Origin of the sequence: Tunturibacter empetritectus, assembly GCF_040358985.1 — a bacterium.
Taxonomy (GTDB): domain Bacteria; phylum Acidobacteriota; class Terriglobia; order Terriglobales; family Acidobacteriaceae; genus Edaphobacter; species Edaphobacter empetritectus.
This window is the reverse complement of the sequence record NZ_CP132932.1, coordinates 3,620,572-3,678,242: the sequence shown is the minus strand read 5'-3', so window position 1 is coordinate 3,678,242 and position 57,671 is coordinate 3,620,572. Positions and strand designations below refer to the sequence as shown.

General features: G+C 58.9%; 50 protein-coding genes (1 of these 50 running past the window's edge). 34 read left to right on the top strand and 16 right to left on the bottom strand.

Annotated elements, in window-relative coordinates:
• From RBB75_RS15200 to RBB75_RS15175, 6 genes are all read left to right on the top strand, one after another.
• Positions 1–552: the 3' end of an agmatine deiminase family protein gene (locus tag RBB75_RS15200; protein ID WP_179637566.1), read on the top strand. It extends 579 nt beyond the left edge of the window; the window shows 552 of its 1,131 coding nt (coding positions 580–1,131); its start codon lies off the left edge, out of view; it ends in the stop codon at positions 550–552.
• A gap of 107 nt (positions 553–659) precedes the next feature.
• Complete coding sequence (locus tag RBB75_RS15195) at positions 660–977, top strand: hypothetical protein (RefSeq protein ID WP_179637565.1); 318 nt, start codon at positions 660–662, stop codon at positions 975–977.
• Complete coding sequence (locus tag RBB75_RS15190) at positions 962–1,456, top strand: hypothetical protein (protein ID WP_179637564.1); 495 nt, start codon at positions 962–964, stop codon at positions 1,454–1,456. Before RBB75_RS15195 ends, RBB75_RS15190 begins: the two co-directional genes overlap by 16 nt.
• Before the next feature lie 50 nt (positions 1,457–1,506).
• Positions 1,507–2,145, top strand: coding sequence for an HD domain-containing protein (locus RBB75_RS15185; RefSeq protein ID WP_179637563.1), 639 nt, complete (start codon positions 1,507–1,509; stop codon positions 2,143–2,145).
• A gap of 37 nt (positions 2,146–2,182) precedes the next feature.
• A complete protein-coding gene (tadA, locus tag RBB75_RS15180) occupies positions 2,183–3,136 on the top strand; it encodes a tRNA adenosine(34) deaminase TadA (protein ID WP_353068556.1) in 954 nt (317 codons plus the stop codon).
• Between the two features lie 9 nt (positions 3,137–3,145).
• The gene (locus RBB75_RS15175) at positions 3,146–3,919 is read left to right on the top strand and encodes an SDR family NAD(P)-dependent oxidoreductase (protein WP_353068555.1); all 774 of its coding nucleotides are present in this window, start codon (positions 3,146–3,148) and stop codon (positions 3,917–3,919) included.
• Positions 3,920–4,034: 115 nt separating this feature from the next.
• On the opposite strand, the gene RBB75_RS15170 is transcribed toward RBB75_RS15175, so the two are convergent.
• Entirely contained in the window at positions 4,035–4,541 is a 507-nt protein-coding gene (locus tag RBB75_RS15170; protein WP_179637560.1) for a DinB family protein, read from the bottom strand.
• A gap of 61 nt (positions 4,542–4,602) precedes the next feature.
• On the opposite strand from RBB75_RS15170, the gene RBB75_RS15165 reads away from it, so the two are divergent.
• The 10 genes from RBB75_RS15165 (at position 4,603) to RBB75_RS15120 (ending at position 13,334) form a co-directional block, all read left to right on the top strand.
• Complete coding sequence (locus RBB75_RS15165) at positions 4,603–4,860, top strand: glutaredoxin family protein (RefSeq protein WP_179637559.1); 258 nt, start codon at positions 4,603–4,605, stop codon at positions 4,858–4,860.
• 151 nt (positions 4,861–5,011) lie between these two features.
• On the top strand, positions 5,012–6,313 hold the full coding sequence (purB, locus tag RBB75_RS15160; RefSeq protein WP_179637558.1) for an adenylosuccinate lyase: 1,302 nt from the start codon (positions 5,012–5,014) through the stop codon (positions 6,311–6,313).
• 378 nt (positions 6,314–6,691) lie between these two features.
• Positions 6,692–7,687, top strand: a complete 996-nt coding sequence (locus tag RBB75_RS15155) for a carboxypeptidase-like regulatory domain-containing protein (protein WP_218884503.1) — start codon at positions 6,692–6,694, stop codon at positions 7,685–7,687.
• A 117-nt stretch (positions 7,688–7,804) separates the two neighbouring features.
• Positions 7,805–9,328 (top strand): glycoside hydrolase family 32 protein, encoded by a 1,524-nt coding sequence (locus tag RBB75_RS15150; RefSeq protein ID WP_353068554.1) that lies wholly within the window; start codon positions 7,805–7,807, stop codon positions 9,326–9,328.
• 56 nt (positions 9,329–9,384) lie between these two features.
• The gene (locus RBB75_RS15145) at positions 9,385–9,858 is read left to right on the top strand and encodes a hypothetical protein (protein WP_353068553.1); all 474 of its coding nucleotides are present in this window, start codon (positions 9,385–9,387) and stop codon (positions 9,856–9,858) included.
• Between the two features lie 203 nt (positions 9,859–10,061).
• On the top strand, positions 10,062–10,268 hold the full coding sequence (locus RBB75_RS15140; protein ID WP_179637555.1) for a hypothetical protein: 207 nt from the start codon (positions 10,062–10,064) through the stop codon (positions 10,266–10,268).
• A gap of 135 nt (positions 10,269–10,403) precedes the next feature.
• The gene (locus tag RBB75_RS15135; protein WP_179637554.1) at positions 10,404–11,468 is read left to right on the top strand and encodes an SDR family oxidoreductase; all 1,065 of its coding nucleotides are present in this window, start codon (positions 10,404–10,406) and stop codon (positions 11,466–11,468) included.
• A gap of 13 nt (positions 11,469–11,481) precedes the next feature.
• Positions 11,482–11,928, top strand: a complete 447-nt coding sequence (locus tag RBB75_RS15130) for a hypothetical protein (protein WP_179637553.1) — start codon at positions 11,482–11,484, stop codon at positions 11,926–11,928.
• 7 nt (positions 11,929–11,935) lie between these two features.
• Entirely contained in the window at positions 11,936–12,544 is a 609-nt protein-coding gene (locus RBB75_RS15125) for a YkgJ family cysteine cluster protein (RefSeq protein WP_353068552.1), read from the top strand.
• Between the two features lie 127 nt (positions 12,545–12,671).
• Complete coding sequence (locus tag RBB75_RS15120; protein WP_179637551.1) at positions 12,672–13,334, top strand: UbiX family flavin prenyltransferase; 663 nt, start codon at positions 12,672–12,674, stop codon at positions 13,332–13,334.
• A gap of 207 nt (positions 13,335–13,541) precedes the next feature.
• Here the strand turns inward: RBB75_RS15120 and RBB75_RS15115 are convergent, their stop codons facing one another.
• The 3 genes from RBB75_RS15115 to RBB75_RS15105 all read right to left on the bottom strand — a co-directional run bounded on the left by RBB75_RS15115 (position 13,542) and on the right by RBB75_RS15105 (position 16,353).
• The gene (locus RBB75_RS15115; protein ID WP_179637550.1) at positions 13,542–14,492 is read right to left on the bottom strand and encodes an alpha/beta fold hydrolase; all 951 of its coding nucleotides are present in this window, start codon (positions 14,490–14,492) and stop codon (positions 13,542–13,544) included.
• Positions 14,493–14,509: 17 nt separating this feature from the next.
• A complete protein-coding gene (locus RBB75_RS15110; RefSeq protein WP_179637549.1) occupies positions 14,510–15,160 on the bottom strand; it encodes a nitroreductase family protein in 651 nt (216 codons plus the stop codon).
• 179 nt (positions 15,161–15,339) lie between these two features.
• On the bottom strand, positions 15,340–16,353 hold the full coding sequence (locus RBB75_RS15105) for a hypothetical protein (RefSeq protein ID WP_257030878.1): 1,014 nt from the start codon (positions 16,351–16,353) through the stop codon (positions 15,340–15,342).
• A 537-nt stretch (positions 16,354–16,890) separates the two neighbouring features.
• Between RBB75_RS15105 and RBB75_RS15100 the strand changes: the two genes are divergently transcribed.
• Entirely contained in the window at positions 16,891–17,694 is an 804-nt protein-coding gene (locus tag RBB75_RS15100; protein WP_179637547.1) for a hypothetical protein, read from the top strand.
• A gap of 54 nt (positions 17,695–17,748) precedes the next feature.
• Here the strand turns inward: RBB75_RS15100 and RBB75_RS15095 are convergent, their stop codons facing one another.
• Positions 17,749–17,919 carry a hypothetical protein gene (locus RBB75_RS15095; protein WP_179636416.1) on the bottom strand — a complete coding sequence of 57 codons (171 nt, stop codon included), beginning with the start codon at positions 17,917–17,919 and terminating at the stop codon, positions 17,749–17,751.
• A gap of 244 nt (positions 17,920–18,163) precedes the next feature.
• On the opposite strand from RBB75_RS15095, the gene uvrA reads away from it, so the two are divergent.
• The 3 genes from uvrA (at position 18,164) to RBB75_RS15080 (ending at position 22,807) form a co-directional block, all read left to right on the top strand.
• A complete protein-coding gene (uvrA, locus tag RBB75_RS15090) occupies positions 18,164–21,289 on the top strand; it encodes an excinuclease ABC subunit UvrA (RefSeq protein ID WP_353070396.1) in 3,126 nt (1,041 codons plus the stop codon).
• Positions 21,286–22,362, top strand: a complete 1,077-nt coding sequence (locus RBB75_RS15085; protein WP_353068551.1) for a CPBP family intramembrane glutamic endopeptidase — start codon at positions 21,286–21,288, stop codon at positions 22,360–22,362. The genes uvrA and RBB75_RS15085 overlap by 4 nt, the downstream gene beginning before the upstream one ends.
• A 91-nt stretch (positions 22,363–22,453) precedes the next feature.
• Complete coding sequence (locus tag RBB75_RS15080) at positions 22,454–22,807, top strand: hypothetical protein (RefSeq protein WP_353068550.1); 354 nt, start codon at positions 22,454–22,456, stop codon at positions 22,805–22,807.
• Between the two features lie 151 nt (positions 22,808–22,958).
• Here RBB75_RS15080 and RBB75_RS15075 read toward each other — a convergent pair whose 3' ends face one another.
• Both RBB75_RS15075 and RBB75_RS15070 read right to left on the bottom strand, forming a co-directional pair.
• Positions 22,959–24,338: an ATP-binding protein gene (locus tag RBB75_RS15075; protein WP_353068549.1), complete on the bottom strand. Its 1,380-nt coding sequence runs from the start codon at positions 24,336–24,338 to the stop codon at positions 22,959–22,961.
• Positions 24,339–24,436: 98 nt separating this feature from the next.
• Positions 24,437–24,835 carry a RidA family protein gene (locus RBB75_RS15070; protein WP_353068548.1) on the bottom strand — a complete coding sequence of 133 codons (399 nt, stop codon included), beginning with the start codon at positions 24,833–24,835 and terminating at the stop codon, positions 24,437–24,439.
• A gap of 548 nt (positions 24,836–25,383) precedes the next feature.
• On the opposite strand from RBB75_RS15070, the gene RBB75_RS15065 reads away from it, so the two are divergent.
• From RBB75_RS15065 to RBB75_RS15005, 13 genes are all read left to right on the top strand, one after another.
• Positions 25,384–26,061, top strand: a complete 678-nt coding sequence (locus RBB75_RS15065) for an orotate phosphoribosyltransferase (RefSeq protein ID WP_353068547.1) — start codon at positions 25,384–25,386, stop codon at positions 26,059–26,061.
• Entirely contained in the window at positions 26,058–26,525 is a 468-nt protein-coding gene (locus tag RBB75_RS15060; protein ID WP_353068546.1) for a hypothetical protein, read from the top strand. The genes RBB75_RS15065 and RBB75_RS15060 overlap by 4 nt, the downstream gene beginning before the upstream one ends.
• 180 nt (positions 26,526–26,705) lie before the next feature.
• Positions 26,706–30,203: a carboxypeptidase regulatory-like domain-containing protein gene (locus tag RBB75_RS15055; protein WP_353068545.1), complete on the top strand. Its 3,498-nt coding sequence runs from the start codon at positions 26,706–26,708 to the stop codon at positions 30,201–30,203.
• A 198-nt stretch (positions 30,204–30,401) separates the two neighbouring features.
• A complete protein-coding gene (locus tag RBB75_RS15050) occupies positions 30,402–31,367 on the top strand; it encodes a sugar phosphate isomerase/epimerase family protein (RefSeq protein WP_353068544.1) in 966 nt (321 codons plus the stop codon).
• A 359-nt stretch (positions 31,368–31,726) separates the two neighbouring features.
• Complete coding sequence (locus tag RBB75_RS15045) at positions 31,727–33,049, top strand: Gfo/Idh/MocA family protein (protein WP_353068543.1); 1,323 nt, start codon at positions 31,727–31,729, stop codon at positions 33,047–33,049.
• Positions 33,050–33,258: 209 nt separating this feature from the next.
• Complete coding sequence (locus RBB75_RS15040) at positions 33,259–34,137, top strand: sugar phosphate isomerase/epimerase family protein (RefSeq protein ID WP_353068542.1); 879 nt, start codon at positions 33,259–33,261, stop codon at positions 34,135–34,137.
• Between the two features lie 216 nt (positions 34,138–34,353).
• Entirely contained in the window at positions 34,354–34,707 is a 354-nt protein-coding gene (locus RBB75_RS15035) for an STAS domain-containing protein (RefSeq protein ID WP_179637538.1), read from the top strand.
• A 401-nt stretch (positions 34,708–35,108) separates the two neighbouring features.
• A complete protein-coding gene (locus RBB75_RS15030; RefSeq protein ID WP_353068541.1) occupies positions 35,109–38,609 on the top strand; it encodes a TonB-dependent receptor domain-containing protein in 3,501 nt (1,166 codons plus the stop codon).
• A 544-nt stretch (positions 38,610–39,153) separates the two neighbouring features.
• The gene (locus RBB75_RS15025; RefSeq protein WP_179637536.1) at positions 39,154–40,728 is read left to right on the top strand and encodes a GH39 family glycosyl hydrolase; all 1,575 of its coding nucleotides are present in this window, start codon (positions 39,154–39,156) and stop codon (positions 40,726–40,728) included.
• A gap of 60 nt (positions 40,729–40,788) precedes the next feature.
• On the top strand, positions 40,789–42,309 hold the full coding sequence (locus RBB75_RS15020) for a GH39 family glycosyl hydrolase (RefSeq protein WP_179637535.1): 1,521 nt from the start codon (positions 40,789–40,791) through the stop codon (positions 42,307–42,309).
• Between the two features lie 208 nt (positions 42,310–42,517).
• The gene (locus RBB75_RS15015) at positions 42,518–42,922 is read left to right on the top strand and encodes a hypothetical protein (RefSeq protein WP_353068540.1); all 405 of its coding nucleotides are present in this window, start codon (positions 42,518–42,520) and stop codon (positions 42,920–42,922) included.
• Between the two features lie 98 nt (positions 42,923–43,020).
• Complete coding sequence (locus tag RBB75_RS15010; RefSeq protein ID WP_179637533.1) at positions 43,021–44,046, top strand: radical SAM protein; 1,026 nt, start codon at positions 43,021–43,023, stop codon at positions 44,044–44,046.
• A gap of 60 nt (positions 44,047–44,106) precedes the next feature.
• Complete coding sequence (locus RBB75_RS15005; protein ID WP_353068539.1) at positions 44,107–44,775, top strand: class II aldolase/adducin family protein; 669 nt, start codon at positions 44,107–44,109, stop codon at positions 44,773–44,775.
• 24 nt (positions 44,776–44,799) lie between these two features.
• Here RBB75_RS15005 and RBB75_RS15000 read toward each other — a convergent pair whose 3' ends face one another.
• From RBB75_RS15000 to RBB75_RS14965, 8 genes are all read right to left on the bottom strand, one after another.
• The gene (locus tag RBB75_RS15000) at positions 44,800–46,263 is read right to left on the bottom strand and encodes an RNB domain-containing ribonuclease (RefSeq protein ID WP_353068538.1); all 1,464 of its coding nucleotides are present in this window, start codon (positions 46,261–46,263) and stop codon (positions 44,800–44,802) included.
• A 25-nt stretch (positions 46,264–46,288) separates the two neighbouring features.
• Positions 46,289–47,782 carry a rhamnulokinase gene (locus RBB75_RS14995; protein ID WP_353068537.1) on the bottom strand — a complete coding sequence of 498 codons (1,494 nt, stop codon included), beginning with the start codon at positions 47,780–47,782 and terminating at the stop codon, positions 46,289–46,291.
• Between the two features lie 32 nt (positions 47,783–47,814).
• Positions 47,815–50,061, bottom strand: a complete 2,247-nt coding sequence (locus RBB75_RS14990) for a bifunctional rhamnulose-1-phosphate aldolase/short-chain dehydrogenase (RefSeq protein WP_353068536.1) — start codon at positions 50,059–50,061, stop codon at positions 47,815–47,817.
• 101 nt (positions 50,062–50,162) lie between these two features.
• On the bottom strand, positions 50,163–51,257 hold the full coding sequence (locus RBB75_RS14985; protein ID WP_353068534.1) for a substrate-binding domain-containing protein: 1,095 nt from the start codon (positions 51,255–51,257) through the stop codon (positions 50,163–50,165).
• A gap of 161 nt (positions 51,258–51,418) precedes the next feature.
• Positions 51,419–52,624, bottom strand: coding sequence for a TIM barrel protein (locus RBB75_RS14980; RefSeq protein WP_179637528.1), 1,206 nt, complete (start codon positions 52,622–52,624; stop codon positions 51,419–51,421).
• A 113-nt stretch (positions 52,625–52,737) separates the two neighbouring features.
• Positions 52,738–53,403 (bottom strand): LutC/YkgG family protein, encoded by a 666-nt coding sequence (locus RBB75_RS14975; RefSeq protein ID WP_179637527.1) that lies wholly within the window; start codon positions 53,401–53,403, stop codon positions 52,738–52,740.
• Positions 53,393–54,895 (bottom strand): LutB/LldF family L-lactate oxidation iron-sulfur protein, encoded by a 1,503-nt coding sequence (locus RBB75_RS14970; protein WP_353068533.1) that lies wholly within the window; start codon positions 54,893–54,895, stop codon positions 53,393–53,395. Before RBB75_RS14970 ends, RBB75_RS14975 begins: the two co-directional genes overlap by 11 nt.
• Before the next feature lie 115 nt (positions 54,896–55,010).
• Positions 55,011–55,751: a (Fe-S)-binding protein gene (locus tag RBB75_RS14965; RefSeq protein WP_179638803.1), complete on the bottom strand. Its 741-nt coding sequence runs from the start codon at positions 55,749–55,751 to the stop codon at positions 55,011–55,013.
• A gap of 132 nt (positions 55,752–55,883) precedes the next feature.
• Here RBB75_RS14965 and RBB75_RS14960 point away from each other — a divergent pair, with 132 nt between their 5' ends.
• The gene (locus RBB75_RS14960) at positions 55,884–57,065 is read left to right on the top strand and encodes an L-rhamnose/proton symporter RhaT (protein WP_179637525.1); all 1,182 of its coding nucleotides are present in this window, start codon (positions 55,884–55,886) and stop codon (positions 57,063–57,065) included.
• A 199-nt stretch (positions 57,066–57,264) separates the two neighbouring features.
• On the opposite strand, the gene RBB75_RS14955 is transcribed toward RBB75_RS14960, so the two are convergent.
• A complete protein-coding gene (locus tag RBB75_RS14955; RefSeq protein WP_179637524.1) occupies positions 57,265–57,600 on the bottom strand; it encodes a hypothetical protein in 336 nt (111 codons plus the stop codon).
• Positions 57,601–57,671 lie beyond the last annotated feature (71 nt).

The window sequence follows — 57,671 nt, the reverse complement described above, 5'->3', positions numbered from 1 at the left end:
ACCGAAGAGTGTCTCCTCTCCGAGATCCAGCAACGCAACCCCGGCCTCGGCACAGAAGCCGAAACGCGCGCCCGCCTCGAGCAAGCCTTCCACGACTACCTCGGCATCGAAAAAGTTCTCTGGCTCCACAAAGGCTGCGCAGGCGACGACACCCACGGCCACGTCGACGACATCACCCGCTTCGTCGGCGAGAACAAAATCCTCACCGCCGTCGAGCCCAACACCCACGACGAAAATCATCTCCCCCTCGCCGAAAACCTCGACCGCCTGCGCAGCTTCCGCAATCTCGACAACCAGCCCTTCGAGATCGTCGAACTCCCCATGCCCGCCCCCGTCACCTTCGAGGGCCAGCGCCTCCCCGCCAGCTACGCCAACTTCTACATCGCCAATGGCCTCGTCCTGGTCCCCACCTTCAACGACCCCAACGACCGCCACGCCCTCAACATCCTTTCCGACTGCTTCCCCGACCGCGATATCATCGGCATCCACGCCGTCGACCTCGTCTGGGGCCTCGGCACCCTCCACTGCCTCAGCCAACAGGAACCTGCATGAAATGCGGTGTCTGTCCTCTTCGTTCACTTTGACAGTCAACAAATTTCGTACCCTGAAGAATTAAGCATCAACAGAAACCAGTCCGGTAAACTCAATAGAAGGAGATCATGATGCTTCCAGTAAAAGAAGCAGTAAAAGTCTCGTTTGCAACATTCGGAGAGCTCTTTCCAAGCCAAAGTATCAAAGATGTGCGGCTTGAAGAGGTGCGACTAGATGACTCGGAAAAGAACTGGGAAGTAACTGTATCTTTCAGAAATCCGGATTTTGAGGATGAGATAGCTACTAAAAAGTCCGAGCCAGTTGGTATTAACACAGTCTTCGGTTCTGATAACACCAGAGTGCCGATGCGTCATTACAAAACTATAACCATCAATGCCGAAATTGGGTCACTAGTTGGCATAAGGAATGAATGGGACCTGATGTAAGTTTCCCAATCCAAAACTCTCGCAACAAAATTGTCGTACTCGACACGAATCTCCTGCTACTGGCTATCAGTGCACGGGTTGGGCTACACCGTTTTGGATCGTTCAGTCGAGTCAATGCATTCACAGCAGAAGACGCGAAATTGCTTTCATGGATCGTGAGTCAGTTCAAAGCTGTTGCGACAACGGCTTACGTTCTTGCTGAAGTCAGCAACTTAGCGAATAAATTAACCGGAAGTTTACGGTCAGATTGGTTTCTACAGCTGCAGGCTTATGCGTTTATCACGATCGAATCACACGTGCCTATTCAAACTATTGGCAAGAAAGCTGAGACCGTGAGGTTCGGTGTCACAGATTCCGCTCTTAGTCACCTCTCGAACAATCACACAATTCTGACCGCTGAGTTCCGCTTGTCAGGATATCTAGAAAGTATCGGTCGCGAAGTTCTCAATTTCAATCATCTCCGCCGGTTCAATCGCTGAGATAGACCTTTGTAATCGCAATATCTCCTATAGAAATTTCGGGTCAATCGATGTCATCTAAGTTGAAATCCACCGGCGAACAGGTCATCCAACCCTATCGGGCCGCCCTCGAAACCTACATCGCCACTAACGCGAACCCAACCCACAAGTTCGGCCATCAGCCACGTCTCTACGCCCTCACCCAACAAATCGGACAAGCCCTCACCTACGACGACGACGTAGTCTTCGCCGCCGTATGGCTCCACGACCTCGGCGTCTTCATAGGCCACCGCCCTGAAGATGCGGCAGCCCTCAAGACCTGGGACCACGTCGCCTACATCATAGAAAGAGCCCCCGCCATCCTTACCGAAGCCGGCTTCCCCGCAGAAAAAATCCCCGCCGTCCTCGAAGTCATCCGCACCCACCAGCCCCAAGACACTCCCCTCACCCTCGAAGCCACCATCGCCCGTGACGCCGACATCCTCGAGCAGTTAGGTGCCATCGGCATCACCCGCACCCTCGCCAAACTCGGCAGCGACACCCGCTTCTGCACCTTCACCGATGCCCTCCACGCCCTCAAAAAACAACTCACCACCCTCCCCGATCAGCTTAAACTCGACACCTCCCGAGCCCTCGCCATACCCCGCTTTCACATCATGCAATCCTTCCTCGATGCCCTCGAATCCGAAGCCGGCCCAAATCTCTACTAGGCGCATTCAGCTCAAAGCAAAGCTAAACTAGCCTCCGATGACCTCCAGCGCAAACGACGACGTAGTCTACCTCCGCCAGGCCCTCACCGAAGCCACCGACGCCGAAGCCAACGGCGAAGTCCCTGTCGGCGCCATCATCGTTCACGGAGACAAGATCATCGGCCGCGCCCAGAACCGTGTCCTCCGCGACTCAGACCCCACCGCCCACGCCGAGATCGTCGCCCTCCGCCATGCCGGCCTTCACCTTCGCAACTATCGCCTCGCAGACTGCACCCTCTACGTCACCCTTGAGCCGTGTGCCATGTGCGCCGGAGCCATCCTCCACGCGCGCATCAGCCGCCTCGTCTACGCCGCACCCGACCCCAAAGCCGGAGCCTGCGGCAGCGTCCTGTCCGTCATGAACCACCCCCGGCTCAACCACAAAGTCGAAGTCACCCCCAACCTCCTCGCCGAAGAGTGCGGCACACTCCTTACAACATTTTTCCGTAAACGCCGCCAGGAAAAGTCCCAAGCTCGCATCCTACAGAACGAAGCAGCGACCGGCCAAAGCGATGCAGCGGCCGAAAGAACACCGTGGGAGACAATCATGGCGACAAAGAAGAAGTGGTCCGCAGACGTAGACACCGACTCAACCCATCCCGACGAGGGCCTCTTCAAGAAGAACGCCTCTGCTATAGCCAAGGCCCTCGCCACGAAAAAGGTCTCGCCAAAGGGCCCCGCCTCCGGCATGCAGATGTTGAACTTCTACATCAATCGTGCCGGTAAAAACTTATCGAAGGAACGCCACGCCGAACTGGAAAAAGCCAAAACGCTGCTCTCGGAGATCATCGCAAAAGAAAAACCCACATCCGAAGAGCCATCAAAAAAAGCCGCAAAAAAGAAAGCTCCGAAGAAGGCCACAAAGAAGGTTACAAACAAAACCACGAAGGAAGCTTCCGCAAAAAAGAGCTCTCCCGCAAAGTCATCTGCAAAAAAATCCACAAAAAAATAGGAGCCTTCCATGTCAGGTCGTCTCACAGGCAAAGTAGCCATAGTCACCGGCTCAGGCTCCGGTATCGGCCAGGCCATCGCCATCCGCTTCGCCGCCGAGGGCGCCTCTGTCGTCGTAGACTACCGCAACCACATCGACCAGGCCCAGAAGACGGCCTCCAAAGCAGAAGCCGCCGGCGGCAAAGCCATCCTCGTCCAGGCCGACGTCTCCCTCCTCGCCGACACGCAGAACCTCGTCGACCAGGCCTACACCCAACTAGGCCGCTGCGACATCCTCGTCAATAACGCCGGCATCGAGAAGGAAGCCGCCTTCTGGGACGTCACCGAAGCCGACTACGACGCCGTCCTCAACGTCAACCTCAAGGGCGCATTCTTCCTAACCCAGGCCTTCGCCCGCCGCCTTCGCGACGCCAAACTCCCCGGCCGCATTGTCAATATCTCCTCCGTCCACGAGGACATGGTCTTCCCCAACTTCTCCACCTACTGCGCCTCCAAGGGCGGCATGCGCATGTTGATGCGCGACCTCTCCGTCGAACTCGGCCCCCTCAACATCACCGTCAACAACATCGCCCCCGGCGCCATCTCTACCCCAATCAACACCAAGCTCATGGAAGACAAACCCAAGCTGGACGCCCTCCTCGCCAACATCCCGCTAGGCCGCATGGGCACGCCCGAAGAGGTCGCCGGCATCGCTCTCTTCCTCGCCTCCGACGACGCCGCCTACGTCACCGGTTCCACCTACTTCGTCGATGGCGGCCTGATCCGCAACTACCACGAGCAATAAAGTCAATCCCAACCAACGGGAGGAACAACACCGCAGCGATCAGCAAGAAAAGATATACCCGCCACGAAGTGGCCGCGTCGCGCGCAGCGAGCCCGTCCGGCAGGACAACCGGGTTCTAGTGCGTAGCGTAATAAGCAGTCAGGTCGGTGTTAGGACGCTGCAACTCAAACCCACGAAGCATAGTAATAATCTGCCCGCGATGGAAGCTCGAATGATTGATCGCATGAAGAACAATCTGCCAGCGAGGCACGCAGAAGACAGCATCGTCGGGCAGGACCGTGCAAAGCTCAAACGTTAGGTCCTCTTCTGAAGCACCATCAAGCCATCGGCGATAACCCTCCCAAAGCCCGGGCCACGATTGAACCAGAGACTCGAACGAGTGTTCAGGAGCCGGCCCCAAGGGCAGACGGCCTTTGCCTACCGCGACCAACCGGTCAAGCCAAACCCTCTCCGCATCGTGGCTATGCCGAAATGTCTGCAGAAGACTCGAGTGCGAAAACCCCAAATCGCGGGCAAGCTCCTCCTCCGTAAGCGACGAGCAGGCCTCCAGCACCTGTCGGGTAGCCCAGGCGGAGTAGCCCGTATGCGCCAGCAGAAGCTCTCTGAGATGCGAGGTTGGCATCCCAGAATTGTAATTTAGCCCCAATGCGGCATTTGCCACCCAACAGGTAAAATAAAGCTCTATGGATCTCACCGTCTACTCTGCCTCCTGGTGCCGCGACTGTCGCGAAGCCAAGCGCTTCCTCAACACCCACAACATCCCTTACAAAGAGATCGACATCGAGAACACCCCCGGCGCCGCCGACCTCGTCATCGCCAACGTGGGCAAGCGCGCCATCCCCCAGTTCGTCATCGACGGCAAGTGGGTCCAGCCCTACCGTCCCGGCGAAGGCTTCCTCCACGACGAAATGGCCGACCTCCTAGGCGTCACCCAGCCCTAACTCGGCCAATCTTTAAACCGCTTTATACAACTCTCGATGTTGTCATTCTGAGCGAAGCGAAGAATCCCCGCATTTGCCGGTCGTTCCAATGAACTTTTCACTACTTGATAGTTCGTGAACAATAGCCACGCGCAACACTGAAGGAAACAACATGATCGCCCGCTACACACGCCCCGAGCTAGGCCGCATCTGGTCCGACGCCAACAAATATCAGTGCTGGCTCACCGTAGAAGTAGCCGCCTCCCAGGCACTCGCCAAATTCGGCCTCGTCCCCCAGTCCGCCGCCGACACCATCCTCGACAAGGGCGCCTTCACCGTCGACCGCATCAACGAGATCGAAGCCGAAGTCCGTCACGACGTCATCGCCTTCACCACCACCGTCGCCGAGCACATCGCCGACCCCGAAGCCTCCCGCTGGCTCCACTACGGCCTCACCAGCACCGACGTCGTCGACACCGCACAATCCCTTCAACTCAAAGAAGCCTCCGCCATCATTCGCGCCGGCATCGTAGCTCTCTCCGACACCCTCAAAAAACGCGCTATAGAGTTCAAGCACACCCCCATCATCGGCCGCACCCACGGCATCCACGCCGAACCCAGCACCTTCGGCCTCAAGCTGCTCCTCTGGTACTCCGAGATGCAGCGCAACCTCACCCGCTTCGACGCCGCCGCCGAAGATCTCCGCGTCGGCAAGCTCTCCGGAGCCGTCGGCACCTTCGGCCACCTCAAGCCCGAGCACGAGGAAGCAATTTGTAACCAACTCGGTCTCAAACCCGTAGCCATCGCTACTCAAGTCGTCCAGCGCGACCGCCACGCCGCCTACATCTCAACCCTCGCCGTCCTCGCCAGCACGCTCGACAAAATAGCCACCGAGATCCGCCACCTCCAGCGCACCGAGGTCCGCGAGGCAGAAGAGTTCTTCAGCGAAAAACAAAAAGGCTCCAGCGCCATGCCCCACAAGCGCAACCCCATCACCAGCGAGCAGATCTCAGGCCTCGCCCGAGTCATCCGCGCGAACGCACAAACCGCCTTTGAAAACGTCGCCCTCTGGCACGAGCGCGACATCTCCCACTCCTCCGCCGAGCGCGTCATCCTCCCCGACTCCACCATCCTCGCCGACTACCTCCTCGCCAAAACCGAAAACCTCATCGCCAAGCTCCTCGTCTACCCCGCCCGCATGCTGAAGAACCTCGAGTCCACCGGCGGCCTCATCTTCTCCGGCCAACTCTTGCTCGACCTCGCCGAATCCGGCATGTCCCGCGAAGACGCCTACCGCCTCGTGCAAGGCCACGCCATGAACTCATGGAAGAACGACCTCACCTTTCGCGACGAGATCGCCAAAGTCCCCGAGATCACCAGCCGTCTCTCCCCCGAAAAACTCGCCCGCGCCTTCGACTACAACCGCCAACTGGCAAACGTCGACGCCATCTTCGCCAGAGCCCTTAACGAATAGACCGCATCATCGGCCACGCGCAAGATTTGCAGCTCAGCAGGAAGCTGCTCTTGCCCTGCGAGCTTTTTATGAATGACATCATCATTGCGCGATTCTTTTGTTTGTCCTTCCACAAACGAATTACAGACCTGCCTCTAACCCAGGCCGCTCTCAGCCGTCTAATCCATAGGTCTGAATGGGTAACACTCACCTTAAGTCGACCACTTAAAACCCACCACCGGATGCGCCGCACCCTGTTCTGAGAACTTGCCACCATCACCAGCAAAAGCTCTTCTCGAGCGAGGACCGATGAACGGTTGCACCTTCTATGTAATAGCGCTTCTGGCCCTGCTCGGCTCATCCTGCTCTTACTCGCAGAATTTGGCTAAAAACGTACCCTTGCCAGACTCCCCCGGCTCACTCCTGCAAACCCCGTCAGCAAATATTCAGGCCGATGGATACAAGGGCACAGCCCAGATCAACGGAGCCGTTGAGGACGTTCAGGGTGTCCCCGTATCCAACGCCACCATTGTTCTCAACGCACCGGGCAAGCTCGGCAAGCGCACAACCACCTCCGGCAGCGACGGCACCTTCACCTTCACCGCCCTCCCTGCAGGCGAGTTCCGCCTCCTCATTACCGCGCCCGGCCTCGATCCCTACACCTCACCCGAGTTCTCCGTATTATCCGGCGCCATCGTTGAGCTACCCAAAGCCACCCTGAAGCTCTCCACCAGCTCGTCGATCAACGTCTACGCCACGTCGGACCAGATCGCTCAAGAGCAGGTCCACGAGCAGGAGAAGCAGCGCGTCTTAGCCGTCTTTCCAAACTTCTACACCAGCTACATCTGGGACGCCGAACCAATGTCCTCCCGCCAAAAATACAGCCTTGCCGTGCGCAGCATCGTTGATCCGGTCAACCTCATCGCTAACGGAGCAGTCGCCGGTTTCGAACAGCTCAACAACTCCTTCTCCGGTTACGGGTCCGGCATCGAAGGCTACGGAAAACGCTTCGGCGCCGCCGTGGCCGATGACGCATCCAGCCGCCTCATCGGCAGCGCCATCCTGCCCTCCCTGCTCCACCAGGACCCGCGCTACTTCTACCAGGGAACCGGCGGTTTTCGCTCCCGCTCCCGTCACGCAGTCTTCTCCACCTTCCGCACCCGTGGCGACGACGGCCTCCAGCACTTCAACTACTCCCGCATCATCGGAAGCCTCTCCGCCGGAGCCATCTCTAACGCCTACTACCCCGCCTCCGATCGTGGCGCAGGTCTCACGTTCCGAAACTTCGGAATCACCATCGGCGGAACCGCCGCCGACAACCTCATCCGCGAGTTCGTCCTCCGCAGCCTGGTACCGTCCGTCCCCGCCTACGCCAACGGAAAATCTACACCGTAAGGCCACATCCAGCGCCGCCAATCCTGAACCCACCCGTCCCACCCCAGCCCGCATCCTGTCGCTTCCCCTGCGACAGCTCCGGCCACCTTCCTGCATAATCGGCCAAGAGGATCTCCCGTGGTCAAGACTTCTCTTCGCCTATTCATCCGCTGCATCGCCACCCTTGTTCTATCCGTCCTGCCCGTAGCCGCCCAGAACCCCGACTACGACCAGCCCTACCGCCCGCAAGTCCACTTCTCCCCCGAAGAGCACTGGACCAACGACCCCAACGGCCTCGTCTTTTACCAGGGCGAGTACCACCTCTTCTTCCAGTACAACCCCTTCGGCGACCAGTGGGGACACATGAGCTGGGGCCACGCCGTCAGCACCGACCTCCTCCACTGGCACGAGCTTCCCGTCGCCATCCCCGAGCACGACAACACCATGATCTTCACCGGCAGTGTCGTTGTCGATCGCCAGAACACCAGCGGCCTCTGCACTCACGGCGACTGCCTCGTCGCCATCTACACCGGACACACCCAAACATCAGAAGGCATCCGCCAAACCCAAAACCTCGCCGTCAGCCTCGATAAAGGCCGCAACTGGGCGCAGTACCCCGGCAACCCTGTCCTCGATCTCCACCTTGCCGACTTTCGCGACCCTAGCGTCAGTTGGGATCCCATCGCACACCATTGGGTCATGGCCGTCTCCCTGCCCAAAGAACATAAGATCCGCTTCTACTCCTCCGCCGACCTCAAACAGTGGACACAGCTCAGCGACTTCGGCCCCACCGGCGACGTCAACGGCGATTGGGAGTGCCCCGACCTCATTCACATCCCCTCCTCCAACAGTGCAAAGAGCATCTGGGCCCTCAAAGTAGGCCTCAATCCTGGCGCCCCGCAGGGCGGCTCCGGCGAGCAGTACTTCCTCGGCGACTTCGACGGCAAATCCTTCCATCAGTCCCGTCTCCGCGGCTCCCAGGGCTGGACCAACTACGGAAAAGACGACTACTGCGCCATCAGCTTCAACGGCCTGCCCAAAGATCAGAAGCCAGTCCTCCTCGGATGGATGAGCAACTGGCAGTACGCTGCAAAGATTCCCACCACGCCCTGGCGAGGACAGATGAGCCTCCCCCGCCATCTCTCCTACGTTAGCGACGCCGCAGGCCTCGCCCTCAAACAGGAGCCCATCGTCGCTCCCCTCCGAGGAAAAAACTACGAGATCTCCGCCCTCTCCACCAACACCTCCACCCTCTACGGCAGCGGCCACACGCTCCAGCCTCCCTTCGAGATCCGGCTCAACTTCGGCCATCCCGTCGAACCCATCTTCGGCCTCAAGATCTTCTCCGACCAGCAACATTGGATCGAAGTAGCCTTCGACACCAACAAAAAAGAGTTCTACATCGACCGCACCCACTCAGGCGCAGCCATCAGTCCGGACTTCCCCACCCGCACCAAAGCGCCGCTCGTCACCACTCGCCCCTACGACCTCACCCTCATCGTCGACCGGTCCTCCGTCGAAGCCTTCGCCCAGGACGGCACCATCGCCATGACCGACCTGGTCTTCCCCGTCTCTAACAACCTTCAGATCCAGATCTTCCCCGACGACGCCAAGCCAATCCAAAGCGAGGGACAACTCTGGGAGCTCAAATCAATCTGGTAGTCGCTCCCGCGATCTTGTTACGATTCGAAGGCAAGCCTCGCCGATCGGAGCCCTTCATGAAGAAAGCAGTCCTCGCCCTGTTCGCAAGCGTCCTGTTGACCGGCAGCGCCATCGCAGCCCAACCATCAGACGTGATGGTATCCATCCGCCAGTTCGTTGACGGCTTCAACAGCGGCGACACCCATTCGGCGTTCGCAGCCTACGAAGACGGCGACATCACCATCATCGACGAGTTCGCTCCTCACCGCTGGACCGGCCCCCGCGCCGCGCACGAATGGGCCGCCGACTACGAAAAGCACGCAGCAGCCACAGGCATCACCGACGGCATCGTCAAATACAGCGCCCCCACACGCACCGAAATCGAAGACGACCTCGCCTACGTCATTATCCCTACCGTCTATCTCTACAAGCAGAACGGCCAACCTTTTGCCGAGGAAGGCCAGGCAACCTTCATCCTCCACGCAGGGCCGGCCGGCTGGAAGATCCGCAGTTGGACATGGACCGGCGTCAAGCCCCACCCCGCAAAGTAACTCCGCCAGCAACGCCGCAGTTGGAAAGTTTGTCTTTGCCTTTGTTTGTAATTCCCGAAGGGAATCTGCGTTTGCAGTCTCTCTGCATCGCCAGGCAAATTGCGATAAAAAACCACGCATACGCCACATCTCCGTAACGCATGCGCCGTGACACCGAAGCCATGCCCTGTTCGAAAACCATCAGCCCGTTATACGATCTTTCTATGAGTGATTTCATTCCAAAAGCAGCCGAAGTCAAGACCCGCGGGCTAAGCCCGAAGGCACAGAAGCTCCAGGCCGCACGCGAAAAGGCGGCGGCTCAGGCAAAGGGCGGAGACAAAACCCTCGCCGGATCATCGACCGTCTCCGTCAAGGCGAAGGACTCCTTCGCCGGAACCAAAAAAACAACCTTCCAGCGCAAAGCTGTCTAGCAACGTGACGCCGGTCGTTCGGCAATCTTCAACCCGGACCGGCGTCTCAAGCATCCAGCGAATAACCCACTGCGAATCGCCCCACACGCAAACGTCATCCAATCGAAGTCAGCGGCCTGACCGAAAGGACCACTCATGTCCCGCACGGCCCTCATCGCCGGAGTCACCGGCATCGTAGGAAACAACCTCGCGCGACAACTGCTCGCCAACGGGTGGGAAGTTCACGGCCTCGCCCGGCACTCTGCGAATAACATCGAAGGCGTAAACTTCATCGCCGCCGATCTCCTCGATCCCACAGCCCTGCGAGCGTCGCTCGCTAACCTGAAGCCTTCGCATGTCTTCCTCACCACCTGGCTCCGCCAACCCACCGAAACCGAAAACATTCGCATCAACTCCGCGATGGTGCGCAACCTCCTCGAAGCAGTCGCGCCCGTTGAATCCGTCCGCCACGTAGCTCTAGTCACCGGTCTTAAGCACTACCTCGGCCCATTCGAGGCCTACGGCAAAGGCAAGCTCCCCGCCACACCCTTCCGCGAAGAACAGCCCCGTCTTGATATCGAAAACTTCTACTACGCACAAGAAGATGAGGTCTTCGCCGCAGCGGAGCGACAGAACTTCAGTTGGACAATCCACCGGCCCCACACCATCATCGGCTACGCTCTCGGCAACGCCATGAACATGGGCGTAACCCTCGCCGTCTACGCCAACATCTGCCGCGAGACCGGCCGCCCCTTCCTCTTCCCCGGCTCCGCAACCCAATGGAACAGCCTCACCGACATGACTGACGCAAGACTCCTCGCCCGCCATCTCGAGTGGGCCTCCACAACCGCCGTCGCGCACGACCACGCCTTCAACGTGGTCAACGGAGACGTCTTTCGCTGGAACTGGATGTGGCCTCGCCTCGCCACCTGGTTCGGCATCGAATCCGCCCCCTTCCCCGGCCACGCCACGCCACTCGAGCAACAGTTAGCCGGTGCCGAAGAGATCTGGAGCAACATCGCAAAATCCCACAACCTCATCGAGCCCAACCTCCACAACCTCGCCTCCGCCTGGCACACCGACGCCGACCTCGGCCGCCCCATCGAAGTCGTCACCGACATGAGCAAGAGCCGCAAGTTCGGCTTCCTCGACTACCAACCCACCGACGAAAGCTTCTTCGACCTCTTCACCCGCCTTCGCCACGAGCGCATCATCCCTTAGAATCTCCCACGCAGTGGTCTTTGATGCCACAACACTACTTGCCTGTTCAACAAAAAATGCTGCGATAACATTGAAAGCCATGGCCAATATCTGGAATGAAACTACGAAACAAGCTCGCTCCATGCCACTGGGATGGAGTGGCCTTCGTGATTTCCAGCGATCCCCACATGACTTCCGGCCTTTTACTACTTGGTATGTTCGTGTCTGCTCATTCACATTCCGCTTTACAAATATCCAGCAACTGGAAACCTGTCTCGAATTCTTCAAGCAAAAAACGCGAGCATCTAGCCGCATACCGTATAGAGATTTGAAGCCTTATGTCGACGCGGGCTTGCGTGGCTGGGAGGTCCAACGTTGGTTCGACCGCTTACCGATGTACTTACTTGAAGAACCGAAACGACAGAAAGTTGTTGCAGCACTAGCTTTGGCAAACAAGCGTTGGTTAGCGAGCCTTTCGTGACAGAATCATGACTAGCGCCGCTTCCCTCGTCCAAATCGTAGACACCGCCATAGCCGACGCCTATCGTCGCGGAGGCCATCATCTCGTCTGCCACCCCGGCTGCTCCCAATGCTGCATCGGCGTCTTCCCCATCGCGCACGAAGACGCAGCACGCCTACGCGAAGGACTCGCCACTCTCGAACAAACCGACCCAGAAAAATTCCGCCGCATCCAACAACGAGTAGCCGACTCCCTGACCCGCCTAGACCCTTGGTTCCCCGGCGACCTCACCACTGGCATCCTCAACGAGGACCACGAAGTCGCCATCCTCTTCGAAGAGTTCGCCAACGACGAACCCTGCCCCGTCCTCGATCTCACCACCGGCACCTGCGACCTCTACGAGCACCGCCCCATCCTCTGCCGCACCTTCGGCCCACCCATGCGCAGCGAAGGCGACAACGGCGAAGTCAACCTCGCCACCTGCGAGCTCTGCTTCATCCACGCCACCACCGAAGAGATCGCCGCCTGCGAACTCGACCCCACCATCCCCGCGCATGAAGAAGCCAGCAACCAAGCTTACAACGCCACTCACAACCTCCACGGCCAAACCCTCATCGCCTACGCCCTGCGCCCCTGAACGACTCCCTCAAACGAAACCCTCAAACCCACCAAACTCGTCATCTCGACCGAAGCCATGCAGTTTTATCGCATGGCGAAGTGGAGAGACCCCCGCATCTCGTCTTTGCTTTATCCGTCATGCAAGTATGCGCAGACTAGGTACCTTCCACCTCATCGGCGATAATCATTCTGTGCCACAGCCCCTACACACCGAAGCCCCAACTAACATCACCCTCGCCATCACCGGAGCCAGCGGCAGCATCTACGCCGCCGAGCTCCTTCGCGCCTTGGCAGCCGACGACCGCGTCACTAAGATCAACTTCGTAGCCTCCGACAGCGCCCTCCGCGTCTTCGCCGAAGAGCTCAACCTCAGCGGCCGCAACGACCTCGCAGAAAAGCTCCTCGGCGCCCCCTGCCCCAAACTCCAGCAACACGCCGAAACCGACATCGCAGCCAACATCGCCAGCGGCAGCTACCCCACGGCCGCCATGATCGTCCTTCCCTGCTCCATGGGCACCCTCGCCTCCATCGCCAACGGCCTCGCGCAAAACCTCATCCACCGCGCCGCCGACGTCTGCCTCAAAGAAAACCGCCCCCTCATCCTCTGCATCCGCGAAACACCCTTCAACCGCATCCACATCCGCAACATGCAGCTAGCCTCCGACGCCGGAGCCACCATCTTCCCTGCCATCCCCACCCTCTATAACCACCCTCAAAGCACACAGGAGATGGCCCGCAACTTCATCCACCGAGTCCTCGCCCACATAGGCCTGTCCCAACCCAACGCCTATCAGTGGCAACCCGACTAATGTCCTGCCGGACGGCCTCCTGCGCGGAGAGCGGTCACTTCGTGACCCGTATACCGGTCACGGCAGGATGAGCCTCGACGGTTCTCCCGTTGGTCGAAATCAAATCTCTCTCCCTACCAACGGGAGGACCACGCGAAGCTCTAAAAAGGCGTGCGAACGCCCGCCCCACGCGAAGTGGGCCCGTCCGGCAGGACACAATCCTCTAAATCAATACCCCGCAGCAAACGTCCTACCACCCCCACGCATAGGCGGCTGCGACCGCAAAAACTCTACCGTCCCCTCAAGCACCGGCTTAGCGCACTCCGCAGGAGCCAGATGACCGCATCCCCCAACCACATCCAGCACCGACTGCGGGACTTCCCGATGAATCGCCTCGCCCGACGCCAGCGGAATCAACTCATCCTGCGCGCCCCACACAATCAACATCGGCTGCGAAATACCATGCAGCCGAAAGTCCAGCAGATCGCGCCCACCAATCATTGAAGCCGTACTCCGATTCACCACCCACGCATTCCCCTGCAGCTTCCGCACCATCGCCTTCGCCGCAAAGTCCGGAATTGCCCGAGGCTTCGGCGTAAGTATCGCGATCAGCCTCCTCACCCCCGCCGGATCGCTCGGAGTAAACAACTCCGGCCCAAACGTAGCCGGAAAATACAGCCCCGCACTGTCATACACAATCAGCCGGTCAACCATCTCCGGATGATCCAGCGCAAGCTTCATCGCCACCCATCCACCCATCGACCATCCACCAACATCGGCCCGCGAAACATGCACCGCCTGCATAAACGTCGCCACCGTCTGCTCCTCGAGCGAGATCGAGTAACTCACATCCGGCTTAGACGATCTGCCATATCCCAGCAGATCCGGCACATACACATGAAATCCCTGCGCCGCCAGCGATGGAATCATCGCCCCCCAATCTTCCCCCCGAGCACCCAGCCCATGCACCAACACCAGCGGAGTCCCATCCGCAGCCCCAGCCTCAAAGTAATGAAGCCTATACCCCCCGGCTTCGACATACTCGCTCTTCACCCCCTGCCGCCACAGATGAAAGCGCGTATGCTGATCCGCAAACCACAGCGGATACCGGTAAAAGGCCAGCCCAACCGCCGCCCCCAAAAGCAAAACAACAGCCACAACGCGCAGTGCAAGCTTCATAGCCGAGTCATCTCCACTTACAGCTTCAGCGGCTTGCCAAACTCTTCTCCAAACACCGTATGCCCCGTCTCAAATCGCCCGCCATCGAACTTGTCCGGCCCCTTGGCATGTCCAATCGCCAGCAGCGCCACCACCCAGTAGCTCAGCGGAAGCCGCAACACCTCATGCACCTTGTCCTGTTCGAACCCCTCCATCGGCGCAGTGTCGTATCCCATCACCTCCGCCATCAGCATCATGTGCGTAAACGCCAGCATCACCTGCTTGTTCAGCCATGCCTGCATCTGCCCGCTGCTGAAGCTCGACATATAGTTCGGTACGCTGCTCTGTGCCTGCGCCGCATAACTCTCCGGCATCCCGCCCTTGCGCCCCTTCTCCAGCATCAGGTCCAGATCCTTGCGCCATCCATCCGAATCGCCGCAGGCCACAATCACCGCAGACGCCTCTTCCACCTTGCCCTGGTTATAGCTCGCTCCACGCAGCTTCTTCTTCTGCTCAGCAGACTGCACCACCACAAATCGCCAGGGCTGAAGGTTATATCCACTCGGAGCATGCAAACCCGCATCCAGAATCTCGCGCAGATCCTCCGCAGGAATCGGCACACCATCAAAGCTCGGTGTCGCCCTTCGCTCCTGAATTGCCTGACCCAGCGTCTTTTTATTTTTTGTCATTGTTCTCTTTCTCATCCCTATCAATAGAGTGACAGTTTTTACCTGGAAGGTGAGTCTTCATTCCGCGCTTTCCTTACCGTCGTGCTGAAACGATTCTCAAGATATCACTACCCCATGAAACCCCTGCAGGACGAACCATCCGCAAGAACCAGGCCGGACCCCACCGACCCGTCTCCCGCTCAGTGAATCTGACTCATCGCCTGCTCCGTCGCAAAGGGGTTTTGCCCGGCGGTCTCCGCAATCATCCACACTCCATGAAACGGGTTCCGCAACTCCGGATAAGCAGCCACCAGAGCTGTCATCGCATCCAAGTTGCGCTTCCGGGCAGCCGCCGCATCGCCCAGCTGGTCCACCTTCAGATGCGCCGTCACATCCACCTTGTCATTCCCCAAAGAGTCATCCACGCCAAGCGCAGTAAAGTGGTACTCCACCCCATCGGCTCCCTTCACTACCAGCGGCGACTCGGCACTCACGCCCTCCGACAACGCCGGCGGAGCCGCGGCCGTCTCCTCAGCCTTCAACTTCTCAAGATGAGTACTCTGAATGAAATTTGTCGGCCTAAGCAAGTTCTCCGCCTGCTGGTAATAGAGCCACGCATTCCAATGTTCCTTCTGCGCCGTCATCAATCGCGCCTGCGTCCAGTACCACAGCCCATTATGACCCGCCGCCAGCAAAGGCTTCGGATAAAACCCCGCCATCACCCACTGCCCCTGATCCTGCCGCAGTAAAAACGACAGCCGCCACGGAGAGCTGACATCCACAACATCCACAATCGCAAATCCATACCGCCCCGGTGCCAGTCCCGAGATCGTAAAATCCGTCTCCGCCACCGACTTATTCAGCGAGCAGAAAAACTGCGCATCCGGCACCGACCCATCCGCTCCACGCTTCAGCTGCGTTCCATCCAGCAGATAAACCTGCTCCACCTTCAACGTGCCACCCTTCACATGCGGGGACGTATTTCCAACAACGTCGCCAATGCCGGCGAAGTCCTTCGCATACTCAGCCAGAGTAGCCGCACGCAGACCGCTCACATCGCCTGCCTGAACTTTTGCCGCCAGCCCACGCGCCGCAGCTGCTAAAGCCTCCCGCTCCGGCCCCGCCATCTGTGACTGCGTCGTGCACACCTCAGCCGGCGCCACCCTACCCACCAACAGACCTAACGCCAGCAATCCAATCTTCCATCTCATCATCACGCCCGCCATATCAGCCTTGTGCCATGTCTCGAGAACTCATAGGAATCAGATGCTCGATTCGAGACCCTGAAAAGGCATCCCCAGTCTACAGCCAGGCCCGCAAATCCAGACATGCCCCGTCCTCAGAACACAACCGATACGCAATGGAGCAAAACTCAAGATGAAAGACGCCTAGTTGTATGCTCTGTTGATTGTTTGAAGTAGTCATCCTGTTGTTGTTTGTTTTATGTCGTCATCCTGAACGGAGTGAAGGTGAAAGCCGCTCAGTCGGACATTCCTGCCGTTGCTTGTTTTATGCCGTCATCCTGAACGGAGTGAAGGATCCCCGTATTTCGCCTTTGCTCTTGCTGTTGACTGTTCTTCAATCGGTCTCATCGACGCAACTCTACGTTAGCTATCGAGTTCTAAAACTACATGCCCAGTCTGAAAGCCTTCCTAAAAGACCGCAAATGGTGTCCCCATGACCAGATGTCTGTCAAAGTTCGGACAAGTGTTCCATTCGCGAATGACACCGTTGTCACTAATAGATAATCTATGGAGGACAGGCTGCATACGCTGCCGATAACCTTGCCTCACAACAAAGCGTCCTACTACTACATGCAGAGCTCCGGGCCAATCCGTTTCGTCGCCTCCAGCATCTTCGCCATCGCAGGTCTGATCTCTGCGCAGACTCCCCCGAACACGCCGCCCACACCCACTCCTGCAGCATCCACCCTGCCACCCACAGCACCAACCAGCGCGTCCGCGCAGCCGCTCCCTCCCGCCACGCCAGCCGTGCCTCTCACGCCAGCCCAGGAACAGCCAAAGCACGCCCAGGTCACCCTCGCCAACGGCATCCTCTCGGTCACCGCCGACAACTCCAGCCTCAACCAGATCCTCCGCCAGATCTCCCACGAGACCGGCATCAAGATCACAGGCGGCGTCGTCGACGAGCGCGTCTTTGGCAAATACGGTCCCGACGCTCCCAGTCAGATACTGGCCCAGCTACTGGACGGCACCGGCAGCAACATGCTCCTCGTGGCACGCGACGGCGCTACCCCGGCAGAGCTCATCCTCACCCCGCGCCAGGGTGGTCCCACCCCGCCAAGCCCTAACGCGCAGGCCTTCGACGACAAATCCGAAGCCGACGACGCTCAACCAGCATCCGACCCGCCCACATCCTCAGCCGAACCACCCTCGCCTCGAAACAGCACCGTTCCACCCATCACCCCGGCCGCGCCAGCCTCAACAACTCCAGCCGATACCTCCCAGCCGGACTCCCCCAATGGCGTCAAAACACCGCAGCAGATCTACGAGCAGCTCCAGCGCCTCCGCCAGCAGCAAGCTCCTCCCCAATAACTTTTTAAATTAAGTCCTTACTTAAAAAACCACGACTGCCACCCAGCAGCGCGCCTAGCTCTTCAGAACCTGCACTGTAGCCGTCACCTGTCGATCAGCATTCCCAGCGATCTGACGCGCATGCATCTGGAACGCGCTAAACATCGCAATACAAACCCCATAAGCAATCAAAACACCCACAGCCAGCGAAGCCAACACCGCACAGACCAACATAATCGACGTCATCACACCCAACCCTCGGATTTCATAAGCCGCCGGCCTTTTCCGGCGACAACGTTTTACATCTCGGCTATTGTTGCAAACTTACAGGCCATTACAATGACCCGAAAGTGGCTGTTGTTGCTCCTTCGGATACATCTTTCCCATTCCGGGGTTGCCCCAATCGCAAAACCGCGCCCGCCCCAACAAAATCTCTCCCCTCAAAATGCCGTATTCTAGAGACTTGGCCGAACAGCGCCACACACATCTCATGGGCATTACACACATCACCGTCCGCGGCGCTCGCCAGCACAACCTGCGCAACGTCGACGTCAGCATTCCGCGCAACACCCTCACCGTCGTCACCGGCCTCTCCGGCTCCGGAAAATCCTCCCTCGCCTTCGACACCATCTACGCAGAGGGCCAACGCCGCTACGTAGAGACCTTATCGGCATACGCCCGGCAATTCTTAGACCAGATGGAGCGCCCCGACGTCGACGCCATCGACGGCCTCTCCCCCGCCATCTCCATCGAGCAAAAGACCACCTCCCGCAGCCCCCGCTCCACCGTCGGCACCATCACAGAGATCTATGATTACCTGAGGCTGTTGTACGCGAGCGTAGGCCAACCCCACTGCCCCAACTGCCACCGCCCCATCACCCGCCAGTCCGCCGAGCAGATCGTCGAACGTATCGCCAGCCTCTCCCCCGGCGAGCGCATCACCGTCTACGCCCCCATCGTCCGCGGACGCAAAGGCGAGTTCCGCGAAGAACTCGAAGCACTCGACCAGCAAGGCTTCCGCGCCCGTATCGACGGCGAGATGACCGAGCTCACCGAAGGCATGCGCCTCGAAAAACGCAAAAACCACACCATCGAAGCCGTAGTCGACCGCATCATCCTCAAACCCCTCCCGCCCGATAACACCACCGCCGCTTTAGCCAACGCCGCGCCAAAGTACGACACCCGCCGCCTCGAAACCTCCGTCGCCAAAGCCCTTCAGATGGCCAACGGCCTTGTCCTCATCGCCATCCACGGCATGGACGAAACCCTCTACTCCTCCTCCATGGCCTGCCCCGACTGCGGCATCAACGTCCCCCGCCTCGAGCCCCGCAGCTTCTCCTTCAACTCCAACTACGGCGCCTGCCCCAACTGCCACGGCCTCGGCAGCATCTACGACTTCGACCCCGCCAAGACCATCACCGACTGGTCCAAGCCCCTGCTCGACGGCGCCATGGGCCCAGGCTCCGGCTCCGCCTACCTCCTCCGCCTCATCAAGCTCTTCGCCGAAAAAACCAAGATCAACATCAAGCTGCCCTTCGAAGACCTCACCACCGAACACCAGAATCTCTTCCTATACGGCCCTCCGCGCGCCGAAGCAGGCCGCACCGGCTTCCACGGCATCTTCGAATACCTCCGCTCCAACCTCGAAGACACCAAATCCGAGGGCTACCGCGAGTACATGATGCAGTACATGTCCGCGACCCTCTGTCCCGTCTGCAAAGGCCGCCGCCTCCGCCCCGAATCCCTCGCCGTAACCGTAAACAGCGCCTCCATCGCCGACTTCACCGCCCTCCCCCTGGAGCGCGCCCTCACCTCAGCGCGCAACATGAACTTCGTAGGCCGCGACCGCATCATCGCCGACCGCCTCCAGCGCGAGATCATCGAGCGCCTCGAGTTCCTCAACGCCGTCGGCCTTGGCTACCTCGCACTCGACCGCAGCGCCGCCACCCTCTCCGGGGGCGAAGGCCAGCGCATCCGCCTCGCCACACAGATTGGCTCCCGCCTCCGCGGCGTCCTCTACGTCCTCGACGAGCCCTCCATCGGCCTCCACCAGCGCGACAATCAGCGCCTCATCAATGCCCTCGAAAACCTTCGCGACCTCGGCAACACCGTCCTCGTCGTCGAGCACGATGAAGACACCATCCGCAAAGCCGACTACGTCCTCGACCTCGGCCCCGGCGCAGGAAAAAACGGCGGTCTCCTCATCGCCGACGGCACCCCCCAACAAATCATGGACAACCCAGCGTCCATCACCGGCCAGTACCTCGCCGGCAAGATCGAGATCTTAGCCCGCACCAACCCGCGCGCCCTCACCGGCAACTGGATCACCGTCGAAGACGCCCACTCCCACAATCTCCAGAACGTCACCGCCCACTTCCCCCTCGGCGTCATGACCGTCATCACCGGCGTCAGCGGCTCCGGCAAAAGCACGCTAGTCAACGACATTCTGTACCGCTCCCTGGCAAAAGAACTCTACGGCAGCCGCGAAGAGCCCGGCCAGCACGGCAAGGTCATCGGTATTGACCAGCTAGACAAAGTAATCCAGATCGACCAGTCCCCCATCGGCCGCACCCCACGCAGCAATCCTGCTACCTATACAGGAGTGTTCACGGCGATAAGAGATCTCTTCGCCATGCTCCCCGAGTCTCGCGAGCGCGGCTACAAACCCGGCCGTTTCTCCTTCAACGTTCAGGGCGGACGCTGCGAGGCCTGCCAGGGCGAAGGCCAGCGCCGCATCGAGATGAACTTCCTCCCCGACGTCTACGTCCTCTGCGAAGTATGTAACGGCCGCCGTTACAATCAAGAGACCCTCTCCGTCAAGTTCAACGGCTACTCCATCGCCGATCTCCTCGACCTCCCCATCGCCGACGCCGTCCCCATCCTCAAAGACATCCCAACCGTCAACGTAAAGCTGCAAACCCTCGTCGATGTAGGCCTCGGCTACATCCATCTTGGCCAGTCCGCCACCACCCTCTCCGGCGGCGAAGCCCAGCGTATGAAGCTGGCCCGCGAGCTCTCCAAGCGCCAGACCGGCCGCACCCTCTACCTCCTCGACGAGCCCACCACCGGCCTCCACTTCGACGACGTGCGCAAGCTCCTCGAAGTCCTCCACCGGTTAACCGACCTCGGCAACACCGTCATCATCATCGAGCACAACCTCGACATCATCCGCAACGCCGACTACATCCTCGACATGGGACCCGAAGGCGGCGAAGGCGGCGGCCGTATCATCGCCCACGGCACGCCCGAGCAGATCGCCACCGTCGCCGCCTCCCACACCGGCAGCTTCCTCGCCCGCTACTACGCCTCCCACAACCCGTCTTTAGGAAGCCAAGCCTTCGCCAGCCGCAACGGCACCAGCCACGCCGGCCCTCAGCCCGCAAACATCGCCGCAGCCCCCGACGCGGTCAAACAGCCAAAAGCCAAATTCATCGCCCCCGAAAAGAAGACCGGCCTGGCCAAAGCAAGCGCCGCCAAACCGGAAGAAAGATCCCCCAAAAGCATCACGCCAAAAGCCGCAAAGAAGTCCACAATAAGCAAAGCAGCAACTCCAGAATCGGCACCGAACAAGAAAGCACCTGCCTCAAAGCCAGTCCCACGCACGAAAAAAGCATGAGCGAACTAACTCCGAACCCCGCAACACCAGCCACCGGGTCCCCCGCGTCCCGATCCGTTAGCTCGAACATCGCCCAAAACACAGCCGCGTTTCTCTCTCCGAATCCAGTCGCCGCCAGCCCCCAAAGCCGAAGCCAATCTGATGCCCCGGTGCACCCGATACTCCCCGAACGCCCCATCCTTCCCGAACTCTCTCTCCTCCCCGAAGGCGAGGCCATCCTCCAGCCTCCCATGGACAACACCCCCAACGACGCGCCCGAAGACGCGCCTCACCGCATCCCCAACTTCGGCCACGCGCTCCTCTTCCTCGCCATCGCCGGTGTCTTCCTCTTCCTCACCCAGTTGCTTCTCCTTGGCCTCACCCACGCTCCCGCAATCGCAGGCAAACTATCCGCCGCCTCCATCCCCCCCAAGCTGCTCATAGCCTCAGAAGCCGTCACCTACCTCGCGACACTCGCCATCTCCTGGTTCGTCTTCCCTCTCCTCTGGAGGCGCCCCTTCGCCAACGGCATCGACGCCAACCCCGACGCCGCCCGCCGCAACGCCTTCCGTCTCATCCCCATCGGCCTCGCCCTCTCCTTCGCCGTGCAAGCCATCTCCTCGGTCATCTCCATCCCCAAAGACATCCCGATCGACGACTTCTTCCGCACCCCATCGGACGTCTGGCTGGTCACCCTCTTTGGCATCCTCGTCGCACCTCTCTTCGAAGAGATCCTCTTCCGGGGCTTCCTCCTGCCCGCCGTCGCCATCGCCTACGACTGGCTCTCACTCCCCCGCACCCCCGCCGCCCGCGAGCTCTGGCACTCCAACAACAAGATCTCCACCCCAGCCCTGGTCTTCTCCGCCGTCTTCACCAGCATCCTCTTCGCCGCACTCCACGGCCAGCAGACCGCCTTCACCTGGCCCGTCCTGCTGCTCCTGTTCTGTGTCTCCCTCATCCTCAGCGCCGTCCGCATCCGCCTGCGCTCGGTCCTGGCCTCCACCCTCATCCACGCCAGCTACAACTTCACCATCTTCCTCACCGCCTTCATCGCCACCGGCGGCTACCGCCACCTCGACAAGCTCTCCCACTAACCCATACAACAGTCCAAGATTGTTCCACTCTCTTTTTTCGTTTGCTCTTCAGCAGCGATCGACCCGCAGGTTAGAATCCTCTGGGCCCAATATGGAAGATCCTCCTTGGATTGAAGCAACAGCAACGGTCGAAGCGTGCGAACTCATAAAACATGCACCACGCATCCGCACTGGCCGCATTGCAAACTTTGAGATGCCGGACTTCTCAAGATATGCCGTTACATTCACCTACCATGCAAACGGGCAACTACACTCCGGCCAGTACATTGCCCATGCCGATGTCCCTTTAGGTCATACCTTTATCATCAGTTACGATCCGCACAATCCTAACGACAACTCAGGAAGTGAAGACGATCTCACGTTCCATCCGTTTAGGCGCCGACTCATTATCGGTGCTGCTCTCATTCTGATTTTGCTGGCATCACACTGGTTTCGCCACAGATAACGGTGTCGAATCCTGTCCTATCGGCAAACAGAAGGATCAGCACTCTGAGCAAAGCGAACAGCCCGCCCTCGAATACGCCCGCTCGAGGCAACGCCTAAACAGAAAAAGAAGTGATAGTCGGTCAAATTTAGTCTTCCGAATCCCAGTAAAGCTAACCCACTTCCGTCCCCAAGGTCTCAACCGCTTCCCCGCCAAGCAAACGCCGATTTAAAGTTCCTCCCGCAAACAACATCTCCTCCAGCGCTTCATCCACCGCAGCCTGTGCGAGAACGCTGCCCCCAGAGCCTTCCATCTGAAACTGCGCGCAACGCCTCATCAGCTCTTTGATAAAAGCGCCGCTCACACCCTTCGTTCGCCGAACGATCAACTCCAGCAATTCATCCGACAACTTCAGATCGCGCCCATACAGCTTCGTCAGCTTCGCCCGGCCCTCCTCGTCCGGTAACGGAAACTCAATCGCCTGATCGATGCGCCCCGGACGCGAGACCAGCGCCGGCTCGATCTGGTCCGGACGATTGGTCGTCAGGATAAACAACACCTCGGCATCTTCCCGCAGTCCATCCATCTCATTCAGCAGCTTGTTAAGCAACACCTCCTCGCCCCCGTTCCGCATCTCTGTTCTATCCCGGGCGATCAAGTCCACATCCTCAATCACCATCATGGAAGGCTGCAGAAATCGTGCCAGACGAAAATATTCTCCGATCAATCCCACCTGCTCAGCCGTCACCAGCAACGTCGTATGATTCGGCAACTGCGAAGCCAGATAGTGGATCGTGTGTGTCTTGCCCGTTCCCGGCGGCCCATAAAACAGCAGCCCCTTCCGCGCCTGAAAATGCATTGCCTTCAGCGCGTCTCGCGCTGCCATAAAACCGCCGACATTACGATCGAGCGTAGCCAGCGTCTTCTGCGGAAGGATGACATCCTCCCGGTTCACCTTGGCCAACCGATGCACCTTCACCGAACTGCCGCCTCCCATCGGATGATGATGCGCCTCAAGCGAAATCACTCGGCCGCGATAGCTTCGTCCCTCGCTGATCGCCTGCTCCAGTTGACGAAAGAAGTCATGGGAGAACCTGGAGCCGGATTCGCCTGCGGCAACAGCAATCTCGACGTTTACCCCCACCTGAAAGCCGAATCGCCCACCCGAAGCGAGCATGATCGCAAAAGGGACCCCATTCTCTCGCCCCATCCACAATCCATTCTTCAGACAACGTGCCGGTTCCGCATCGCCAATATCAATCTCGTCATACTGCAGTGGCCCCGTATCCACTTGAAAGTGAGAGCCGCCGAGTATCTGAGCAAACGTAACGCCCTCATGCGGATTCGGCGAAAAAAGTCCAGTCAACCGCGTCTGCGGTTCACGTTTCAGTAAGCTTTCCAGCCCGGTCTGAATATCGATCCGCGACGTAATCGGAAACTGGCGCGCCGCTGTCGCAATATCCCGAGCCGAAACTCCAAGATGCTTCAATAGATTTTTGGAGAGCTGCGGCTCGCGAAACCCCTGATTACCGACCGAAAATGAGAATCCCATGTAACAGCTTCTCCAGGCATGGTGTGCTTTTTCGAACTCAATAGATCCGTCGCGGAGACAGAAGCCGAAACCGCGACTGGCAGCCATTACATGGCCGACTACGTCTTGCTTGGAATGCGGGCAATCACCTTGATCTCGAAATCAAAACCGGCAAGCCAGTTCACACCGATTGCCGTCCAGTTTGGATAAGGAGCCTGTTCGAACATTTCGCTCTTCACGGCCATGATGGTTTCAAATTGGCTCTCAGGATCGGTGTGAGAGGTCGTCACATCTACAATGTCATCAAATCCGCATCCTCCCGCGATCAGCGTCGCTTTCAGATTGGCGAACGCGAGCCGAACTTGATCCTCGAAGTTCGGTTCCGGCGAGCCATCGCTACGGCTGCCGACTTGGCCGGAGACGAACAGCAGATTTTCGGATCGGATCGCAGCAGAATAGCCGTGCGCCTCGTAGAGGGCATGACGGTTTGCAGGGAATATCGCATCGCGCTGAGTCATATAGAAATCCTTTCAAGCACCCGTCCGGTAAGACCGCACACGCCACCGGGCGATCATAACAAGCGACGCGCGCCAGCCGGAAATGTCAGGACCCACTCGCCTTTCTGCAAGGTAGGATGGCGGGACTGCCGTACCCGGGACACCGTACCTCGGACATCATCACCTGGCCGATCTCGATTCTTCAAGTGTAGTGTGCTTTTTTCAGAATCGACAGATCTGCCAAGCCTCTCAAAAAAACCTGTCGAGCTCCAAAGCAGGCCAACGCCATACCAACAAAAGACATACCCATGGCACAGTAGTCTCCTCCAACTAGCCATAATAAAAACAGCAAGAAAACCGCGGCCCAGCCTGGGCTTCAAGGTTAAACCCACAAAGGGGAACCAACGGCAATGAAGACTTTGCCACTCAATTTACCAAACTCCTGATTTCGAAACTTCGACACATAAAAGCAGACCTGCAGCCCACCTCTAAGTCGCCTGATCTAAGACTTTGCTCAACAATACCTCGGGGGGAGGGCCAACCCGTATCCTCTACAATCGGAGCTGACCATGCCAACCGACAACAGGACCACCCTCCTCAACCTCATCGCCACCCACTCCTTCAAGCTGGGCGACTTCACCCTCGCCAGCGGCCAGAAGTCGGACTACTACATCGACTGCCGCATCACCACCCTGCACGCCGAAGGCGGACGCCTCTCCGGCCTCGTCCTCTACGACCTCATCAGCGAACACCTCCCCCAGGCAGAAGCCGTAGGCGGCCTCACCATGGGAGCCGACCCCCTCGTCTCCAACACCGCCAGCGCCAGTGCCTGGGCCCTCGCCGATCACAACGAGATCGCCGAACTCTCCGACGCGCTCGAACTCGACCCCGACGAACGCAGCGACGAAGGCCCCGCACCCACCCTCCTCCACGGCTTCCTCGTCCGCAAAGCAGAAAAGACTCACGGCACCGGCCGCCGCACCGAAGGCTTCCTCAAACTCGGCGCCCACGTCGTCATCGTCGACGACGTCTGCACCACCGGCGGCTCCACAATCACCGCCATCGAAGCCACCCGCGAAGCCGGCATGAACGTTGCTGGAGTCCTCTGCCTGGTAGACCGCGAACAAGGAGGCCGCGCCAACATCGAAGCCACCATCCCCGGCGTCCCCTTCCTCTCCGTCTTCACCGCCTCCGACGTCCGCGCCGCTCACATCGCCCAGCAAAAGAAGACGCAAAAGAAGAGATGAGCGCTGTAGATCAACAATCCAAAGCGCTTGCCTTCCTGCGCATCTCCATCGGCCTTCTCTTCCTCATCTTGTCCGAGTACAAACTGGCCAGCACCAAGTTCATCTGGGGAGGAATGGCCCAGGACATCGCAGGATTCCTCAAAGAGGGTTCCTACGCCTTCATCCGCCCCTTGCTCAAAAACATCATCCTTCCGCACGCCGTCTTCTTTGGCGCCGTCGTCGCCATCTCCGAACTGTTGATTGCACTGAGCTTGCTCACAGGAGTTCTGGTCCGCTGGGCAAGCCTGGGCGGTCTGACCATGGTGCTGCTCTTCCTCTTCTCTTCGAACTATCCCGGCCCCAACTCCCCCTTCTGGCTGTTCTTCGGCGCCTCTCTCGAAAACTCCGTCCTTGCCCTCTGCTTCATCGCTTTCCTGATCAGCCCTCCCGATCAGTGCTGGACTCTTCACCGGCCCAAACGATAAGGCGCCCACGCCTCTTCAACAACCCGCTTTTTCTCCTCAACTCCCGCGCCTAAACTGCTCCAGAGAAAGCCGTCCGTTTATTTTCTTGACTGTGTCATATCGCCACTGGTAGGGTTCGTTCGCTCTTCAAACAATAAACCGTACGGGCCTGAAAAGTTGTCACACCTTCGGAGGTTTCACGTGATCGCGATCAAGAAATTAAGTCTTCTCATTCTCCCGATATTGATACTCGCTCTGTCACCCGTTCTCTTTGGACAGGCGGTCAGCGGCACACTCCTTGGCACGATCAATGATCCAACCGGAGCCGCAGTCTCTGCAGCGAGAGTCATCGTCATTGAAACCGCTACCCAAACAACTCACGAGACCGTGACCAACGAAAGCGGCAACTTCACCCTGCCCAACCTTCCGCCAGGGACCTATACCATCACGGTCGAAGCCAACGGATTCAAGAAAGATACCCATGAGGGCATCGATCTTCTCACCAACACCTCAACGCGTGTCGATTTCGCTCTCGTCACAGGCAGCGCGTCCGAGACGATCACCGTGTCCACCGCTCCCGCGCTGCTGCAAACAGACCGCGCCGATATCTCCACCACCCTCGAGGCGCATCAGATCTCCAATCTCCCCCTCAGCAGCGGCAACAGCTTTCAATCCTTGCTTAACACCGTTCCCGGCATGGCCCCCGTCGTCTTCAACAACTCACAGTTCTTCAACGCCAACAACGATCTGTCTGTGAATGCCAACGGTCAGTCCTCCTACGTCAACCTCTATCAAATTGAGGGTATCGACGATGACCAGCGCACCGGAATCCACATCATCCTCGTCCCCCCCGCCGCCGCGATCCAGAACGTCGACATCACCACCAATAACTTCGAGGCGGAGTTTGGCCGTGCCGTCGGCGGCGTCGTCAACGTCACCCTCAAGTCAGGTACAAATCAGTTCCATGGATCTGTCTTCCAGAACATGGAAAACAACGGCGTCAATGCTCGCAACTACTTCTCCAGCGGTCCCAACGGACGCCTCGTCTACAACTACACGGGCGCTTCCATCGGAGGCCCGATCCTCAAAGACAAACTCTTTTTCTTCGGCGATTTCCTCCGCACCTCGGATCATGAGTCTTCCACAGTCAACACAAACATTCCCTTCTACAACGTCGTTGGCAGTAACCTCGATCTCAGCAAATACGCTGGCCAGGTCTACGATCCGAAGACCGGAGACACTGCAGATTGCAACGGCGGCCCAACTCCCGCTAACTGCGGCAAGGGGCGCACGCCGTTTGCAGGCAACCTCATTCCTCTCAGCCGCCTGTCGACCCCGGCCAACGACAGCAACATTGGTTTGACTGTTCTCCAATCCCTCGACGCCCTCGCGAGAGATCCCAAGACCAATCTCGCTTCCGCTGCTTATATTGCCGGTGCGAAGACCAACAACTTTTCCCAAAACTCCCCCTTCAGCAAAGATGCCATCAGCTACGACATCAAGTCAGACTGGACGATCTCCCAGAAAGATCATTTGAGCGGTCGATTCAGCCATCAAAAAATCACCACCTTCCAGGCGCCTCTGTTCGGATCCTTTCTCGGCGGCCCGGCAGGCGGAGGCTTCGAAGCGACTGGAACGGCAACCGCTTACAGCACCGGCGGCAACTACGATCACGTCTTTTCGCCAACCTTGTTCACTGAAGTTCGCGTCGGTGTAGCCCACCTGCGCAACTCGGCGCAGCAGTCAGACTTTGGTCAGGACGACGCCAAGAAGCTCGGCATCCCCGGCACCAATCTCAGTTCGATCGATAGCGGCCAGGTCGCCTTCCAGGTAAGCAACTTCGCCGGCAATGGAGAAAACGGCACCACCAATCCGCTCATCGGTTACTCCCAATCACTCCCGTGGCTCCGCGCCGAGTCGAACATCGACTTTGCCAACAACTGGACCAAGATCCTCGGCAACCATGCGCTCAAAGCAGGCGCCGACATCCGCCGCATCCGTGACGATCTCCTTCAGGGAAACATCAACGCGGCTGCCGGAACCTTCTACTTCAGTGAAAATCAAACCTCCACTCCCGGTGCTACGAAGTTCAATAACGCAACTACTGGTCAGGCTAACGCTATCGCCAGCATCCTCTTTGACACCCCGTATCAGGTAGGGCAGGACACTAACAGTACCTTCCCCGCCTACCGCCAGACCTGGCTCTTCTTTTTTGTCGCCGACAAGTGGCAGGCTACCTCGAAACTAACTGTCGACGTCGGTTTGCGCTATGAACTATACCCACCCGCAACGCCGCGCAAAGCGGGAGGATTTTCCAGCTACAGCCCGGCAACCAATCAGTTGACTATCGCCGGCGTAGCTGGAAATCCCTCGAATATCGGGATGAAGACCGACTACACCAACTTTGCGCCCCGGCTTGGTGCTTCCTTTCGCGCCACCGATTCCACAGTCCTCCGAGCCGGATTCGGCGTCAGCTACGTTCCCTTCGTCGATAACACTTACGCCTACAACTATCCCATCAAGACCAGTACCGACTACACCAATATTCCAACCTATGGAGCCGCCGTACTGGGTTCCACGAATCCCGCCGCAGTCAACTTCGTCAGCGGAATCCCACCCACCCCGCCCGTCCCCGTCGATGCTAATGGAAAGATCACAGCCACCGGCAACACCTTCCTCAACAGCCTTGGCAACCTTTACATCCCGCTCAACTTCAAGAACGCCTATGTCTCCTCCTGGAATGCGGCCATCCAGCAGGCGCTCCCGCATGACAGCTCCCTCCAGATCGCTTACGTTGCCAACCACGGCACGCGAATTGACTCCTCGCAGAACATCAACGTCCCCAGCGTCTACGGAGAGAGTGCTGCCTTCGATCCGTTGAACATAGCCTTTGGAAAGACCGCCTCCGTGACTCAATTCTTTCTGGGCTACTCCTCAAACTACCAATCGCTGCAAGTACAATTCACACGCCGATTCACCCACGGCATAGCCTATAGCTCAGCCTTTACCTGGGGCAAGGCGCAAAACTATGTGACCACCCCACAAGATGGAGCCCTGCTCTTCTACAGCGGCGACCGCCGTCGCAACTACGCCCTTGCGGACTTCGACCGCAGGCTCAACTTCTCCCAGACTCTCACCTGGGAGCTGCCCGCTGGACGGAATCACAAGTACTTCAACTCAGGCATCGGATCCTACGTACTGGGTGGCTGGAAGACCTCGGTCATCCTGTCGGCGGTCTCTGGCCTGCCGTTTACCCTCACAACCACCAGCGCAACCCCTGGCACCACCCAGACCGTCGATCAGGTTGCCCCCTTCCACGTCCTGCACCATCACAGCAACCCTAGCGGCACCACCCAATGGTTCGATCCAACCAGCTTCAGCATCAGCAGACTCACCGGTTGCGTATCCCCGGGTCCATGCGTCGTCGGAAACACGCAACGAAATCAATTCCGCGGCCCCGGCTACTTCTCAGACAACCTGTCCCTCTTCAAAAGCTTTCCTATCTTCCGCGAGTCGTCTCTAGAGGCTCGCTTCGATGCCTTCAACCTTACCAACACACCCGCATTCGGTCTGCCCGGAACCACTTACGGCTCCAGTTCGTTTGGTGTCATAACCGGAACCCTCGGCAGTGGCGTCGGCAATGTCAACGGCGTCGGCGGCCCACGTGTCCTTCAGGCTGCAGTCAAAATTTCTTTCTAACCAGGGGAGAAGTCCCGGTCCATCTCAATCGGGACTTCTCTCCTGCTTCCACAATCTGTTTCGAGATTCGCTATCTTACCCGAAGCTTCGCATCGTCCGACCGCTTAGCAACGATGCAACTAATTGGCTAATGGATCGTCTTAAGTTCCTGTTCCTGCATTACGCCAAAATGGCAAAGAAGAAAGAGGAGTTCCAATCATGAAGAGTGTTTCCCGGCGACTGTTCGTAGGGGGTTCGGCTGGCTTAGTCGCATCGCTCTCTTTGCCGATGCGCGCATGGGCCGCAACTTCGCCCTTCAAAATCGCCGTCATCTCCGACGAGATCTCGCAGGACTTCGATCATGCCTGCTCGGTCATCGCCAACGACTTCGGCCTCCACTACGTCGAACTCCGCGAGATCTGGGGCAAGAACCTTCAGACCGTCTCCGACGCCGAGATCGCAGAAGCCCTCAAAATCCTTGCAAAGTACAACCTCCAGGTCACAGACATCGCCAGCCCGCTCTTCAAAGTTGACTGGCCCGGCGCACCCAAATCCAAATACAGCTCCAAAGAAGATCTCCACGGCGCCGCCGAGTCCGCCTACAAGCAGCAAGACGAAGTCCTCACTCGTTCCATCTCTCTCGCCAAACAGTTCAAGACCGACAAGATCCGCTGCTTCGACTTCTGGCGCCTCGATGACGTCGCTCCCTACCGCGCAGCCATCAACGAAAAGCTTCGCGCCTCCGCTGAAATCACCGGTCAGCAAGGCATTCTCTTAGTCATCGAAAACGAGTTCGCCTGCAACACCGCCACCGGCCGCGAAGCCGCCAAAACCCTCGAAGCGGTTCTATCGCCCCACTTCGTTCTCAACTGGGACCCAGGCAACGCAGTCATGCGCGGAGAGCTCGACGCCTTCCCCGGCGGCTGGGACGCTCTTCCCAAAAACCGCATCCACCATTGCCACTGCAAGAACGCCGTCAAGGACGACTCAGGAAAGATCGTCTGGTCCCCCGTCGACAAAGGCTTCATCGACTGGACCGCGCAATACCGCGCCCTCAAACAGTCCGGCTACCGCGACGCCGTCAGTCTCGAAACCCACTGGCGCGGAGCAGGCACACCTGAAGCCTCCACGCGCATCAGCTGGGCCGGCATGAAGCAATGCCTGATCAACTCAGGCACCTTCTAGTGCTCCACCTTACCCGCCGCCGTCCCGAGCGGAGTAAAGAATTCATTTAGTTCGCTCTTGCATCTTGTCCCGGCTTTGCTGTTTGGTTGTCATTCCCGAAGGGAATCTGCTGTTGTCCTTTGATTGAGCGGTGATCCCCAGTCTTGCTATCACCTAGTTTTTGTCGTCATCCTGAGCGTAGCGAAGGACCCCGATGCTCTTTACACTACCGATGTCATCAAAACCTTTCTACCCTCGCTTCCCAAGTCTCAGAATCACAAACACCCACCAAACCGACACCACGATCAACCTCAATCGTTGCAAGTAATCTTCCTCATTCCGCAAAATCACCGCGCCTCCATGGGCGATGGGAGAAAACAATGATCACCAGACGAGAGTTTCTCGACACAATGGCAGTTAGCGCAGCAGGCCTCGCTGTCGCCTCCACCGCAAAGAGCTACGCGCAGATCATGGGCTCCAACGACCGGCTCAACTTTGCCGTCATCGGCGTTCGCAGCCGCGCCTATGCTCACCTCTCCGCCCTCAAGGCCAACAAGAAAGATGCCCGCATCACCTATGTCTGCGACGTCGACAGCAATACGCTCAAGAAGTTCGCCGACGACACGCAAAAAGAGATGGGTGAAGCCCCCGCCACCGAAAAAGACTTCCGCCACATCCTCCAACAAAAAGATGTCGACGCCATCACCATCGCCGCGCCCGACCACTGGCACACCCCCATGGCCATCGCCGGCTTGCAGGCCGGCAAGCACGTCTACGTCGAAAAACCCTGCAGCCATAACCCCGCCGAAGGCGCGCTCCTCGTTCAGGCCCAGCAGAAGTACGGAAAGCTCGTCCAGATGGGCACGCAGCAGCGCTCCTCCCCCCATACCGCAGAGATCGTCGACAAGATTCACAACGGCCTCATCGGTCGCGCCTACTTCGCCAAAGCCTGGTACAGCAACGTAAGAAAATCCATCGGCACCGGTAAAGAAGCACCCGTTCCTCCGCAACTCGACTGGGATCTCTTCCAGGGTCCGGCGCCGCGCAGAGCCTACACCGACAACATCCAGCCCTACAACTGGCACTGGTTCAGAACCTACGGTACCGGCGAAACCCTCAACAACGGCACCCACGAGGTTGACGTCTGCCGCTGGGCACTCGGCGTCGACTTTCCCGACCGCGTCACCTCCTCCGGTGGACGCTATCAGTTCAAGGACGACTGGCAGTTCTACGACACCCTCGTCACCAGCTTCTACTACCCCGACAAGATGATCACCTGGGAGGGCAAGAGCTGCCAGGGCATGAAGTACTACAACCGCGACCGTGGCTCGGCCATCATGGGAACCACCGGCACCGTCCTCGTCGACCGCGACGGCTACGAGATCTACGACCTCAAAGGAAACAAGACCAGCGAGTTGAAAGCAAACAAGGATCAAACCTCCTCCACCGACCTCACCGGTCGCGACTCCATGACCGACGCCCACTTCGCGAACTTCATCGCAGGCGTCCGCAAAGGAGAAAAACTTAACGCTCCCGTCTCCATCGGAAACGTAGCCGTCACCATGCTTCAACTCTCCAACGTTGCCTGGGAGGTCAACCGCGAGCTGCAACTCGACAACTCCGACGGCAAGGTGCTCCACGACTCCGAAGCCATGAAGATGTGGGGACGCGACTACGAAAAAGGCTGGGCGCCCCACGTCTAGAGCAATGCCGCAGTTGGTGTGGAACCGCTTTCGCTTTTGCCGTTGCCGTTGCAGTTGCTTTTGCCGTTGTCCTTCTTGTTGTCATTCCCGAAGGGAATCTGCGTTTGCAATTCCTACACCACAGGACAAACTGCCATAGCCGTCACCACCCGGCCGCAACCTTACCGTCATCTCCACTCAACCCAGCAAAGCACGGAGTCTACCCTCTCATGATCAACACCCTATCCCGTCGCAGCTTCGTCCAATCCGGCGCCCTCCTCGCAGCAGCAGGCATCACCTCCAACGCCATCCCTTCCCTCGCTCTGCAACCCTCCCCCGCCACCGGAGCACCCTCGCCCATCCAGCTCGGCCTCACCAGCTACACCTTCCGCAACTTCACCCGCGACCAGATGATCGGCTACATGAAGCAGCTCAACATCACCGACCTCAACGTCAAAGACATCAAAGACCACCTCCCCATGGACCCCGCCGAAGAGGCCAAGGCCCTCGCCGACTACACCGCCGCCGGCATCAAGCTCCACGCCGCCGGAGCCATCTACTTCACCAAAGATGACGACGCCGACATCCGCAGCAAATTCGAATACTGCAAGCGCGCCGGAATCTCCGTCATCGTCGCCGGCGACCCCGCCCCCGACACCCTCCCCCGCATCGAAAAATTCGTCAAGGAATACGACATCCGCATCGCCATCCACAACCACGGCCCCGAAGACAAGCTCTGGCACTCCCCCCTCGACATCCTCAAAGCCGTCAAAAACATGGACCCACGCATCGGCTGCTGCATCGACGTTGGCCACACCGTCCGTGCCGGCACCGACGTCGCCCAGGCCATTCACGAAGTCGGCCCCCGCCTCTTCAACGTCCACATGAAGGACCTCACCAACTTCCAAAGCAAAGAGAGCCAGGTAGCTGTAGGCGACGGAATCATGCCCGTCCGAGGCATCTTCGAAGCCCTCATCAAAACCAAATACAAAGGTTTCGTCGACCTCGAATACGAAGTCCACGCCGACGACCCCATGCCCGGCGTCATCGCCAGCTTCTCCTACATGCGAGGCGTCCTCGCAGGGATGGGATACCTCACCCACGGCTGATCCCACCCATCCCCTTCGTCAAGCGCCCCAGGACGCGACCCGCCGCCCTGACATATCCTCACCCGCAAGGAGGATGTTATCCTGCCGCAGGCTGGCGCGCGGAGCTTTCTCTGCTGCCAATCGACGGGGACCATCGACAATCGCACCTCACCACCGGCCGGCTAATCCACACGGCAGTTGTTGAGAACGCAGTTGTCGAGAACAAGGAGCAGCACCTTGAACACGCTTGAGATCAAGATCATGAAGTACGGAGAGATCGAAGCCGTCGAGCTCACCGGCGCACTCGTCCTCGGCACTCCCGTCAACACCCTGCGCCAAAAAATCGACAACCTCACCGCTCACGGAGCCACCCAGTTCGTCTTCAATCTCACCGGCATCACCCGCATGGACTCGAGCGGCATCGGCCTCCTCGTCATGATCATGAGCTCCACCAAAGAAGCCGGCGGAGCCTTGAAACTCGTCAATCCATCCAAGCAGGTAACCCAGACCCTGAAGATGTGCAACCTCCTGCCACTCTTCGAGATCTTCTCCGAAGAACAGGAAGCAATCTCCTCCTTCGCCCCCTCCTGAGCCGCCAGCCCGCAAGCCTCTCCCACGCTCGCTCTCATACACAATCGGCGCATACGATCGCAAGTGAAAACTCCGGTCTCCGGCACCGGTCATTAACCGAACACCACTCTCCAGACAAAGCGCCGCCTCAACGAGCACAAGCGCCTCAAAGACTCTGCACCCAGCCGCAGATCCCCATCCCTCCAGGCTCTGTCGATCCAGCAGACAAAATACGCTAGTCGAATGCTGCTTCCAAACCTGTTGATCCCCCCGTAATCATCCCAGTCCCAACCTTGACAGTCATTTAGGGCGCCGTGCATAGTCGTTATCGGTCAAACGTTTGCCTAATTCTCCCCTATCCCCCAGAAGGACTCTGCTTCATGGACGGAAGGCTCCCCAAACGTTCCGATCAGGAGGCCATCATGCAGCACTTTCATTCCAGCAGCTTCTCCCCACTCCCGAGACTCCGCCCCCATAGGCTCGGCTCAACATTGCTCGCCATCCTCTTCAGCTTGTGCGCGGTCACAGCGCACGCCCAATTCCGCGCGTCCATCCAGGGAACCGTCACCGACCCGCAGGGCGAAGTCGTCCCCGGCGCAACTCTGACTCTTACCGACACCGACACCAACCATCCCATCACCGCTATCTCAAATGCAAGCGGCGTCTATAACTTCAGCGCGCTGCCTCCCGACCACTTCACCCTCACCGCCGCGGCCAAGGGATTCAAGCAGCAGGTCATCCAGGACCTGCACATCATCCCCGAGCAGCCAAATGCTGTCAACGTAACCCTCGAGCTCGGCGAAGCAACCACCAGCGTCACCGTCAACGGCGATACCCTCCCTCCTCTCGACACCGAGACCGCCTCCATCAGCGGAACTGTAGACAGCAACCAGATCCAACATCTCCCCTCCACCGGCCGCGATGTCTTTCAGCTTGTGCAGCTCGCCCCCGGCGTCTTCGGCGACGGCGCACAATCTTCAAACCCAGGCAATGCCAATCAGCTTCCTGGAACCCAGGGCCCCGGCGGAGCCAACCGAAGCAATGGCATCTTCCAGACCGAGAACGGTCCCCAGGCCAACGCCAACGGAGGACAGTACGAGACCAATGGCATCCAGATCGACGGCATCAGTACCGTCAGCGCAGTCTGGGGCGGAACCTCGGTCATCACTCCCTCCGAAGACTCCGTCGGCAATATCAAAGTCCTCTCGAACGGCTACGACGCCGAAAACGGCCGCTTCAGCGGAGCCCAGATTCAGGTCACCTCGAAGACCGGCAGCAATCAATTTCACGGAAGCGCCTACTTCCGTGCCAGCCGCCCCGGCCTCAACGCCTACCAGCGCTACAACGGCGCCGGCACCTTTCAACCCGGTACTCCGTCGGAACGAGGCCTCTTGCGAGACAGCGAAAGGGCAAACCAGATCGGCGGAAGCGTTGGCGGCCCTATTCTTCACGACAGGCTCTTTGCCTTCTTCTCCTACGAAACCCAGCGCAATAACTCGCAGACGCCGGGTACCGGCTGGTATGAAACGGCCGCGTTTCAAGCCCTCGCCCCTGCAAACAGCATCTCCAAGACCTACCTGAGCTTCCCCGGCTCTCTAGTCTCAGCTTCATCTCTTATCGATCAAACCTGCGCCAATGCAGGCCTGGCCGAAGGCGTTAACTGCGTCACCATTCCAGGTCAGGGTCTTAACATCGGTTCCCCTCTCAAACAGGCTCTTGGCACCCAGGACCTCACCTGGCAAAGCGTCACCAACCCAGGTGTTGGCGGAGGCCTCTCGAACGTGCCCGACATCGCCTTCTACAACACGCTGAACCCTAGCTCTCAAATCGCCAGCCAGTACAACGGACGCCTCGACGCCGACATCACCAAGAAAGACCATGCCGCCTTCGCGGTCTACTGGGTCCCCCTCACCTCAACCACCTACAACAGTTCGGTCCGCGCCTACAATCTCTTCAATCACGAGCAAAATAACGAAGCATACTCCATCATCTACAACCACATCTTCTCGCCAACCTTTCTCAACGAAGCTCGCGCCAACGACGCCGGCTATCGCTACAACGAGGTCACCTCGAACCCGCAGGCGCCCTTCGGCCTCCCCCTCGCCATCGTGGAGAACCTGGGCAGTGCCACACTCGGTACCTTTGGTGCCGGTGGCCCAGCCGTTCTCAATCAACACACCTTCACCTACAAAGACGTAGCCACCAAGATCGCCGGAAATCACACCATCAAATTCGGTGGAGAAGTCACGAGGCTCTACTACCTCAACGACGCCATCAACGCTGCTCGGCCGCTCTACTCCTTCTACAACATCTGGGACTTTCTCAACGACGCTCCGGAACGGGAAGACGCCAGCTTCAATCCTGCAACCGGCACTCCCTCCGCCAACCGCCAGGATACCCGCGAAGATCTCTACGGCTTCTTCATCCAGGACGACTGGAAGGCTCTCCCGAATCTGACCCTCAATGCAGGCCTCCGTTACTCTTACTTTGGACCATTCTCCTCGAAAGAAAACAACCTCGGCGTCGTCGTTCTCGGCAGTGGTGCCACCGGCTTCACCGGCCTCACCGTCCGGCAAGGCGGCAATCTCACCAACGCGCAAAAGGGCAACTTCGGCCCGCAATTCGGCTTCGCCTTCAGCCCCGATATGTTTCACGGCAAAGCTGTCTTTCGCGGCGGGTACGGCCTCAACTACAACCAGTCCGAGATCTCGATCACATCCAACTCCGGCAACAATCCCCCCGGTATTCTTAGCGTCAGCTACGCCAGCGGCAGTCCCACCACCATCGATCCGCGAATCGTCTACGGCATCGCCCCCGATCCCAAATCGCTCTTCGGCTATCCGCCCAACCCCAACGCCATCGGAGGCTTCAACTCCGCAAACCTCCCGGTCAGAGGCGGAGCCTTCCTCTATGCCTTCCAACCCAACCAGCCCACCATCTACACCCAGCACTTCTCCCTCGACACCCAGATCGATCTCGGACATCAGTTCGTCGCCACCGTCGGCTACCAGGGAAGCACGACCAAGCATCTCATCGTTCAAACCTTCCTCTACGCCAACGCGTTCGCAGCCGGGATACCGCAAAACAATCTCGTGCAGAACATCGACGAGTATGCAAACACCGGTAACTCCAACAACAACTCCCTCCTGTTAGGTTTCAAGCACCAGATGTCGCACCAGTTCATGTTCGACGCGGAGTTCAACTACGCCAAGACCATGGATACCGGCTCCGGTCCCTTCTACATGGACCCCTATCCCTACCTGCCTTACCTCGCCTACGGTCGCTCCGACTTCAACTACGGAAAGGCGTTCAAGCTCTACGGCCTGTGGCAGCCAAAGTTCTTCCACGGCAACTCCTTTCTCTCAAAAGTTGCGGATGGCTGGTCGGTCAGCGGCATCTTCAACCTGCACACCGGCTTCCCCTTCACCCCCACCTACAACGTGCCCGGAGGCAGCCTCTACTACTCCGCCAGCCCCTACAACACCCTGCGCCCGGCCTCCTATAACGGAGGTGCCAAAAACAGCAGCAGCAACAATGCCTTTGAGAACGGCAGGCCAAACGTCAACTTCCCCAACGCCGGCCCTGCCCAACCCTACTTCACTGCACCCGTCGCGCCCACCGCTGGCAGTTCAGGCTTTGCCTCCGGCCTGCCGCAGCTTCCCGGTATCGCGCGCAACTCCTTCAACGGCCCCGGCTATAAAGACTTCGACGCAACCCTCGTCAAGTCCTTCGGTCTTCCAAAGGCACGCATCATCGGAGAGGACGCCGCTATCGAGATCAGAGCCGACGCCTTCAACCTCTTCAACAACATCAATCTCACACCAAGTACGATCGTCACGAACATCGAAACTCCCAACTTCGGCCAGGCCACCAGCGGCCTCTCCGGACGCATCGTCAACCTCCAGGCCCGCTTCAGCTTCTAGCCAACCTCTTCCCGTCTGCACCGAAACCAATCCGGTGCAGACGGGAAGTATCTCATCGTGTCCCAAATTGTTTGTCGTCTTCGAATTCGCCGTCGTAACTCTAAACTCCTTTGTAGCTATCCAGAGTTCGTCACCGTCACTTGACTCGTCATCCAAAACCTTCGGTCGTCATCTTTGTCCTTCGGTCGTCATCCGTAATCCTTCGGTCGTCATCCTGAGCGAAGTCGAAGGGGAAGGATCCCCGCATTTCGTTTTGTCGTTGCTGTTGCTGTTGTCATTGTCTGTCCTTTTAGTTGTCATCCCGTAGGGATCTGCTTTTGCAGCTGCCCTCACCGCAACCACACACCACCCATAAAAAAAGTGGCTGCCTCATTTATGGTGCACTCTAAACACGAGGATTTTTTTACCAACAAAAACCATAAAACCCGCGTCATTCCTGCCTCCGCACCACGCCACTGTAGTGCTAATTCACCACGTTTCGCCAGCAAGAAACCACATCGTCACCACGAATCACCACAAGCAAAACACTCTGGAGAGATCTCTCATGATTCGGTCCCGCACGCTCGCCCTGGCCGCGCTTAGCCTCAGCCTTATCAGCACGATGGGCCTCCACGCTCAGACAACCGAGCAAGTAAAGATAGACGCCAACGCTCCTACCACTCCCTTCCCCCACTTCTGGGAACAGACCTTCGGCTCCGGTCGCGCCATCCTCTCTCTCCGTCAGAGCTACCGCGACGACCTCCGCACCGTAAAGACCGTAACCGACTTCAAATCAGTGCGCTTCCACGGCATCTTCCTCGACGAAGTCGGCCTCTACGACCCCGACGCCACCACGCAAAACCCCGGCCTCCCTCCCGAAAAAGTTCAGGGCGCCGGCATCTACAACTTCTCCTACATCGACCAGATCTACGACGGCCTCCTCGCCAACAACGTCCGCCCTTTCATAGAGTTAAGCTTCATGCCCCGCAAGATGGCCGCCGATCCAAACCAGACGCAGTCCTTCTTCTACAAGCCCGTCGTCTCGCCGCCAAAGGACTACGCCCTCTGGGACGCCATGATCACCGCCTTCGCCCAGCACCTCATAACCCGCTATGGAATCAACGAAGTAGCAACCTGGAACTTTGAAGTCTGGAACGAGCCAAATCTGGATTTCTGGGGCGGCCGCCCCAACATCCCCACCTACTTCGAGCTCTACGACCACACCGCCCTCGCACTCAAAAAAGTCAGCCAACGAATCCGCGTAGGCGGCCCATCGACAGCCCAGGCCGCGTACGTCGCCGACTTTCTCAAGCACTGTAAAGAGAACAACATACCAGTCGACTTCGCCTCCACCCACGTCTACGCGAATGACACCGCCAAAGATGTCTTCCACACCGACGAACAGATTCCCCGCGACCTCATGGTCTATCGCGCAGTCAAAAAAGTGCACGACGAGATCGCCGCCTCACCCTACCCAAAGATGCCTCTCATCTTCAGCGAATACAACGCCAGCTACTCGAACGAGCCCGACGTCACCGACACCACCTACCTCGGATCATGGCTCGCCAACAACATTCGCCAGTGCGACGGCCTCACCGAGTCGATGAGCTACTGGACGTTCTCCGATGTCTTCGAGGAGCAGGGAGTCGTACGGACGCCCTTCTACGGCGGCTTTGGCCTCGTCGCTGCCAATGGCATTCCCAAGCCGTCATTCAACGCCTTCGCCATGCTGCATCGTCTTGGAGACCACCGAATTAAACTAGACAACGACGACGCACTCGCAACCAAATCGACCGATGGCGCCGTAGAAATCGCTCTCTGGAACTACGCCCCACCCTTCGGCATCGGAGCCGCCTACACTCCTCCTCCCACCAGCAAAGGTCCAGATAAAAACTTTCAGCTAACCTTTACCGGCGTTCCATCAAGCGCGAAAGTCGAACTCTTGCGAGTGGATGACGACCACGGAAACGCAGTGAAAGAGTTCGACGCCATGGGCAGGCCGCGCGACCTCACCCAGGATCAGATCAAAAAGTTGAGAGCCGCCGGTGCGATGGCGCCCGCAGAAAAACTCCGGCTCTCCAACGGTCATCTCCAGATCGCTGTGCCGCCACACGGCCTCGTCCTTCTCATAGTTAAGTGAAAAGCCAAATAAAGCAGCCAAATAAAACAGCTCTCCTCGCTGTTCAGAACGAGGTCACAAATGAGCCGACAAAACCGACTCCTGCAACTCTCTCTCATCCTTTTATGCACTGCGTGGCCTTGCTTCTCTCAGTCTCAGCCGCCTGCTGAAGTAGCCATCACAATCGACGCCCACGCCGCCACAACACCATTCCCGCATTTTTGGGAGCAGATGTTCGGCTCCGGGCGCGCCATCCTCACCCTGCGCGAAGCCTATCGCGAAGACCTCCGCGCCGTGAAAAAAGTGGCGGACTTCCGCTACGTCCGCTTCCACGCCATCCTCCACGACGAAGTCGGCGTCTACAACGAGGACGAGCACGGCAACCCCGTCTACAACTTCGCCTACGTCGACTCCATCTACGACGGCCTCTTGAAGAATGGCGTCCGTCCTGTCGTAGAGATCAGCTTCATGCCCAAAAAGCTTGCCTTCAACCCCGACGCCCTACACCCCTTCTGGTACAAGCAGAACGTCTCACCGCCAAAGAGCATGGAGCGCTGGGACGACCTCATCCAGCACTTCGCCCAGCACCTCGTCGAGCGCTATGGCATCGACGAAGTCTCCCAGTGGTACTTCGAAGTCTGGAACGAGCCCAACATCGACTTCTGGAACGGCATCCCGCGCCAGGAATCGTACTTCGATCTCTACGATCACACTGCGCGCACACTCAAATCCGTCAACCCACGTCTGCGAGTAGGCGGCCCTGCCACCGCAGCGGCACAATGGATCCCAGAGTTCCTTCAACACACATCAGACAACCACGTCCCCGTCGACTTTGTATCGACCCACGGCTACGCCGACGACACCGTCCACAACATGTTCGGCACCAACGAAGACATCGCCATGGACGACCGCGTAGGCCGCGCCATAGCCAAGGTTCGCGGAGAGATCAATCACTCCGCCACCCCTCACCTCCCGCTCTTCTGGACCGAATGGAACGTCCCCGGCCAAATGGAATCGCGCGACACCATCTATGTCGGCTCAGCGCTGGCCAACACAGTCCGTGAGTGCGACGGCAACGTAGACATGCTCTCCTTCTGGACCTTCTCTGACGTCTTCGAAGAAGGCGGCCCCACCAGCACTCCCTTCCGCGGAGACTTCGGGCTACGCGCCTTCGACGGCATCAACAAGCCCAGCTACTACGCCTACGGTCTCCTGCACCAACTCGGCGACCAACGCCTTGCCAACACCTCCAACAACATAATCGTCACACGAACAGCAAACGGAAACCTGGCCATCGCAGCCTGGAATCTCGTTGACCCCGGCCAGCAAGGCATCTCTCTAGAACTCAACCTTCATCTGGCCAGCGTCCCGCAAAACGCGAAGGTCGCGATTCAAAGAGCCGATCAGACCCACGGCAACGTCCTACCCCAGTGGGCAGCCATGGGCAAACCCAAAAACCCCACACCCGCCCAGGCCGAGCAACTCAACCGCGAGACCGCACTTCCCGCCCCGGAGCAGACAGCACTTCGCAATGGAACTCTCCACCTCAGCCTCACTCCAAACGCGTTGGTCCTGATTCAAGTCGAAGACTCGCAACACTGAATCGCCCAAACTCCGACAGAATCGCTTCACCTCGCCCCAAAATAAACACCGAGAAGAAAAAAGAAATCCCAATCACGGAGCGATACCGCAAATTTGCGCATCATAAGGCAGAACGAATTTAAGCGAAGCACAGCGTTGGAAGAATGACTGCTCCCCGCTGGCCCATACAAACAGATCAGGATAAAATCTGCGTAGAACAAGAGGGCTATTGAAACTTATCTCCATAGCGAGGCGCTCGGTTGAAGACACGCCTTCTCGTGCGCCGGAGATCTGCGTTTTATTCGGTCAGATTCTCGTACTCCTCACAACGCTTCTGGTAGCCGTCATGCCAGTGACGGAATACCTCTGGACCTTCGACAAGTTTCTCCGCGGTGGTCAGGACTGTGAGTTCGGGCTTCTCGCTCTGGCCGCAGTCTTCTGCCTCATGCTCGTTCTCTCTCATCAACGAAGAGCGGTCCTTGCCCTGATACTGTCGCTTCGACGCGTGTTGTCTTCTCTCTTTCAGCCAGCCGATCCAGCAGCCAGGCTCTGCCCCTGCATGGTCTCGTCTGTGCAGTACAACCTGCCGCGCAACATCTCCCTTCACTCCATCAATCTCCCACTACAAATCTGATAGCTCTCTTCGTGCTTTCGTAGTCGCGACTCCCTCCGAGTCGCATGCGGTCTCTACCTAAACTGATCTGTTCTCATACAGCCGATCATGGAGAAGCAATGAAGAAATCAGAAGTCCTTCACGCGTGGGCTAGAATCCTCGGCGGCCGCGCTCCCTCCCTGTCCATCGAAATTACGAAGGAGTGCCCTCTGCGTTGCCCAGGATGCTACGCCTTCGATACGGCACATCTAGGCGGAGCAACCCAGCTGCGCGAACTCTCCGACTACAAAGGCGACGAGCTCGTCCAACGAATACTCGACCTGCTCGACAAAGAGAAGCCCCTTCACGTCTCTCTCGTCGGCGGCGACCCCTTAGTCCGGCATCGCGAACTCGAACTTCTCCTCCCGCAGATCGAAGCTCGCGGGATCCACACTCAAATCGTCACCAGCGCCTTCCGAGTCATCCCCCCCGAGTGGAAGCGCTTCAAAAAGCTCAACGTTGTCGTTTCCATCGACGGACTTCAACCCGAGCACGACGAACGTCGCAAGCCAGCCACCTACGAGCGCATTCTGAAGAACATCCAGGGCGCCAGAGTTACTGTCCACTGCACCATCACTGCGCAGATAGCCGACCGTCCCGGATACCTCGATCAGTTCCTTCAGTTCTGGAGCAGCCAGACTCCAGTGGCCAAAGTCTGGTTCAGTCTGTTTACCCCGCAGCGTGGTGCCACCGATCCGGAGATTCTCACCTCGTCCCAGCGAGTCGCTGTCATCGCCGAGCTCCACCAGCTCCGAAACAAATATCCGGTACTCGATATGCCGGACATTGTCATCCAAGAAATCTCCTCTCCACCAAAGTCCCCCGAAGAGTGTATCTTCGCTCGAACAACTATGACTGTCTCCGCCGACCTTTCAACCAAAATTACACCCTGCCAGTTTGGTGGAAACCCCGACTGCGAACAGTGTGGATGCATCGCCTCCATGGGCCTGGCGGCAGTCGGCCATCATCGCGTCGTCGGTCCGCTCACCGCTGGCCATCTCTTCCTGGCCTCCGCCAAAATCGGAAAAGCTTGGAGAAATCTGCAAAGCCCTCAATCCCCAAGAAGGATCATCCAAATAAAAAGATCTCCATTCGAAATCCTGTGAGGAAACATGCACTTTAAAAACCGTAATGGGATTACACTTCATGGCAATGAAAGAGGAACGATGATCGAAGAATGTATTGGCCGGCCCGAAGTCGAACTAAGGCGCGAACTCGTGCAGTTCGGCCGATGGCTCTCTCGACTCGGCTTTATGCCCGGCACCTCCGGAAACCTCTCCGTCAGGCTCGATCAGGAGCGCCTGCTGGTCACACCCACCGGCATGAGCAAGTACCTCATGCGCTCCTCCGACATGGTCATCGTCGACCTCGAAGGACGCCAGCTCGCAGGCTCAAGAAAGGTCACCAGCGAACTCAGCATGCACCTCGCCGTCTACCAGATGAGAGCCGACATCGAGGCCGTCGTCCACTCCCATCCCCCCATTGCTACCGCCTTTGCCTGCGCAGGCCGCGCCCTCGACGAGATGCTCTGCCAGGAGGCCGTCATGACCCTCGGCTCAGTCCCCCTGGCCCAGTACGCCACCACCGGCACCGACGAGGTCGCAGCCAGCCTCAGGCCCTTCATTCCCCATCACACCGCCATCCTTATGGCCAATCACGGCGCCGTAGCCTATGGACCCACGCTCACGGACGCCTTCCTCAAGATGGAGACCGTCGAGCACCTCGCCCACATCCGCCTCGTCGCCCACCAGCTAGGCTCCTTGCAAACCCTCAGCGACCATCAACTGGACGACCTACTCCGCGCAAGACAAAAGTACATTCGCAACGCAACTTAGCAACCGCCGTAGACGCCTCTAGCCTCACCCACGTCCAAAGTCGATAAACGCATGTTGCGGATCGGTATGCAGCAGCGTCACATCCACCATATCCCCCACATCCAGCCCCTGCGCGCCCCGCACCACCTTGCCCTCCACCGGAGGATCAAACACCCGCACATACGTCCCCTTATCGTTCGCCCCGGTAATCACTCCATGGAAGGTCTTCCCCACGCTTCCGGCGAGCCCCACCGCCGCCACTCGCTTCAACATCGTCCGTTCCACCTTGCGCCCAGCCGACTCTCTCTCGTTGCAGTGTGTCGCAATCGCGGCAAGCTCCTCATCGGTGTAAGGAGCAGCCTCGCCCGCCAGCATCGCCTTCACCACTCGCTGCGTCACCAGATCGACGAACCGCCGGTTCGGCGCAGTCGAGTGCGCATAGTCCTGCGCCGCCAGCCCGAAGTGCCCCGGCTGCTCCGCATCATCATCGCCCTTGGCCAGAACATACTCCCCCGGCCCCATCAGCTTGATGATCGCCAGCGACAGATCCGGATAGTGCACCGCATCCGACTCCCTCTGTGCCTGCAAAAACGCATTCAGCGCGCCCGAGTCAGGCTGAGCCGGCAGCACCGTCCCATGCCGCCCCACCAGCTCCACAATCCGCGCCCACCGCTCCGGCGACCGCACCACCCTCCGAATCGACGACCGCTTCGCCTCCCGTAGCATCCGCGCCATCGTCTCGTTCGTAGCGATCATCAACTCCTCAATCAAATCGCTCGCACGATTATGAAACGCCGTCCCAATCGACTCCACCTTGCCATCCACTACCACCGGATCGGCCTCCACCCGGTTGAACTCCAGCGCACCCATCTTCACCCGCTGAGCCCGCAGCGCCTGGGCCGCCTCATCCTGCAGCCGCAGCTGCGCTTGTAGATCAACCGAAGCAGCCACCTTCGCATCCGGCCCCGCCTTCCCTTCAAGCCACGGCCCCACATGGCTGTAAGCAAGCTGCGCCTTGTTCCGAACCTGCGCCCTGTAGATGGCAGTGTCCTGCACCTTCCCTTCACTATCCACCACAAACTCAACCACCACCGCCATCCGATCCTCGTCTTCATTCAACGAGGTCAGATCCGTGGAAAGCTCCGTCGGCAGCATGGAAAAGTTTCGCACCGCCGTATAAACCGTCTGCGTCTGCTCCGCCGCATGACGATCCAGCGGAGTATCCTTCAGCACCGAAGCCGAAACGTCGGCCACCCCCACCATGACGCGCACCCCACCGTCCACGCGCTCGGCCACCTCAATCTGGTCCAGATCCCGCGAAGTGTCATTATCGATCGAAGACCACAACAGCCCCCGCAGGTCGCGAACATCCGCGTCGGTCTTCGCTCCGGCAGCCGAACGAATCGCCGCCACCTGCGCGTCACTGCCTTCAGGAAAGTCGGTATGAAAACCCTCGCGAACCATCTCAGCGGAGGCAGAACCAACCAGGTCAAAAGTATGGGTAGACATGCAAGGGAAGCCTACCATGCCAGTGCTAACCCTTCGTAATCGCCTGCTCCAGTGCCAGCGCCAACCGCCCCGCCCATCCTGACACCTGCTCTGCATCCGCGCCGGTCACCTCATCCCGGCTACCCTCCAGCACCGCCAGCTGCACCGCAAAGTTCCCCACCGTCGAGCTCTCCGCCGCGCCGCGAAACAGCTCCAGCCCCGTAGCCTCCTGCGTCAGCCGGTTCAGAAAATCATTCTGGCTCCCACCACCCACCACAAACAATCGCTTCAACTTCTTCCCGCTATGAAACGCCACGCGCTCCAGCACCTCCGCATACCGAGCCGCCAGGCTATGAAAGATCAGACTCGCAAACGCGGGAGCATTCTCCGCACCTTCCTCCAAAGCCTTTAGCCCCCTCCTCAACCGTTGAGCATTAATCCTCTGCAGCATCCCACCCGCCAACAGCAGATCGGCATCATCCACATTCAGCAGCCCCTCCGGCTTCGCCACCTTCTCCGCCGCTGCCACCAACTCCGGCACACTCCACTCCCTGCCCTCCGCCGCCCACTCCTGCAGACACTGCCGGATCAACCACATCCCATTCACATTCTTATGAAAACAGACTCTCCCCCCCACCGCTCCAAGATTCGTGAAGTTCTCCGCCGCGACAGCCGCATCATTCCTCGGCTCCGCTAGCACCGTCCCCACCAGCGACCAAGTCCCCGAGCTGAGGTAAGCCCAGTCCTCCCCCACCGCAGTGATCCCCGCAATCGCCGAAGCCGTGTCATGACAGGCCGGAGCGATCAACACCGTATCGCGAAACGCCGCCAGCTTCGCCAACTCACCACGCAACCTCCCAACCTCAGTCCCCGGTGGAACCAGCTTGGGCGCAAGTGCAACATTCAGCTCCGCAGCCTGAAAGATCTCCTCACACCAACGCCGCCCATGCAAATCCACCATCTGCGAGTGAGTCGCATTCGTGAACTCCGCCACCCGAGCCCCGCCCCAGCGCGACAGAATATACTCCGGCAGATTCATCCACTGACTACCCGCAGGCAGTCCCTGCAACCGGTCCGCATACAGCTGATACAGCGTGTTGATACGCAGCAACTGCACACCCGTACACTCGCGCAGCCGCTCAGGCGTTATCTCCTCGTACAGCATCTTCTCCGCCTCAATCGTCCTCTCATCGCGATAGCAAAACGGATCAGCCAGAGCGCTCCCATTCCCATCCACGCGCACATAGTCCACAGCCCAGCCATCCACTGCGATTGAGCGCACGCCCTCCACTGCCATCTCCGCACAGAGTCGAAGCCCATGCTCCAACCCAGCTTCGATCATGCCTAAATCCCACCGCAGCCCGCCATCTGTCTCACGCGGAGCGTTGGCAAACCGATGCACCAGCGTAATCACCGGCCGTCTCGCCACCCATCGCAGCAGCGAAACCCGGCAACTCTCTGCCCCCAGGTCCACCGCCACCAAAGCCCGCGTATCCAATGGAATTTGCGGAACCAGCGCCATATCTGGCGTCCGTCTCATCGCGCGCCTCTCCTATCGCAAATCCGCTTCTGTTATCGCAGATACGCTTCCGTCAAACCACCATCCACCGGAACCAGATGTCCCGTCGTGCATCGAGCCAGAGGCCCCGCAAGGAACATAATCGCCTCCGCACAATCCTTCGGATCAATCGGCTGATGCGTCAACGTTCGCGTCGCATAAAACTGCGCTAGCTCATTCCGCAGTCCATCATCCGTATCCGTCTCTTCAAACGGCAGCTTGTACTTCTTCAGCGAAGCGATCACGCGATCACGCGGAAACATCGTCGACCCCTTCACCACTGTAGCCGGACTGATCCCATTTACCCGCACCTTCGGCGACAGAGAAACCGCCAGCTCTCGCACCAGGTGGCTCAACGCCGCCTTACTCACGTCGTAAGCCTCGCTGCCACGCTTCGCCACCACAGCATTCGCGGAACTCGTTAGCACCACGCTTGCGTCGATCCCCTGCTCCGCAAAGATCTTCGCCGCCTCGTCTGTTAGCAGATAGTTCGCCGTGACGTTAACCTCAAGCGTCAAAGCCCACTGCGCATCGCTGATCACACCATCCGGCGACGAAGGAAACAGCGCAGCCGTGTTGATCAAAATATCGATCCCACCAAACTGCTTCACCGTCGTCTCAAGAGCAGCCCTAATCGTCTTGCGGTCGCGAATATCAATGCTCGTCCAGCTGACCGCCTCTCTCCCGGCAATCGCCTTTACCTCCTCAGCAACCGCCTCGGCGCCCTTCACATCGCGATCGGCCACCACCAAATGCGCTCCACGCTGAGCTGCAAGCAGCGCAACCTCGCGCCCAATCCCACTCCCACCGCCAACCACAAGAGCAACCCGCCGGCTCAGCTCCTTCTCCGGCGGCTGTCTGCGAATCTTCGCCTCTTCCAGCTTCCAGTACTCAATCCGAAACGCCTCACTCAGAGGCAGCGCAACATAGTTCGCATGCACTGTAAACTGATCCGCGGAGGCGGCCGGGCCCGCCTGCGGAATATCCGGGGTCCCCGGCAAGCTTGCTCGCTGGGGTGAAATCTCCTTACAATCCACTCCCGCGCCCAGAGCACCCGCGCCCTGCATCACACCAATCGCATTGACATAAAACTCCCCGGTAATCCGCGACTCCGTCTTATTCTTTCCAAAGCTGAACATCCCCACCCCCGGCACCAGTACCACCGTAGGGCTCGCATCGCGCACCGCAGGCGAATCCTTCACCGCATGCTTCTTGTAGTACTCCGCATACTCCACGCGATACGTCTCAAGCGAACTCTCAATCAGCTCCTTCAACTCCGTCGGATCGCCCGCCGGATTCCACTTGAGAAACATCGGCCGAATCTTCGTTCGAATAAAGTGATCCGGGCAGCTCGTCCCCAGGTGCGCCAGCTTCTCCGCCTGCGCCGAGTTCACAAACTCCATCACCTGCGGCAGATCGCTAAAGCTCCCAATCCATCGCTGCTTCCGCGACACCACCCCACGCAGATAAGGCATCACCTGCAGCGCAACCGCAACCCGGTCTTCGCGACTCTTCACCTGCCCGCCGCCAAAGTGCTTATGCCCCGCAACCGAACCATGCCGCTCAATAAACTGCCCCAGCTGATCGATGATCGTAATCGTATTTAGGTAGCTCTCGCGCTGCGTCTCGCCCCACGTAAACAGCCCATGCCCGCCCAGCACCACGCCATCGCACCCCGGCGTCTCCTCCACGATCTTCTTCAACATCATGCCCAGCTCGAACCCAGGCCTCTGCCACGGCAGCCACACCAGCATGTTCCCAAACTCCTTGTTGAACTCCTCCATCTTGATCTTCCCGTTTGCCGAAGCCGCCAGCGCGATCCCCCAGTCAGGATGCAGATGGTCCACATGCGCAAACGGCAGAAACCCATGCAGCGGCGTATCAATCGAAGCCGCCACAGGATTATTCCCAAACGTACACAGCGGATACATCTCCACCATCTCGTCTTCGAGATCCACCCCGCGATACGCCTTCTCCAGCGCCAGCAGCTTTTCCAGGTACAGCGTCGCAAACCCCGCGCGCTTGATGCTCCCCAGATCGCCCCCACTCCCCTTCACCCAAAGAATCTGCTTCGTCTTTCCATCCAGCGGATCGACCTGCTCCAGCTTCGAGCTCGTATTCCCCCCGCCGAAGTTGGTAATCCGCAGATCCGAGCCCAGCAGGTTCGATCTGTATCTCAGCAGCTCCGGTGCATCCAGCTTCGCCGCAACAGCCTCATCCCAACGATCTTCCAAAAACTTCAGGCCGCTCTGTGCCGTCATGTGTCAACCTCTTCGCCCTGGCCTAAATCCAGGCCCCGACTATCATTCCACACGCAACACCAATACGGCAACTATTTCCAATGAGAAAATTATGCCAAAACTCAAACCCCGCCGAGCGAATCCCGGGTCACCATCTTATGAGCCACATAGTTGTAAGGTGGCACCGTCTGCCCCCGCAGCAGCGACAGTCCAAGATGAATCAGACTCGGCCCATACGAGCTCGCCTCATGCGACACCGACCCGATCAGCGGCGACTTGTCCCTCCGCATCTCCTGCATCGCCTCCGCAATGCAATCCTGCCCCACAATCGCCACATGCTTCTCGCGTCTCTGCTCCCGCACCGCATCCACCGCGCCCAACGCACTTGAGTCCGTAGCCGCCGCAATCAGAATGTGCTTGTCCTTCGGATGCCGCTGTAGAAAATCCGAGATCAACTTCTTGCTCCGGTCGCGCATCCCTCGCCCGTCGATCCGCACAAACACCTCCACCGGCAACTCCGGATGTCCGCTCCTCACCCCTTCAAACGCACCAGTAATCCGGCTCTGCACCAGTTGCCCAGCCTCCGCCAGATCCAGCCCGATCACCCAATCCACCTTCCCGTCCCAGATGGCAATCGCATGCGCTCCTAGCGTCTCCCCAGCTTCAATCCCCACCCGATAGTTATCCACTCCGAAGTAAGTCGCATGAGGATGTGGAATATCAATAGCAATCAGCGGAATCTTCGCCCCCGCAATCTTATCCCCGATCATCGGAGCAACCTCCTGCTCCACCTGAAACTCGATCACCAGATCCACCTTGCTTGAAACAAACTCCTCCGCATTCCGCAACGCAGTCGCCGCGTCATAGCGATTATCCAGAATCAGTAGATCGACCCCCGCCGCCGCCGCTGCATCCTTCAAGCTCTCGGTCACCTCCACCGAAAACGGCATATCCGCGCTCTGCCCGCCGAAGCCAAACCGCATCTTCTTCGGCCGCGTCACCTGCCGGTACGTCCCATCGGGAGACTGCGAAAGATATCCCCGGTGAACAAACGTCTTCAACACCCGGTACACCGTCGTCTTCGAGATTCGCGTCTGCCGATGGATCGACTCCAGTGTCATCGGCTGGTTCTCCGCCTGCAGCAGCTCCAGAATATCCAGCGCCTTCGACAGCACAGGAATCAGATAAAGTCGTTTCGAGGTCTTTCGTACCGCCATAGTCTCCCGCCGAGGAGCGACCACTCAGCCGATCCATTATGCGGCACCTGCCTCGGTTTCGCTAATGGAATTCCCATCCAACAGCGATCAAAACGCCAGAATTCCCTCTTCCCAGAACCCCAACCCCGCGCCTCACCCCGCAAACGATCAGGAAGAAATCTCTAAGCGTAAGTCGAGACGCTGCGAGCGTTCCTGCTCTCTCGCTCCCGCGTGATCTTCTCCACATACCCACTCTCCGCCAGCGCCTTCAGAGGCTCCGCCGGCAGCCCGCGCGCAACCCTCCACTCCCTCACGATCGGCCGCACGTCCTGCCAGAAGCTACTCCGGAAGCACTCCTCCGCCTCCACCAGCCGGCACTCCTGCTGCAACTCCGCCAGCTTCGCTTGGTCGATCAGCGCAGCCTTCGCATACAGCTCTTGCGCCATCGCTACCGTCTGCACCATCGCCTCCACCTTGCCCTTCAGGTTATGGCTCTGGTCGATCATGAAGGCAACATCCGCGCGTTCCTTCTCCTCCGCACTCAAAATCTCATGGAAGATTCGAAACACCTGGTAAGGATCAATCGACCCCAGCGTCAGGTCGTCATCGGCGTACTTCCTGTCGTTGAAATGAAATCCACCCAGCTCCTTCACATGCAGCAACCACGTCACGATCTGTTCAATATTCGTCGCCTGCGCATGATGCCCCGTATCCACCAGCACCTTCGCCTTCGGCCCGCAGCGCCGCACCAACTCCAGAGCCATCCCCCAGTCCGCAATGTCGGTGTGATAAAAAGCCGGCTCAAACGGCTTGTACTCGACCAGCATCCGCTGCCCCTCTCCGAGAGCAGCATGGGTCGCACCCAGCACCTCTTCCATCCATCCAATCCGCTTGCGAATACTCTGCGTCCCCGGATAGTTCGATCCATCCGCAATCCACAGCGAAACATCCTTCGACCCCAGCGCCTGCCCAATCGCCACCGAATCCAGAAGATGCTTCAACGCCATCCCGCGAACCTCCGCGCTGGGATTCGCAATCGATCCATACTTGTACTCCGCACTCTGAAAGAGATTCGGATTGATCGACCCAGACTTCATCCCATACTTCTTCTCGAGCGCCTGAATCGCAGGAACATCCGCCCTCCCATGCGGCAAATCCCACAGCACGTGCAGCGCCACCGTCGGGCTCGCGCCCGTCAACGCATTCACCTGCGCCGCATCGCTGAACTTCTCTTCAATCGTCGTCGCCGCGCCACCCTGAATAAACTTCCCGAACCGCGTCCCGGTATTCGCAAATCCCCACGACGGAACCTCGATCCGAAAACCATCCAACGCGCTGTACACCCTCTGTGCGTCCCGCTCTGCCACTCCAGCACCGTTGTTTCCCATCACTCAAGTCCCTCGCGCGTCCAAGATATTACGATATAGAAATATACTCTCTATTGAAACATAGGCAGACTGCGCCTTTTTACCGTCATTTGTCAAAAGATTTTTTCCACGCTTCAAACAATTAGAAGTACATCCAGAAATTGCGGCCCATGCACCCCCTTGATCCGTGTCATCTCGATATCCGCCGTCGCAGACGGCCCCGAAACAAACGTAGTCGCAAGTCCAGCCGTCCCCTGCAGACGCCCCATTGCCTCCGGCACCGTCTCCACTACATCCTCCGCCCTCACCACGCACAGGTGATAGTCGGGCACCAGCGTCGCCGCCCGTCTTCCCTGCCCCGCCACACCCTGCAGCACGAACGTCCCCGTCTCCGCAATCGCCAGCGTCGCCCCCGTCATCACCCCATCGACACCATCCAACTCCTCCGAGGACAACCCCTCATCCACCACATACTCCACCGCAGCCGAAGCAGACATCCACGCAGCCGGCAACCCCACCGGCACCACCATCCGCCGAACTCCCCGCTCCACCAGCCGCTCCGCGACACTCTGCCCTACGTCCTCACCCACAACCCGAAACACCCGCGCATCATAGTCCCGCAGCCGATCCTCCAGCAGCGCCAGCACCCCCTCGCGCTCCAGCGTCCCCCTCCGCCGATACTCTCGTGCAATCCCATCCCACCCAACCCGAGCCGCAACTCCATCTGACGCTCTACCTGTAGCCGCCCTCACCCTGCGCAACACCCCCACCCGCGAATTTGTAACCAAATCAGTTTCCATTCTCACCCCGCCTCTCCCACCAGTCCCGAAACGTCTCCTTCGGCATCTCCCCGAGATCCCTGGCCTGCGTCCACCCGCCCAGCAGCCCCGGCAGCCACCCAATCCATCCCTCACCCTGTGCGTCCCTGCGCACCAACGGCCGCTCGGCGATGCGCCCTAGCCGTTGGGCCGCCCTGAATCTCCTCTCACTCCGAAAGATCAGAGCCATCGCCTTCATCGCCCCGGCCTCCACATCGAACAACCCCGCGACCCCAGCCGTATTCTGCTTCACCACCTTGTTGCGCAGATGAATCAGCACCTCCGGAATATTGATCTTCACCGGGCAGACCTCATAGCACGCCCCGCACAACGAAGATGCATACGGCAGAGACTGCGCATGATGCATCTCCTGCAGCTGCGGCGTCAGAATCGCCCCGATCGGCCCCGCATACACGCTCCCATACGCATGTCCCCCCGTCTGCCGATAAACCGGGCAGACATTCTGGCAGGCCCCGCAGCGAATACAGTTCAGCGTCTGCCGTCCCTCATCATCCGCCAGAATCTCGGTCCGCGCATTGTCCATCAGCACCACATGAAACACCCTTGGGCCATCTCGTAGACCATCGCGAGCGCCATCTCGCAAACCATCGCCAGCAGAAGCCCCATCCACCCCAGTCCAAATCGAGTTATAAGGATTCATCCGCTCCCCGGTAGCCGACCTCGGCAGCAGCTGCAGCATTACCTCCAGGTCCTGAAATCGCGGCAGCACCTTGTCAATCCCCGCAATCGTGATCAGCGTCTCAGGCAGCGTCAGACACATCCGTCCATTGCCCTCGCTCTCCACCACACAAACCCCACCCGTCTCCGCGATCAAAAAATTCGCCCCACTCACCGCCGTCTTCACCCGCAGAAACTTCTCCCGCAGAAACATCCGCGCCGCATCCGCCAGATCCTCCGGCCTCCCTCCCAACTCCGGCAGGTTCATCTCCCGCTGAAAGATCTCACGTATCTGCTCCCTGTTCTTATGCAGCGCCGGCACCACAATATGCGACGGCCGATCCGCCCCCAGCTGAATAATCAACTCCGCCAGATCGGTCTCATAGGGATGAATCCCCGCAGCCTCCAGCGCGGAGTTCAGCTGAATCTCCTCCGTCGTCATCGACTTGATCTTGATCACCTCATCCGACCCCGAAGCCTTCACAAGCCCAATAACAATCCGCCGCGCCTCCTCCGCATCCCGAGCCCAGTGCACCACTCCGCCCGCGCGCGTACAGTTCGCCTCAAACTCCTCAAGATAAAAATCCAGATGCTCCATCGTGTGCCGGCGAATCTGCTTCCCTGCCTCGCGCAGCTCCTGCCAGTCCGGCATCTCGCTCACCACTCGAGCCCGCTTCTCCTGGATCACGTCCGTAGCATGACGCACATTCTTCCGCAGCTGCACATCGCCCATCATCGCCTTCGCCGCCATCGGAAACGTCGGCGCAGTCTTTGGATCCAACCCAGCACCACTCATGCCTCACCCCCAATCAAGCAGAAATTTGGGTGCCCCATATCTCGATTTTGAGATGTGGGCATCGCGCAGAGCGCGACCGTTGCTGCCCATCTCCGTTGCAAGCTCATCTCTCCCATCAACGTAAAGCCCCCTCATCCCCAGCCAAAATCTCAGCCAGATGCACCGTCTTCACGCCCGTCCTCTGCCGATGCAGCGCCCCCTGAATATGCATCAGGCACGAGTTATCGCAAGCCGTACAAGCCTCAGCCTTCGTATTCAAAACCGCCGTCGTCTTCTCCGCCAGCATCGCGCTCGATACATCCGCATTCTTAACCGCAAACGTCCCGCCGAATCCGCAGCACTGCTCCAGCCCCTGCAACTCGACGAGATCAATCCCCCGCACCGCCTTCAGCAGCCGCATCGGCCCATCACCCAACACCAAATTCCGCAACCCATGGCAGCTCGCGTGATACGTCACCCGATGCGGATAGTAGGCCCCCACGTCCTCCAGCCCCAGCCGCTTCGTCAGAAACTCCGAAAACTCAAACACCTTCGGCAGCAGAGCATCCACCTCCGCAATCAGCTCCACCCGTCCGATCGCCAACGCCATCTTCGGATAGTGATCCCGCATCATCGCCACACATGACGACGACGGCACCACCACCGCCTCGGCGCCCTTGAACTGTTCCACAAACCGCGAAAGCAGCGGCATCGCCTCCGCCTGATAGCCAGTGTTATAGTGCATCTGCCCACAGCATGTCTGCCCTTGAGGAAACTCCACCGTATGCCCCAGTCGCTCCAGCACCCGCACCACAGCCTTGCCGGTCTCAGGAAACAGCGTGTCGTTGTAACAAGTAATGAACAGTGAAACTCGCAGACCATCCTCCAGGCGAAGCAGCGATCCGGAATAAGATTCAATAGAGAGTATATTTCCCTAACGCAACTTGTGTCAGGTACGATAGTACCCGCTCGACCCAGGCACCACCATCATTCACCAGAACGAGGCCTCGTGGGACCCAATCCTTTCATCGGCGTCATCTATCACTGGATCGGCGGTTTCGCCTCCGCCACCAACTTCATCCCCTTCCGCGGCATCAAGCGCTGGTCGTGGGAGATCTACTGGCTCATCCAGGGATTCGCCGCGTGGATCATCGCCCCCATCGTCCTCGCCTCGCTCCTCGTCCCGAATCTCTTCGGCATCCTCCACGCCGCGCCCGCCTCCAGCATCCACTACGCCATCTTCTGGGGCATCCTCTGGGGAGCAGGCGGCCTCACCTTCGGCCTCGCCATCCGCTACCTCGGCATCGCCCTCGGATACGCCATCGCCCTCGGCCTCTGCACCGCCTTCGGAACCCTCATCCCGCCCATCTATGACGGCTCCATCCACATCATCCTCCACGAAACCTCCGGCCAGATCATCCTCGCCGGCGTCCTCCTCTGTCTGATCGCCGTAGCCGTCAACGGAGCCGCTGGCCTCTCCAAAGAGCGCGAAATCACCCCGGAAGAAAAGGCCGAAGCCGGAGAGACCGACTACAACTTCGGCAAAGGACTAGCCGTAGCCATCTTCGCCGGCGTCATGAGCTCCTTCTTCGCCTTCGGCCTCAAAGCCGGAGCCCCCATCGGAGCCCTCGCCAAAACCGAGCTCCTCGCCCACAACCGCCTCGACCTCTGGCAAAACCTGCCCGTCCTCATCGTCGTGCTCTGGGGAGGCTTCCTCACCAACTTCGTCTGGTCCGCCATCCTCATCCTCAAAAACGGCTCCATCAAACAATTCACCGGCCAACCCGGCCTAAACCCCATGCGCGCCACCCACGCCTCCGGCCAGACCCTGGTCGACTTCGACCCCCTCGATCCCTCCACCTACGACCACCTCGCCCCAAAGACACTCGTCCAGAACTACATCTTCGCCTCCCTCGCCGGCGTCATCTGGTACTTCCAGTTCTTCTTCTACTCCATGGGTCAGACCAAGATGGGCAAGTATGACTTCTCCAGCTGGACCCTCCACATGGCCAGCATCATCATCTTCGCCACCCTCTGGGGGCTCTTCCTCAAAGAGTGGCGAGGCACCAGCCGCCGCACCAAAACCCTCGTAGCCACCGGCCTCTTCCTTCTCGTCAGCTCCACCATCGTCGTAGGCTACGGCAACTACCTCAAAGCCAACGAAGCCCCCACCACTATCACCACCCGTTAGCCCCAACACACCCACAAAACGACGGCCTGACAGGCAAAGGGAGCCCAATGCCTCTTGGAGCCGTCATCCTGAACGTAGTGAAGGATCCCCGTATTTAGCTTTTGCCGTTGCCTGTTTTCTTGTTGTCATTCCGCAGCGCAGCGGAGGAATCTGCTGTTGCCTTTCACTGTTGCCTAGCCCAACCCAACAGCCCCACGATTCATTTATCCAAATCCTCAAACGCATACCGCCCCAGCGCAAACGGACGCGAAACCGCCGGCTTACTATCCAGCGGGTAAGAAGGATAAGGATCAACGGTCCCCGTAGGAAAACCCCAGATCTTCCCGGTCCGCAGATCCACAACCACCTTCCCGTACACCTGCCCCGTCCCATCCGGATACCGCAGATTCTGCACCCCCGGCTCAATGTAGAGCGCATGAGCCGCAGACGAGTCCGCCGCAACCGGGGGAGGAGACACATACGGCCTTGCGGCGATCTCAACCAGCGCCAACGCAATCACCAGCAGAAGAGCATTCCTCAACGCATCTTTTCTCACGTGGACCTCCCTCAACAAACCTCGCCGCATCTTTATTCCCATTGTGGACGAGAACCCGCACGAAAAGCCTC

What these genes read in the sequence shown, in the direction of transcription:
- RBB75_RS15195 (WP_179637565.1), top strand. Translation starts at nt 660, where the DNA reads ATGATGCTTCCAGTAAAAGAAGCAGTAAAAGTCTCGTTTGCAACATTC.
- RBB75_RS15190 (WP_179637564.1), top strand. Translation starts at nt 962, where the DNA reads ATGGGACCTGATGTAAGTTTCCCAATCCAAAACTCTCGCAACAAAATT.
- RBB75_RS15185 (WP_179637563.1), top strand. Translation starts at nt 1,507, where the DNA reads ATGTCATCTAAGTTGAAATCCACCGGCGAACAGGTCATCCAACCCTAT.
- tadA (WP_353068556.1), top strand. Translation starts at nt 2,183, where the DNA reads ATGACCTCCAGCGCAAACGACGACGTAGTCTACCTCCGCCAGGCCCTC.
- RBB75_RS15175 (WP_353068555.1), top strand. Translation starts at nt 3,146, where the DNA reads ATGTCAGGTCGTCTCACAGGCAAAGTAGCCATAGTCACCGGCTCAGGC.
- RBB75_RS15170 (WP_179637560.1), bottom strand. Translation starts at nt 4,541, where the DNA reads ATGCCAACCTCGCATCTCAGAGAGCTTCTGCTGGCGCATACGGGCTAC.
- RBB75_RS15165 (WP_179637559.1), top strand. Translation starts at nt 4,603, where the DNA reads ATGGATCTCACCGTCTACTCTGCCTCCTGGTGCCGCGACTGTCGCGAA.
- purB (WP_179637558.1), top strand. Translation starts at nt 5,012, where the DNA reads ATGATCGCCCGCTACACACGCCCCGAGCTAGGCCGCATCTGGTCCGAC.
- RBB75_RS15145 (WP_353068553.1), top strand. Translation starts at nt 9,385, where the DNA reads ATGAAGAAAGCAGTCCTCGCCCTGTTCGCAAGCGTCCTGTTGACCGGC.
- RBB75_RS15140 (WP_179637555.1), top strand. Translation starts at nt 10,062, where the DNA reads ATGAGTGATTTCATTCCAAAAGCAGCCGAAGTCAAGACCCGCGGGCTA.
- RBB75_RS15135 (WP_179637554.1), top strand. Translation starts at nt 10,404, where the DNA reads ATGTCCCGCACGGCCCTCATCGCCGGAGTCACCGGCATCGTAGGAAAC.
- RBB75_RS15125 (WP_353068552.1), top strand. Translation starts at nt 11,936, where the DNA reads ATGACTAGCGCCGCTTCCCTCGTCCAAATCGTAGACACCGCCATAGCC.
- RBB75_RS15120 (WP_179637551.1), top strand. Translation starts at nt 12,672, where the DNA reads ATGCGCAGACTAGGTACCTTCCACCTCATCGGCGATAATCATTCTGTG.
- RBB75_RS15115 (WP_179637550.1), bottom strand. Translation starts at nt 14,492, where the DNA reads ATGAAGCTTGCACTGCGCGTTGTGGCTGTTGTTTTGCTTTTGGGGGCG.
- RBB75_RS15110 (WP_179637549.1), bottom strand. Translation starts at nt 15,160, where the DNA reads ATGACAAAAAATAAAAAGACGCTGGGTCAGGCAATTCAGGAGCGAAGG.
- RBB75_RS15105 (WP_257030878.1), bottom strand. Translation starts at nt 16,353, where the DNA reads ATGATGAGATGGAAGATTGGATTGCTGGCGTTAGGTCTGTTGGTGGGT.
- RBB75_RS15100 (WP_179637547.1), top strand. Translation starts at nt 16,891, where the DNA reads ATGGAGGACAGGCTGCATACGCTGCCGATAACCTTGCCTCACAACAAA.
- RBB75_RS15095 (WP_179636416.1), bottom strand. Translation starts at nt 17,919, where the DNA reads ATGACGTCGATTATGTTGGTCTGTGCGGTGTTGGCTTCGCTGGCTGTG.
- uvrA (WP_353070396.1), top strand. Translation starts at nt 18,164, where the DNA reads ATGGGCATTACACACATCACCGTCCGCGGCGCTCGCCAGCACAACCTG.
- RBB75_RS15085 (WP_353068551.1), top strand. Translation starts at nt 21,286, where the DNA reads ATGAGCGAACTAACTCCGAACCCCGCAACACCAGCCACCGGGTCCCCC.
- RBB75_RS15080 (WP_353068550.1), top strand. Translation starts at nt 22,454, where the DNA reads ATGGAAGATCCTCCTTGGATTGAAGCAACAGCAACGGTCGAAGCGTGC.
- RBB75_RS15075 (WP_353068549.1), bottom strand. Translation starts at nt 24,338, where the DNA reads ATGGGATTCTCATTTTCGGTCGGTAATCAGGGGTTTCGCGAGCCGCAG.
- RBB75_RS15070 (WP_353068548.1), bottom strand. Translation starts at nt 24,835, where the DNA reads ATGACTCAGCGCGATGCGATATTCCCTGCAAACCGTCATGCCCTCTAC.
- RBB75_RS15065 (WP_353068547.1), top strand. Translation starts at nt 25,384, where the DNA reads ATGCCAACCGACAACAGGACCACCCTCCTCAACCTCATCGCCACCCAC.
- RBB75_RS15060 (WP_353068546.1), top strand. Translation starts at nt 26,058, where the DNA reads ATGAGCGCTGTAGATCAACAATCCAAAGCGCTTGCCTTCCTGCGCATC.
- RBB75_RS15050 (WP_353068544.1), top strand. Translation starts at nt 30,402, where the DNA reads ATGAAGAGTGTTTCCCGGCGACTGTTCGTAGGGGGTTCGGCTGGCTTA.
- RBB75_RS15045 (WP_353068543.1), top strand. Translation starts at nt 31,727, where the DNA reads ATGATCACCAGACGAGAGTTTCTCGACACAATGGCAGTTAGCGCAGCA.
- RBB75_RS15040 (WP_353068542.1), top strand. Translation starts at nt 33,259, where the DNA reads ATGATCAACACCCTATCCCGTCGCAGCTTCGTCCAATCCGGCGCCCTC.
- RBB75_RS15030 (WP_353068541.1), top strand. Translation starts at nt 35,109, where the DNA reads ATGCAGCACTTTCATTCCAGCAGCTTCTCCCCACTCCCGAGACTCCGC.
- RBB75_RS15025 (WP_179637536.1), top strand. Translation starts at nt 39,154, where the DNA reads ATGATTCGGTCCCGCACGCTCGCCCTGGCCGCGCTTAGCCTCAGCCTT.
- RBB75_RS15020 (WP_179637535.1), top strand. Translation starts at nt 40,789, where the DNA reads ATGAGCCGACAAAACCGACTCCTGCAACTCTCTCTCATCCTTTTATGC.
- RBB75_RS15010 (WP_179637533.1), top strand. Translation starts at nt 43,021, where the DNA reads ATGAAGAAATCAGAAGTCCTTCACGCGTGGGCTAGAATCCTCGGCGGC.
- RBB75_RS15005 (WP_353068539.1), top strand. Translation starts at nt 44,107, where the DNA reads ATGATCGAAGAATGTATTGGCCGGCCCGAAGTCGAACTAAGGCGCGAA.
- RBB75_RS15000 (WP_353068538.1), bottom strand. Translation starts at nt 46,263, where the DNA reads ATGTCTACCCATACTTTTGACCTGGTTGGTTCTGCCTCCGCTGAGATG.
- RBB75_RS14995 (WP_353068537.1), bottom strand. Translation starts at nt 47,782, where the DNA reads ATGAGACGGACGCCAGATATGGCGCTGGTTCCGCAAATTCCATTGGAT.
- RBB75_RS14990 (WP_353068536.1), bottom strand. Translation starts at nt 50,061, where the DNA reads ATGACGGCACAGAGCGGCCTGAAGTTTTTGGAAGATCGTTGGGATGAG.
- RBB75_RS14985 (WP_353068534.1), bottom strand. Translation starts at nt 51,257, where the DNA reads ATGGCGGTACGAAAGACCTCGAAACGACTTTATCTGATTCCTGTGCTG.
- RBB75_RS14980 (WP_179637528.1), bottom strand. Translation starts at nt 52,624, where the DNA reads ATGGGAAACAACGGTGCTGGAGTGGCAGAGCGGGACGCACAGAGGGTG.
- RBB75_RS14975 (WP_179637527.1), bottom strand. Translation starts at nt 53,403, where the DNA reads ATGGAAACTGATTTGGTTACAAATTCGCGGGTGGGGGTGTTGCGCAGG.
- RBB75_RS14970 (WP_353068533.1), bottom strand. Translation starts at nt 54,895, where the DNA reads ATGAGTGGTGCTGGGTTGGATCCAAAGACTGCGCCGACGTTTCCGATG.